Origin of the sequence: Pseudomonas qingdaonensis (assembly GCF_018398475.1) — a bacterium.
In the GTDB taxonomy this organism is placed as follows: domain Bacteria; phylum Pseudomonadota; class Gammaproteobacteria; order Pseudomonadales; family Pseudomonadaceae; genus Aquipseudomonas; species Aquipseudomonas palmensis.
In genome coordinates, this window is the sequence record NZ_CP074676.1 from 2670051 (window position 1) to 2724261 (window position 54211).

Sequence of the window (54211 nt, forward strand, 5' to 3'; positions counted from 1 at the left end):
CCGGCACGATGCCGCCGAAATTCACCCAGGTTTCCGGCAGTGGCAGGAAGCTGCGGCCGTCCTTGAAACTCAGGCGCACCGTGCGGTTGTCGAGCTTGACCAGGTTGTCGCGGTCCACCCAGTGCAGCAAGGCGGCGTAGGGCGAAGCCAGCTGCGGGTCGGTGAGGCGGCGGATCGAGAAGATCAGGTCGTCGGCATCGATGGTCTTGGCGTTGTGGAATTCCAGGCCCTGGCGCAGGCGCAGGGTCCAGCTGCGCGCGTCGCTGCTGGCCTCGGCGAACTCGGCCAGGGCCAGGCGCGGCTGCATCTGCTCGTCCCATTCCCACAGTTTGCTGTACAGCGCAAAGCCGCGCACGATGCCGCTGCCGATGGGCTTGTGGGCGTCGAGGTTGCCGGTCTGGCCGCCGTCCAGGATGCCCAGGCGCAGGCGCCCGCCGTGCCGCGGCTGGGCCACCCCGGCGGCGGGGGCGGGGGCGTCATCCGGGCCGCAGCCGCTGAGCAGGCTGGTGCCCAGCAGCAGGCCGCCGCCCATGGCCAGGCCCTGGCCGATGAACTGGCGCCGGCTGTAGTGGTTGGGGTTCATGGCTCAGGCTCCTGTCGCGCGCAACTGCGCGGTGGCCTGCACGGGCCGGCTCAGCGCCTGCCGTTCACCGCGAAAGTGCGGCAGGACGTGCTCGCCCAGGCGGTAGGCTTCTTCCAGGTGCGGGTAGCCGGCCAGGAAGAACAGGTCGATGCCCAGCGCGTTGTACTCGCGAATGCGCGCCACCACGTTGGCGTAGCTGCCCACCAGCGCCAGGCCCGGCGGGATGCCGATGTGGCTGAAGCCCGACCACACGTTGGGGTAGATGAAGAAATCGTCGAAGGCACGCTCGTCGTGCTCGGGCCGGTAGTCCTCCTCGTAGCTGAGCTTGCGCGCGGTACGCAGCCCTTCGTGGGCCGCCTTGGCCTTGGCGGCCCCCCTGGCCACGCCCTCGTCGAAAAAGCGCTTGGCTTCGGCCAGCGCCAGTGCCTCGGTCTCGCGGGCGATCACGTCGATCGACAGGCCGAAGCGGATGTCGCTGCGGCCGAACGTGAGTGCACGCTGGCGGATGTCGGCGATCAGCGCGGCGATCTCGTCGGGGTGTTCGGCGCGCATCAGGTAGAAGTCGGCATGCTTTGCAGCGAACTCGCGGGCGGCAATCGACGAGCCGGCGGTGCAGATCAGCGGCAGCTCAGCCTTTTTCTGCGGCCCGCGCAGGCCGCCGCATTCGGCCTTGTAGAAGCGCCCGTCGTAGTGGAAGTGCTCCGAGTGCCAGTAGCCCTTGACCACATCCATGAACTCGGTGGCGCGGGCGTAGCGCTCGTCGTGCTCGGCCAGGTCGCCGACCTGGCGCTGGAGGGCGTCCGAGCCGCCGTTGATGATGTTCCACACCAGCCGGTTGCCGCTGGCGCGCTGGTAGGTGGCGGCCTGCTGCACCGCCACCCACGGGGTGTAGTGGTAGGGCTGGAACGCGGTGACGAACTTCAGCGTGCGGGTTTCGCGGGCCAGCAGCGAGCACACCGTCCAGGGCTCTTCGCCGGACGGCGCATTGACCATCAGCGCACCGCCGAAGCCGTTGATTTCGGCGGCCCGGGCAATCTGCCCCAGGTAGTCGATGTAGGTGAAGTGGTCACCGACCGCAAACCCCGACACCGCGCCGGTGCTGGCGCCGCCGGCATGCCAGTCGCCGCGGTTGCGCGGGTCGCCGGGCAGGAACTGGGTTTCACCGTGCAGCGGCAGGCGGGTAAAGAATTCGATGCTCATGGGCAGGCTCCTGGCTTATTGCACGCTGGGGTTGCAGATAGGGGTGACGGGCTGGTCGCTGAACACCTTGCGCGCGAAGGGCAGCGAGTCCTTGAGCGAGGCATTGACCGTCTCGCTGTGGCCCAGGCCCTTGTACAGGTGGCCCTCGACCACCGAGCCGGCAGCGCACGCGTCCTTCATCAGGCTGACCTGGGTGACGGCAGCGGGGGTCTTGTCCTCGGCGCCGGTGCCGATGAAGATCGGCTGCGCAAGCTTGAGCGTCGGGTAGGAGACCTGCGCCAGCCACGGCTTGAGTTGTGCGCCGTCGTTGGCCTTGCGCGTGTTGGCCGGGGTCAGCCCGGTGCCGATCACATCGGCGGTGAGCGACGCCAGGCAGGTGGTGCGAGCCTGTTCGAACAGTGGCAGGGCCTTGTCGGTGTAGAAGTCGCGCGGGTCGATGCTCGGGTCGTATTGCTGCGCGGCCAGCAGGGTGTAGAAACCGTAGGCCAGTGACGCGTCGACCTTGTTCGGGTCCTGCTCACCCACGTTGCTGGCGCCCACGGTGTAGATCACCCCGGTACCGACGCTGCCCTTCAGGCCCAGGTCCGGAGCGTAGGTGGGGGCATAGGCGGCAGAGGCGAAGGCCCCGGCGCCGCCCTGGGACTGGCCGACCACCAGCACCTTGTTGGCCAGGCCCGGCACCCCGCTGACCACGGCGCGGGCCGCGTCGAGGATGCCGTAGGCGGCCATGCGGTTGTTCAGCAGCGGGTGGCCGCCGGGCACGCCCAGGCCCTGGTAGTCGGTGGCTACGATGGCATAGCCCTCGTTCAGCCAGCGCGCCAGGTACTGCACGTCGCGGTACGAGCGGCCCGACCAGGACGGCGCGCAGATGTCGGCCACGCCGACGGTGCCATGCCCCCAGGTGACCACCGGCCAGCCGCCTGCCGGGGCCTTGCCCTGGGGAATGAACAGCGCGCCGGAGACCGCGATCGGGGTCTTGCCGTCGATGCCGTCGGTGGAGCTGTAGAGAATGCGCAGCTGGCTGGCCGCACCGGGCAGGCTGAGGGTCTGCTCCAGCGGCTCGCTGCGCAGCAACCTGCCGGGGGTGGCCGGGATCGCCTGTTCCCAGTGGTAGAACGCCGAAACGCGCCCGTCGCCCTGCAGCGGGTCGGGCGTGGGGGCGTAGGTGTCGGCGGCCATGGCGGCGCAGGAGAGGGCGAGCAGGCTCAGGCCGAAGGCCACGGAGTGCGGGAATTTCATCAGGGGCTTCCTTGGGCGAAACAACGATGCCGGGTGCAGAGCGAAAGCCGTGCCAGATGCTGAAATGTTCACGCAACCTGCTGAATAAAAAGGGTTTTACTGGTTTTATCCAGTCGCTGCCCAGCACCGCGCTGCTGATTCGCAAGCAACCGCCGGGGCCGGATTGCTGCTGTGGCAGCAGTGCCTCAGCAGGTGGCTTCTGATAGGTGAAATTGGAATATACAAAGATGAATTAATAATTATTTGTTCTAATTTGTTTCGTGCACTATGGGCCGGCGCTATCAATGCCAGGAATGCACCATGTCGCTGATTACCCATCCCCATGCCCGGGAACTGACCAAATCCGTTCGTGCCACCGTGCTGGTGTTCAAGGACCCTCGCTCCCAGGAACTGCTGGCCCGTATCGAGCGCCTGGCGCCGAGCGAGGCCAACACCCTGATCATCGGCGAGACCGGCACCGGCAAGGAACTGGTGGCGCGGCATATCCACCAGTTGAGCCGGCGCGGTCGCGAACCGTTCGTGGCGGTGAACTGCGGCGCCTTTGCCGAAACCCTGGTGGAGAGCGAGTTGTTCGGCCATGAAAAGGGCGCATTCACCGGGGCCACCAACAGCAAGGCGGGCTGGTTCGAGGCAGCCAATGGCGGCACGCTGTTTCTCGACGAGATCGGCGACCTGCCGTTGAACATGCAGGTCAAGCTGCTGCGTGTGCTGCAGGAACGCGAAGTGGTGCGGCTGGGGTCGCGCACGCCGATCCCGATCAACGTGCGCCTGGTGGCGGCCACCAACGTCAACCTGGCCGATGCGGTGGTGGCGGGGCACTTTCGCGAAGACCTGTTCTACCGCCTGCACGTGGCGACCATCCGCCTGCCGCCGCTGCGCGAGCGCCCCGGCGACATCCTGCCGCTGGCCGAATTCTTTCTCGAGGAGCATTGCCAGCGCCTGGGCTACAGCCGCGCCAGCCTGAGCCTGGAGAGCGAGCGCAAGCTGTTGGGGCACAGCTGGCCAGGCAACATCCGCGAGCTGGAGAATGCCATTCACCATGCCTTGCTGGTGTGCCGCCAGCAGGTGGTGCAGCCGGCCGACCTGCACCTGGTGGACATGCGCTCGGTGGGTATCCGCCAGGAGGAGAGCGCCCAGCCGCTGCGCCTGCAGACGCCCGAGGCGCCGAGCCTGGAGGCGGCGCTGACGGCGCTGTTCGAGCAGAACGTCGAGGATTTGTACGAGCATATCGAAGAGACGGTGTTTCGCACCGCGTACCGCTACTGCCACGGCAACCAGCTGCAGACCGGGCGCCTGCTCAACATCAGCCGCAACATCGTGCGGGCGCGGCTGGAGAAGATCGGCGAGCTCAAGCGTAGCGATACTGTCGGCCTGTAAGGGCCCTTCGCGGGTCAAGCCCGCTCCCACAGGTTGTGCACCGACTTGAGGGGCTGTGATCGTTCTGTGGGAGCGGGCTTGACCCGCGATACAGGCGCCACCGGGTCAACTGATCCGCATTAATCCCCCCAACCTGAATCTGTAACCCAGTACACCTCGAAGCCATAGTAGCGGCCTCCCTGATGAGGTCCGACCATGTATCACTACGACGAATACGATCGTGCACTGGTGTTCGAGCGCGTAGCCCAGTTCCGCGACCAGGTGCAGCGCTTCACTGCCGGTGAACTGAGCGAAGAAGAATTCCTGCCACTGCGCCTGCAAAATGGCCTGTACCTGCAAAAGCATGCCTACATGCTGCGCGTGGCCATCCCCTACGGCACCCTCGGCGCCCGCCAGATGCGCACCCTGGCCAGCATCGCGCGCGACTACGACCGCGGCTACGGCCACTTCACCACGCGCCAGAACATCCAGTTCAACTGGGTCGAGCTGGCCCAAGTGCCGGATATCCTGCAGCGCCTGGCCGAGGTCGACATGCATGCGATCCAGACCTCCGGCAACTGCGTGCGCAACATCACCACCGAGGCCTTCGCCGGCGTCGCCGCCGACGAGATCATCGACCCGCGCCCGCTGGCCGAGATCCTGCGCCAGTGGTCGACCATCAACCCCGAGTTCCTGTTCCTGCCGCGCAAGTTCAAGATCGCCATCTGCTCGGCCCGCCAGGACCGCGCAGCGATCATGATGCACGACATCGGCCTGTACCTTTACCGCGACGGGCGCCAGCAGATGCGCCTGCGGGTGATGGTCGGCGGCGGCCTGGGGCGCACGCCGATCCTGGGCCTGCAGATCCGCGAGGGCCTGCCGTGGGAGCACCTGCTGTCCTACGTCGAGGCCATCCTGCGGGTGTACAACCGCCATGGCCGGCGCGACAACAAGTACAAGGCGCGCATCAAGATCCTGGTCAAGGCACTGGGCATCGAGGCCTTTGCCCGTGAAGTCGAACAGGAATGGCAACACATCAAGGACGGCCCGGCGCAGCTCACCGAAGCCGAGTTCCAGCGGGTAGCCGAAGGCTTCGCGCCGCCACGCTACGCCGCGCAGCCCGACGGCGACCTGGACTACGGCACCCACCTGGCCATGGACCGCTCCTTCGCCCGCTGGGTCTCGCGCAACGTGCAGCCGCACAAGGTGGCCGGCTATGCCAGCGTGGTGCTGTCGACCAAGCCCGGCCCGGCGGCGCCCCCCGGCGACCTCACCGCCGAGCAGATGGACAACGTGGCCGACTGGTCGGAGCACTTCGGTTTCGGTGAAATCCGCATCGCCCACGAGCAGAACCTGATCCTGCCCGATGTCCGCAAGGCCGACCTGTACCCGCTGTGGCGTCTGGCCTGCGAGCAGGGCCTGGGCACCGCCAACATCGGCCTGCTGACCGATATCATCGCCTGCCCGGGCGGCGACTTCTGCGCGCTGGCCAACGCCAAGTCGATCCCCATCGCCCAGGCCATCCAGAGCCGCTTCGACGACCTCGACTACCTGCACGACCTGGGCGAGCTGAGCCTGAACATCTCGGGCTGCATCAACGCCTGTGGCCACCACCACATCGGCAACATCGGCATCCTGGGCGTCGACAAGAACGGCAGCGAGTGGTACCAGGTGACCCTGGGCGGGGCGCAGGGCAAGGCCAGCGCACTGGGCAAGGTGATCGGCCCGTCGTTCAGCGCCGCCGAGATCCCCCGCGTGATCGAGCAGATCGTGGCCACCTACTGCGCCTACCGCGAACTCGACGAGCCCTTCGTCGACACCGTGGCGCGGGTGGGGCTGGAGCCGTTCAAGGAGCGCGTCTATGCCAGGCAGCCGGAGGTGTCCACATGCGCAATGTGATCGCGATACGCCAAGGGCAGGCGCAGCTTGTGGAGGGCGACAGCTGGCAGTTGCTGCGCGAGCAGGAGGCGCCGCTGCCGACGGGCGCGCTGATTTTGCCGCTGCACCGCTGGCTGGCGCAGCCCAGTGGTTATCACGGGCTGTGGCTGGGGCCGGATGACGATGTCGAGTCGCTGCAGCTGTGGCTGGGCGTGCTGCCGCTGATCGCCATCGACTTCCCCTCGTTTCGCGATGGCCGTGGCTACAGCCAGGCCTACCTGCTGCGCACGCGGCTGGGCTGGCAGGGCGAATTGCGTGCTGTCGGCGATGTGCTGCGCGACCAGCTGAGCCACATGCGCCAGTGCGGTTTCGACAGTTTTGCCGTGCGCGAGGACAAGTCGGCAGCCGACGCGCTCAAGGGCCTGCAGGGCATGAGCGTGCTCTACGGGCGTTCGGTGATCGAGCCCAGGCCGCTGTTTCGGCGACGTTGAGTGCGTAGGGTGCTGTCGCGCCGGTGATGGAACGGGCTACCATGCAGGTTCGCCCGTTGGACAGGATGTTGCAGCATGCTTTTCAGTACCCGTACTGCCCGGCCGGCCGATGCTGAAGCCCTCAGCGACATCGCCAGCCAGACCTTCGCCCTGGCAAGCCCCGCCGATTCGTCGGCCAAGGCGCTTGCCGCCTATATCCGAGGCCATCTTCAGCCCGAACACTTCTGCCTGCACCTGATCAGCCGCGCCAAGCAATTGCGCGTGCTGGAGCATGACGGCGTGGTGGTGGGCTACACCCTGATCGACAAGGCGGCGCAGGCGCTGGGTATCGAGGCGGCCGACGGCCTGCCGGAACTGAGCCGCTGCTACGTACTGCCCGAGCACCATGGCCAGGGCGCGGCCCAGCGCCTGCTTGAGGACACCCTGGCCCAGGTGGGCGGGGCGATCCGCCTGACGGTCAACGAACACAACAGCCGGGCGATCCGCTTTTACCAACGCAATGGCTTCCGCCAGGTGGGCGAGGCCATTTTTGTCTGCGGGCCGGAACGTCACCGTGACTGGGTGATGGTGCGCGCCTGCGCCACTGCCGAACCAGAGGCTGCCGATGACTGATCTTTCTGCCTACCCCATCACCCGCAAATGGCCTGCCCGCCACCCCGAGCGCCTGCAACTGTATTCGCTGCCCACGCCCAACGGGGTGAAGGTGTCGATCATGCTCGAAGAGACGGGCCTGGCCTACGAGGCGCACAAGGTGGACTTTGCCACCGAGGATCAACTGAGCGCCGAGTTCATCTCGCTCAGTGCCAACAACAAGATCCCCGCGATCCTCGACCCGCACGGGCCGGGGGGCAAGCCGCTGGGGCTGTTCGAGTCGGGGGCGATCCTGCTGTACCTGGCCGAGAAGACCGGCCAACTGCTGCCTGAAGACCCGGCTGCGCGCTACGAGACGATCCAGTGGCTGATGTTCCAGATGGGCGGCATCGGCCCGATGTTCGGCCAGGTGGGCTTCTTCAACAAGTTCGCCGGCAAGGCCTATGAAGACAAGCGCCCGCTGCAGCGCTACGTGGACGAGGCGCGGCGCCTGCTGGGCGTGCTGGACCGGCGCCTGCACGGGCGCGACTGGATCATGGGCGAGTACGGCATCGCGGACATCGCCACGCTGCCGTGGGTGCGCAACCTGATCGGTTTCTACGAAGCGGGGGATCTGGTGCGGATCGAAGAGTTCGTACAGGTTCGCCGCGTGCTGGAGGCGTTTCTGGCGCGGCCGGCGGTGCAGCGTGGCTTGCTGATTCCGGGTTGACCGGGTTGTGCTGCGTTCAGCGCGGGCCTGGCCCGCGCTGAACGCAGCGCCGTCTCAGTGGCTCTGGCGCCACGTCACCTCGGTGATTCCGTACCGCTCGGCCAGTGGCTTGCTGACCTTCTTTACCTTCTCGCGCCCATAGCGCGGAATATGCCCCACCCCGGCGTCACAGCTGGCCCAGTGCCAGGCTTCGGCGTTGTCCATCGCCTCGGCACGAATCACGAAGGACTTCTGTTTGCCGTGCAATTGATAGTCGATGACGAAGAGTTTTGCGTTGTTCATGGTTCCCTGAAAATCCTTTCAACGTGGTGACCGATGCGTGTTCACTCATACCGCCTAACTAAGTACCTTCCAGCCACCAAATAATTCAGTCTGATTGTTCGACATCAGTGTTCGGCGCTGACGGTGAGGTGGCGGGCATCGGTGTCGAACACTACCTGTTCCAGCCGGTGGGCCATGCCGCAGGCCAGCGAATCGTAGGCAGGGATCACCCGTTCCTCGGCCGACAGGCAGTGGATGATGTCCAGTTTGCGCTCGGCATGGGCGGTCTCCAGTTCGAAGATCCGCGCATAGCGCTCCAGGTCGTTGTTCAGGCTCGACAGGTATTCACGCAGGCGCGAGTGGTCCACCGCGCTCTGGCTGAAGTGCCAGGTCATGGGGTGGATCAGAAACCGCGAGTGGGGCACGGCCAGGCGTTCGCTGGCGGCCAGGTACATCACGATGCCCATGGATTCGATGTTGCCCGCATTCACCGCGCTGACCGGCACCGGCAGCGACTTGAGGAAGCTGTAGATCGAGAACCCCAGGTGGGTGCTGCCGCCGATGGTCGACAGGTTGAGCAGCAGGGCGCTGGCCCCTTCGTCGATCGCCTGCAGGCAACGGTCGCGAAAGCGCTCGGTGGTGCCCTGATCGATCGGGCAGTGAAAGTGGATGACGTACTGCTTCATCAAGAGTCCTCAAGATCAAGAGTCCTCAAGACCGACGCACCCTCGGTGCGCCGGTCGCTCGAGCGTCAGCTACGACCACCACCACTTGGTTTGCGGGTGTCAGACTTGGTGGCGTCAGGCTTCTTGTTGCCCTGGCTGCCAGCGCCGCCTCCGGAGGCCTGCCCACCTTTTTTGCCGGCTTCCGACGCCTTGTTCTTGTCGTTGGCAAAGTTTCCCGAGTTTTCTTTCTTGTCCATGATGCTGATCCTCATGTCATTGGGATGCGAAGCCTTGTGGACCTCACATAGGTGTGGAGATAGGCCACGGGGCAAAGTTTTAAAATCTTTGCGTGCATGAGACGAACGGTAAGCCCGCACGACTTTTTCATCCGCTTGGCGGGGCTGTGGAACTTTGCAGCGCAGCGCCCATTCCCTTGCATATCGACTGCAAGGGGCAGCCAAGAGGACAACGGCCATGACCGTGATGAACGCAACCCGCCCGACTGCCGACCTGGCGCAGGTTCAGGCCGGCGACCTGCTCAACCGCTACCAGGCGCTGCTGCGCGGTGACCTGGTGGGCAGTGCCGCCTGGCTGGCCGAGCAACTGCTGCGCACCCAGGGACTGCAGGACGACCTGCCGGCAACCCCGGGCGAACTGGACGCGTGGACCGACCGGCGCACCGCCGCAGTTGCCGGCGAATACGCCGAGTACCTGGCCGGGCGCAAGGCCGGCGCGCCCCGGCGCTATTTCAGCACTCGCGCCCACGCGCTGTACTTTCTGCACCATGTGGCCCCCACCAAGGCGGTGGACGGCGCCTGGCTGCACGGGCTGCTGCGACACTGGGCCGACCCGCGCTATCACGGGCTGATCCGTATCTACCTCGAAGAGCTGGGCGATGGCGACCCGGCCTGCAACCATGTGCTGATCTATCGCCGCCTGCTGGCCGAGGCCGGTTGCCACGAGCCGGTGCCGCTGCCCGACGAGCGTTACCTGCAAGGCTGCCTGCAACTGGCGCTGGGGGCCAACAGCGACATGTTCCTGCCCGAGGTGATCGGCTACAACCTGGGCTATGAGCAACTGCCGTTGCACCTGCTGATCAGCGCCTACGAGCTCGACGAACTGGGCCTGGATGCCCAGTACTTTCGCCTGCACGTCACCATCGACAACGCCAGCAGCGGCCATGCACGCAAGGCCGTGCAGGCCCTGCAGCAGTTGAGCCCGGAGCAGGACGACGGGCGTTTCTACCAGCGCGTGGCCGCCGGCTACCGGCTCAACGACCTGGGCCAGGGCTCGGCGGCGATCATCGCAGGCTTTGACCTGGAGGCCGAGGTGGTAGCGCTGCTCGAACGCAAACGCGCCTTCGGCCAGCACATGCATTCGGATTACTGCCGCTTCCAGGGGCGCACCGTCAATCAATGGCTGGCCGAGCCGGGCAGCATGCCGGGCTTTCTTGGCGTGCTGGAACAGAAGGGCTGGATCAAACGCGGGCAGGACCCACAGCTCAGCCGCTTCTGGCAGGTGATCGAGGGGCCGGGCGCGGCGATGTTCGGAGTGTTCAGCGTGTATGAGAAGCAGCTGCTGCATGACTGGATTACCGGCGACTGGCAGCCGGCCGGCAACCCCGAGCGTACCCAGGGCAGCGCCCTGCAACCCTCGATGCCTTCGGACGACACCGCGCTCGACATCGAGCTGCAGGCGCTGCCCGCACAGTGCCGTATCGAACGCCTGATCGACGCCATGGCCGGCAACCGCCATGCACTGCCGCGCGGCCTGCAGGCCACGCGGATGTACCGCCAGCTCACCGGCCTAAACTGAAGGAGTGCACCATGCTGCTGAACACCTGCCAGCCTGAAGCGGACAAGGCCCTGCTGCAACTGGGCCGGCGCCTGCAGGCCGACGGCTACCGCTTCACCTGCGTCACCCCGCTGACCCAGCAGCGCAACAACGAGCGCCAGAGCGCGGCGCGGGCGCGCACCCTGCGCGACATTTTTGGCTGGAACCGTCCGTTCACCGCTTCGCTGCTGTCGGCCGACGAACTGGCGCAGATGCGCGTGGCACAGATTCTCGACGAAGACGGCGACTGCTGGCGCAGCCGGGTGCGCTGGTCGAGCCTGGAGGACCTGCTGTTCGTGCATTCGGGCTTTCCCACCACGCAGGCCGATGCGGTGTTCTTCGGGCCCGACAGCTACCGTTTCGCACACTTCATTGCCAGCCACTTGCAGGGCCGCTTCAGCGAAATCAACCACGCGGTGGATATCGGCTGCGGGGCCGGGGTAGGGGCGATACTGATCGGCCGTGCACGCCGGCACGCCCAGGTCACCGCGCTGGACATCAACCCCGACGCCCTGCGCCTGAGCGCGATCAACGTGGCCCTGGCCGGGCTGGCCAATGTGTCGGTGGCGCACAGCGATGTACTGCAGGGCATTACCGGCAACTTCGACCTGATCGTCGCCAACCCGCCGTACATGCTCGATGCCGGCCGCCGCGCCTATCGGCACGGTGGCGGCAGCCTGGGCGCCGACCTGTCGCTGCGCATCGTCAACGAGGCAATCGGGCGCCTGAGCCAGGGCGGCACGCTGCTGCTGTACACCGGGGTGGCGATGGTCGACGGGCACGACCCGTTCCTGGCCGCCATCCGTGCCCAGCTCACCGCCCCGCAATGGTCGTGGCACTACCAGGAGCTGGACCCTGACGTGTTTGGCGAGCAACTGCTCGAACCTGGCTACGAGCAGGTCGAGCGCATTGCAGCGGTGGGGCTGACGGTGACGCGCAACGGCTGAACATGCCGGTGCGGTTTCATTGCCCCGGTCAATCAGATGCCGGGGGCTGTATTGGAGTTTTCGATTTGAATGTCGGGCCCGGGGGGCCCTTACTAGTGGTTACACCTGAGACATCGAGGGTTGCATCATGCCAATGAACGGAGTGTGTGATCTGGAACTGCGTCGCCTGATAGAAGGCGCCTTTCTGCCATGGCGCTGTGAAGTGGCGTGCAGCGACGGATTGGCGCTGACCATCCACCTGCCGGCCGATGCCGAGTATGCCGAGCTTACGGTCACGGGTATCCAGCTGAGCGCCTTGCCCGACGTACGGGCCATCGCGGACCTGGTGGGTCAGATCCGCGAAGAGCGCCGCACCATGGGCCTGCAGCCGCGCAGGCTGTACCGCGCCTGACCCCCATGCGCCCGGCTAGCCCAGGCCGGCCGGGCGCAGGTATTCCGGTTGCAGGGTGTTGAACCAGAACAGGATCATCGACACCAGGATGGTCACCTGCACCAGCAACCCCACCCCCCACACGCTGGCCGAGTACAGCAGGCCGTCTTCCTTGCGGATGCGCATGAAGGTCGGCAGACCGGTGAACAGCAGAAAGGTCGCGTACACCGTGGCCGCGCCCAGTATCGTGACCGCCAGCCAACGGCTCGGGTACAGCCCGGCCAGCCCGGCTACGAAATACGGTGTGGCGGTGTAGGCGGCAAAGCCGATGCACTGGTTGAGGGTGGGGCGTGCATCGAAGGTACGCGACATCCAGCGGATGAATGCCCCCATCAGCACCGTGCCCGCCATGATCGCCAGAAACAGCAGGATGCACAGCTGCAACGCGCTGCTGGCACTCAGGCGCACGTTCTCGTTTTCGGCCAGGCTCCAGCCCACCGAGGTGATCCCGATGAACAGGCATACGGTGGGGATCAGTGCCAGCAACAGCAGGTGTGACAGGTAGTGACGCGGGTGGGCTTCCTCGTCGTGGCGAATATCGGCCCACGCCGAGTTGGGTTGGGTGAACAGCTTGACCAGGTGGCTTGTCATGGCGGTCTCCGGTACCGGGGCGAAAGGGCCCCTCGTGTTCTGTGGAGGTCACAAAGCGGCCAGGGTTTCATCGGCTTTGCCGCAAGCGGACCAACTGCCTTGAACCATTGCGCGCGCGGGCCGGTCACTTCTTGCAGGGGCGCCAAACGGCGCCACCGATGACGACCATCACCTTCAGGAGTCAAGACCATGGACCAACAGACCTGTGCCTGCCCGGACTGCAACTGCAAGGTTGGCGACAACCCCGTGCAACGCGAAGGCAAGTCTTATTGCTGTCAGGCCTGCGCCGATCATCACCCGGCCGGCAAACCCTGTTCTGCCAGTGGTTGCGGCTGCGCCAGGCAGGCCCCCACGCACTGAGGCACTGAACCGTACCGGAGGATCCCGATGTCGACGCCAAAACCCAGCAACCAGTACAGCATGCGCAACCCGCTGACCCAGTACCCGCAACCGCCGTTTCCGGCCCAGGGCCAATCGGCGCCGGGGCTGGACAGCGGCATGCAACCCAAGCCGGACCACGGTGAGCACAGCTACCAGGGCTTTGGCCGGCTCCAGGGGCGCAAGGCGCTGATCACGGGCGCCGACTCCGGGATCGGCCGTGCGGTGGCCATCGCCTTTGCCCGCGAGGGTGCGGACATCGTGCTCAACTACCTGCCCATCGAGCACAGCGATGCCAAGGAAGTCATCCAGTTGATCGAGGCCGAGGGCCGGCGTGCCATCGCCTTGCCGGGCGACCTCAAGGACGAGGCCTTTTGCCGCGAACTGGTCAGCCAGGCCCACGACCAGTTGGGCGGGCTGGACATCCTGGTCAACGTGGCAGGCAAGCAGGTGGCGCGCAAGCAGGTGGGCCAGGTCAGCAGCGAACAGTTCGACGCCACCATGAAGACCAACGTGTACGCGCTGTTCTGGCTGTGCCAGGCGGCCGTGCCGCTGATGCCGGCCGGGGCCACCATCATCAACACCGCATCGATCCAGTCGTACCAGCCGTCGGCGACCCTGCTCGACTACGCCACCACCAAGGCGGCGATCGTGGCCTTTACCAAGGCCCTGGCCAAGCAGGTGATCGAGCGCGGCATCCGTGTCAACGCGGTGGCACCGGGGCCGATCTGGACGGTGCTGCAGCCCAGCGGCGGGCAGCCGCCGGAGAAGATCCCCGACTTCGGCGGGCACACGCCGATGAAGCGCCCCGGCCAGCCGGCCGAGTGTGCGCCGTTGTACGTGCTGCTGGCGTCGCAGGAATCCAGTTACATCACCGGTGAAGTGTTTGGCGTGACCGGTGGCAACCCATTGCCTTAGGCGAGGAGACGAGCATGGCCAGCAGGGCGATCTGGAAGGGCGCGATCAGTTTCGGGCTGGTGCATATCCCGGTGTCGCTGACCACGGCGGTCAGCAGCGACCGTGTCGATTTCGACTGGCTCGACAAGCGCAGCATGGACCCGGTGGGCTACAAGCGGGTGAACAAGGTCACCGGCAAGGAGATCGACAAGGAGCATATCGTCAAGGGCGTGGCGTTCGAGAAGGGCCGCTATGTGGTGATCAGCGAGGACGAGATCCGCAAGGCGCGGCCTGAGGCCACCCAGACCATCGATATCTTCTCGTTCGTGGGCAGTGACGAGATCCCGCTGCAGCACTTCGACACGCCGTACTACCTGGCGCCGGACAAGCGCGGTGGCAAGGTCTATGCGCTGCTGCGCCAGACCCTGGAGAGCACCGGCAAGGTGGCGCTGGCCAAGGTGGTGCTGCACACCCAGCAGCACCTGGCGCTGCTGCGCCCGCTGGAGGACGCCCTGGTGATGATCACCCTGCGCTGGCCCGATGAGGTCCGCGGGCTCGAAGGGCTGGAGCTGGACAAGAGCGTGAGCGCGGCCACGGTGGACAAGAAGGAGCTGCAGATGGCCAAGCGTCTGGTGGAGGACATGGCCGGGCACTGGACGCCGCAGGAGTACCACAACGACTTCAAGGACACCATCATGGCGCTGGTGGAGGAGAAGGCCAGTCAGGGCAAGATCGCCACCGTGGAGGCGCCCGAAGACCAGGCAGCAGGCAAGGGGGCGGACATCATCGACCTCACCGAGCTGCTCAAGCGCAGCTTGGGTGGGGGCAAGAAGGCGCCGGCCAGGAAGGCAGCGCCTTCGCGGTAGGAGCCGGCGTTGCCGGCGAAGGCCACACTGCGGTCTGTCGGGCTTTTGCGGTGTTCGCTTCGCCAGCAAGGCTGGCTCCTACACAGGCTGCGGCGTTACCGCGGTCTCCTGCAAATGCAGCCACTTGCCCTGCGCGTCGAACACCACCGTCGACCAGCGCAGCGTGGTCTGGCCGCTGTCATCCTGCTGATGCTCGCGATAGGTCACCACCCCCGGCGCAACGTCGTGCATCTCATCGATCTCGATGCGCAGGCCAGGCCGTGAGCCATAGGCCTGGGCAAAAAAACTCTCCAGCTGCGCCTTGTCGAGCACCGTGCCCTTGAGCGTGAACATCGAGAACCCCTCGGCAAAGCGCTCCAGCAACGGCGGCCGTGCCTCGCCGGCCAGCCACTGGCGGATCTGCACATGCGCCTCCAGCACCTCTTCAAACCCCGCATTACGCTCTGGCATTGCACTCACTCCACAGGTTGAACAAACAGGGCCCCGGCGCCCGGCAGGCGCAGCACCCAGGGCAAGGGCAGCAAAGTCAGCGCGGCGCCCAGCGCCAGCGCTTGCGCGTAGGCTGTAGGCTCCGGCAATCGCCAGTCGAGCACTGCGCCGAGCAACGCCACCCCGAAAAAGAAACTCAACTGCCGGTTCAGGCTCCACAACGCACTGGCCGCGCCCATGGCCGCCTCGGGGATCGCCACGAACGCCGCCGTCTGCGCGGTGCTGCTGCACAGGCTGCTGCCCAGGCCCAGCAACGCATACAGCAGCACCAGCCAACCGGGGTGGGCGACCAGCCAGGGGCTGGCCAACGCCAGCACCGCCAGGCTTTGAATGCCCATGCCGGCCAGCAGCAGCGGGCGTGGGCCCAGTGCGTTGAAGCGCCACCGGCTCAGGGCGATCGCCGCCAGCGCACCGGCGGCCCACGGCAGCATCAGTCCGCCGGTGGCAGTGGCGCTCAGGCCAAGCGTGCCTTGCAGGTACAGCGCCGCCACCAGGTTGATCCCCATGAACACGCCCGGTACGCACAGGTAGATGAGCATGGCGGTGTGCAGCAGTGGCTGGCGCAACAGGCGCAGGTCCAGGGCCGGCCGTGCGCTGGGCTGGGGCCGACCGCCGGGCAGCCAGGCCAGCACCAGCGCGGCGCACGCCAGGGTGGGCGCAAGCAGGGCGAAGAACACCCAGCGCCAGTCGCCCTGGTCGGCCATCAGCCCGCCCAGCGCCGGCGACAGCGCCGGCACCAGCAGGGCCACCATCATCACCCGCGAGGTGAGGCCGGCGCGCTCGCTGGCGGGGCAGGCGCGGTAGGCCAGCGCCTGGCCCACCGGGATCAGCAAGCCGCCACCCAGGCCCTGCAGCAGGCGCCAGCCGATCAGTGCCTCGATGCTCCGGGCCGAGCCTGCCAGGGCACAGCCCAGGCCGAACAGGGCCAGCGACAGCAGCAGAGTGGCGCGCTCGCCGATGCGCTGCGCCAGCCCGTTACCCAGCGGGATGATCAGGGTCAGGCCGAGCATGTAGGCGTTGCCGACCCAGCCCAGCTGCGTGACCGAGGCGCCGAGCTGGCGCTGCAGGGCGGGGTAGGCGCTGTTGAGCACGAACAGGTTGAGCAGGTCGAGGGCAAAACCCATCAGGAAGATCAGGCTGACTTTGCTGCGAAAAGGCATGACGGGCGCCGCTGGAGAACGATGGGCGCAGTGTAGGGCGGTGCTGATGATTGAATAAGCCCCGCAATACTGCCAGATTGGTCGAATTATTTTGACAATCAAGGGGCCTTTGCATGGTCAGCCTGGACCGTTTCGAGCTGTTTTGCGCCGTGGTGGAGGCGGGGTCGTTCACGGCGGCGGCCACACGCCTGTGCCAGACCCGCGCCGCGGTCAGCTTCGGTATCAAGCAGCTGGAGGCGCAGTTGGGCGTGACCCTGCTGATCCGCACCACGCGCCGGGTGGCGTTGACCGATGCCGGCGAGGGCTTCTACCGTCAGTGCCTGCTGGTGCTGGAGCAGGCGCGGCTGGCCATCGAGCAGGCGCGTGCCGAGCATGGCGGGTTGCAGGGCAGCCTGCGGGTCACCTCCACGGTGGAGTACGGTTTGCGCGTGGTGGCGCCGGCCTTGCAGCTGTTCATGCGTGAGCACCCGTTGCTCAACGTGCGGCTGGAAACCCACACCAGCCATGCGGACCTGGTGCAGGAGCGCTTCGACGTGGCCATCCGGTTGGGTCAGGCGCAGGACTCAGGCTACCGCGGGGTGTGCCTGGAGACCTATGCAGTGCACCTGGTGATGGCGCCGGGCGTGGGCGTGCCGGGGGCGACGCTTGCCCAGGTGAACGCCTTGCCCAGGCTGGTGCATGGGCGTTTCGAGCGCCAGGCCGGTTGGGCGTTGCTCGATCAGAGGGGGGAGGCGGCGGTGTACGAGCCTTCGGGCCGGGCGGTGATGGTGGCAGACAATGCCTCGATCCTGCGTTCGTTCGCCTTGCAGGGGCTGGGCGTGGCGCTGCTGCCGGCCTGGTTGATCGAGGACGACCTGCGTACCGGGCGTCTGCTGGATGCATTGCCGGGGTATCGCTTTGTCGAGCAGAGCGTGTATGCACTGTACCCGGCCAGCAACCACGTGCCGCGCAAGGTGCGGGCCTGGATCGATTTTCTCAAGGGGTATGTGAACGGCATGTAGGCGCCGGCGTTGCCGGCGAAGGGGCGCGTTGCGTTGGCCGGTGTTTCGCGGTGTCCGGTTCGCCAGCCTGGCTGGCTCCTACAGCGCAGCACCCGGTGTCGCTTCCAGGCCCTTGTCCAGCTTCAGCAGCTCCAGCAACCGTCTGGCGTCATAGGGCGCGCGCACCTTGATGTCGTTGTCGAAGTAGCAGTACACATCGCGATGCGCCGCCTTCGGCGCCGCACTCGCCGCATCGATCAACCGCGCATCCCCAGGCTGCGCCCCGCGTTTCCACGCCTGGATACGCTTTTGCCAGCCGCGCAGGGCCGCCTGCGAATACCCGCTGCTGTACAGCGCCACATCCCCATGCAGGCGCATGTACACGAAGTCGCTGGTCAGGTCCTCCACATGCGGCCACTTCTTCGCCGTGTCGGCCACCACCAGCGCTACCCGGTACTTGCGCAGCAACGCCACGAACGCCGGGTCCAGAAAGCTCTCGTGACGCACCTCCACTGCATGGCGCACCACCTGCCGGTCGGCGCCCTCTAGGTAACCCGCACGCTGCATCCGCTCGGCACACTGCGCGGCCAGGGCCTTGGCCTGCTTGCCGGTGTGCGGCAGGCGCGCCAGAAACGCATCGAACAACCCCTCGTCAAAACGCATGTTCGGTGGGAACTGCCACAAGGTCGGCCCCAGCTTGCTGCCCAGCGACAGGGGCCCGGAGGCATAGAAGTTGGCCAGCGGTTCGTCGATCTCGCGCAGGCGCTTCACGTGGGTGATGAAGCGCGGCGCCTTGACGCTGAACACGAAGCCTGGCGGCGTTTCGGCCGCCCAGCCGGCGAAACGCTCGGGACGTTGCAGCGCATAGAAGGTGCCGTTGATCTCGATGCTGTTGACCGCCCGCGAGGCGAAGTGCAGCTCGTCCTTCTGGCGCAGGCCCTCGGGGTAGAAGTCGCCCCGCCACGGCACATAGCGCCAGCCCGAGATGCCGATATGCACCTGCGCCGCGCCACGGCTCACGGGGTAGCCGCCAGGGTGGTGAGGAAGTCGCCGAAGCCGCCCCGCGCCCGGCAGTCGCCACGGCTGCTGGTGGACACGCTGTTGCGTGCCGTCCACACGATGCGCGCGCCGCTCAGCTCAAGGTCGCTGATCAGTTGCACGTCTTCGTCCAGCGGCACGGGCCGGAACCCGCCGACCCGCTGGTAGGCCCTGGCGCAGATGCCCAGGTTGGCGCCATGGATGTGCCGGTGGTCCTCGCGGGCCTGGTAGTGGGCCAGGTAACGCGCCTGCAACGCCGCATCCTGGTGCGCCTGCCATTGCTCCACGTGCACCGTGCCGCACACGGCGTCGGCGGCGCAGTCCAGCTGGCACACCAGCCAGTCGGCCGGCACGCAGCTGTCGGCGTCGGTGCAGGCCAGCCAGCGCGCGCCGCGCTCGAGCATCCAGCTGGCGCCGGCACGCCGGGCGTAGCCCACGTTGCGCGCAGTGACCTGCAGGGTGTGCACGCCGTGCGCCAGGGCAATGGCTTGGCTGGCATCGCTGCACTGGTCGAGCACCACCACGATCTCTACGCGCTCGCCAAGGGCCTCGGCCTGCGCCGCCGCCTGCCCGAGGGCGCGCAGGCAGGCCGGCAGGTACTGTTCTTCGTTATGCGCGGGGACGATCACGCCGATCATAGGCAAGGCTCCTGCAGGTCAATGGCACACGGCTGGCAACACCAGTATTCGAGCAGGAAGTCGGCTTCTTCGTGGCGCACGGCGCGGTACAGCGGCAGGCGCTGATCGAGCAGGGCGTGTACCTGGCGGCCATCCTGCGGGCAGCCGTCGATGGGGTGCAGCCAGTGGCAGGCCAGCAGCGCACCGCCAGGGCTCAGGCTGGCCACGGCCTGTTCGATCACCTGCAGCCACTGCGCGGGGTCGAGGTAGTAGCCGATCTCGCTGAGCACGATCAGGTCGAACTCGCCCCCCGGCCAGTCGCCGGGCAGGTGGCCCTGGCTCACACTGGCCTGGGGGCAGGCTGCCAGGCGCCGGCGCGCAAGCTCCACGGCAGTGGCATTGAGGTCCTGGCACAGCAGGGCCTCGGTGCGCTCGGCCAGCGCTGCACTGAGCTCGCCGTTGGCGCAGGCGGGCTCGAAGATGCGCGTGTAGTACTGGCGCGGCAGGCAGGCCAGGGTCAGGTCGCGCTTGCGCTTCTCGTACCAGCGGGTCCGAAAGGCCCAGGGGTCTTCATCGTGCTCGAACAGCTGTTCGAAATACTGCGGCGATACGCTCATGGAAACACCCGTCATAGAAACAGCAGTTCGAAAGGTTGCAGAAGGCGTTGCAGGGTGGTCTGGCTCAACACCGGTGGCTGCTCGCCATCGGCATGGAGCTGGCTGGCATGCGCGGCGATGGCGGCGCGCTTGCGCGCAAGTTGCTGCGGGCTGAGCGCCAGCTTGCGCGCACGGCGCCACGGCAGGCGCGGGTCGTCCGGCCGGGCCCAGTGCCAGGCCCAGATCGGCACCTCGATCAGTTGCGCGCCCACGGTCTGCGCCGCCTGTGCGCTGGCACGGCCCACGGCCTCGTGGTCGCAGTGGCCGTCCAGGCGCCAGGTGCTCAGCACCCGGTCGTCGGGGCGCAGGCAACGCACCAGCGCATGGGCCAGTTGCGCTTCGTGCGCGGCCACGCCACTGTCGGCCAGGTGCAGGCGCTGCCAGGCCACCCGGTCGACGTCCAGCCCCAGCGCGGCCAGGGCTGCGCGGCTTTCCAGGGGGCGCTGCACGCGCAGGCGCTCGCCTGGCCAGGCGAGCGAGCCGGGGTGGCTGCCTTCGCCATCGGTCACCGACACCAGCAGCAACGCCTGCTCACGGCCGCAGAAGGTCGACAGCAGGCCACCGCAACCGAGCACCTCGTCATCCGGGTGGGGCGCCACCACCACCAGGCGCGCACCGGGGGGCAGCAGCTCATCGGCCTGCACCGTGGCGACCTGGGCCAGGGCGCTGGACGCCTGCCACAGCGACAATGGCGTGCCACTGCCGGCTGCCTTGATCGGGTTGTCGACGCTCATAGCTGCCACCCGCCGGCTTCACGCCCGGCCAGTTGCCGGCCCAGTTCGGCCAGGTCGCGCTCGGCGTGGCTCTGGCGCAGGAACACCGGCAGGTCGGCGCTGAGCCGGGCGAAGTGGCTGTTGCGGCAGAACGAGGTGGCACCCAGGGCGCGGCCCACGTGGGTCAGCACCAGGGTGGCGGCGTATTCGACCTGGGCGCGCACCCGGCGTACGGCGAACTGGGCATCGGCCTGGGGCTGTGCGTCGATCTGTGCGGCGCACTCGCGCAGGGCTGCAGCGGCGCCGCACAGGGCAGCGTCCACCGCGCCCAGGTGGGCGTCGGCGTGGGGGTCGGGGCGTGGCTGGCGGCAGTGTTCGCGCAAGTAGTCGGCCAGGGCCTCGGCGGCGCCGTACCAGCAGGCGGCGATGCCGGCGCCGCCGTGCCAGAAGCCGGGGCGACTAAGGTACTGGCCAGGGCCACCCACCAGGTGCGCCGGGGTATGTTCCAGTTCCAGCTCGACGCTGGCGGTAATGCCCATGCCCACCGCCTGCCAGCCGTCTGCCACCCGGTGCAGACCCGTCTCGGCAAGGTCCAGCGCCACCAGTTGCGGCTGTTCGTCTTCGTCCCAGGCGGTGAGCAGGCCGTGGTCGATCTGCAGCGCGCCGGAGCACCAGGCCTTGCGCCCCTGCAGGTACACCCGCTGGTTGTCGCGAGCCACGATGCGCACCCGTGCGCTGGGCGGCTCGGCCGCCCATACGCCCCAGATCCCGTTGCCGGCCAGGTGCGCCCCGGCGCATTCGGCGAGTATCGCCAGGGCATCGGTATGCCCTTCATACAGCTTGGCCAGGGCCAGGTCGGCGCCAGCCACCCGTGCCAGGGTCTGCCAGCGCTGCAGCGTCTGGCCCTGGCCGGGCAACGGCAGGCGTTCCAGGCCGGCTGCCTGCAGGGCCTGCATCAGTTCGAGCAGCTGGCTGTCCAGGTTCAGCGGTTGCGGGCGCTCGGCGAACTGGCGCAGCAGGGTGTCCAGGCGGCCCAGGTCGAAGGTTTGAACAATGCTCATGAGGCGGACTCCTTGGGGCACGCAGCGTGGGTCGAGGTATTCTTTTTCAGGCCGCGCAGGTTCATGGCGCACAGGCAGAACTGCAGCACGATCAATGCCCAGGCCTCGGTCTGCCAGCCCCACACCACCCACAGCAGGTTGCTGGCCATGAAGCAGCAGAAGCCGATGCGCCGCCGACGCGGCTGACGCGAGCCGATCCACCAGGCTGCCACCAGGGTGAGCAGCATGGCCGGCCACTGCAGCAGGTCGATCCAGTCCAGGCCCTTCATGCCACGCCCATGCGCTTGCGCAGCGCCACGGTGAGCGACTGGCGGGTCTTGTCGTAGTCGGCCCAGGGGTCGTCGCCATTGGCCAGGCGCTCGCCCAGGTTGTGCAGGTTCCACTGGTTGGCGCCCTTGAGTTCGGTGAGCTCTTCGCGGCGGATCGGTACCGACACCGGCAGCCCTTCGCGGGCGCGCAGCGAATAGGCGCACACGGTGGTGGCGCCACGGGCGTTGCGCAGGTAGTCGATGAAGATGCGCCCCACGCGGTTCTTCGGCCCCGAAACGGCGGACAGCCGGTCGGGGAACAACCCGGCCATGTGCGTGACGATGGCATGGCTGAACGCCTTGACCTCGTCCCAGCCGGCACGCCGGGTCAGCGGCACCACCACGTGCATGCCCTTGCCGCCACTGGTTTTCAGAAACGCCTGCAGGCCCAGTTCGTCGAGCAGTGCCAGGGTCAGCTGGGTCGCTTCGACCATGGCCTTCCAGGGCAATGCCGGGTCGGGGTCGAGGTCGAGCACGAAACGGTCGGGTTTGTCGAAGTCCCTGGCGGTGGCGTTCCAGGTGTGCAGTTCCAGGGTGTTCATCTGTACCGCGCCCAGCAGGGTGTCGGCGCGGTCGATGATCATCACTGCCTGGCCGGCCTCGGCCTTGTCGTGACTCTCCAGGCCCGGGATGTTCAGCTGGGCGGCGTTCTTCTGGAAGAACAGCTCGCCGCTCAGGCCCTCCGGTGCGCGCACCAGCGCCACGGGGCGACGCTTGAGGTGCGGCAGGATCCATTCGGCGACCTGGGCGTAGTACTCGGCCACCTGGCGTTTGTCGGTGCCGCTGCTGGCATCGATCACCCGGTCGGGGTGGGTGATGCGCAGGGTGTTGTCGGAGGCTTTGCGGGTAGGCGCTTTCACGGGTTTCTCCAGGCCGATGGCGCGGGCCGGCTTGTCTTCGCGCAGGCCATGGAACACCGAATGGCGTACCACCCCTTCGCGGGTCATCTGGGCGTAGGCCACCTCGGCCAGCAGCTGTGGCCTGAGCCAGTGCACGCCGCGGGCTTCGGCGCCGGTGGGTGGGTTGGCGACCGCGGGCTTTTTCACCTCGAGCGGGGTGAGGCGCTGGAGCAGGCTCTGCAGGGTGGCGGTATTGAAGCCGGTGCCGACCTTGCCGGCGTAGCGCAGCTGGCCGCTGTCGGCGTCGTGCACCCCCAGCAGCAGGGCGCCGAACGCGGCGCGGCTGCCCTTGGGTTCGGTGAAGCCGACGATCACGAATTCCTGGCGCTGCTTGCACTTGAGCTTGATCCAGTTGTGACTGCGCCGCGATACATAGAGGCTGTCGGCACGTTTGCCGATCAGGCCCTCCATCTGCATCTGGCAGGAGCTGGCCAGCAGGGACTCGGGGGCTTCGTCGAAGTCGGCACTCAAACGCAGGCGTTGTTCGTCGGCCGGTTCAAGCACGGCCGCCAGGGCGGCGCGCCGCTCCTGCAACGGGCATTGGCGCAGGTCCATGCCATTGAGGTAGGGCAGGTCGAACAGGTAGTAGACGATGTTGGCATCGGTGTCGCTGTCGAAGGCGTTCTGCAGGGCCTGGAAGTCGGCGATACCCTCGGCGTTGGCCACCACCACTTCGCCATCGAGCCAGGCCGAGCTCAGCCCCAGGCCGGCCAGGGCCTTGGCCTGCAGCGGCATGCGCGTGGTCCAGTCGTGGCCGTTGCGGGTGAACAGGCGCACGTCGTCGCCGTCGATGCGCGCCAGGATGCGGTAGCCGTCGAACTTGACCTCGTAGCGCCAGTCGCCTTGTGGCGGGGTTTCCACCAGGGTGGCCAGTTGCGGCGTGAGGGCGGCGGGCAGGGTGGCCTTCCTGGCCGCACTCAGTGTGCCGGCCCTGGCTGGGCGGCGAGGCGGGGGTGCGGCCTTGGGCTTGTCCTTGTCTTTGCCCTTGCCCTTGGTGCGGGGGATCAGGCTGCGCTCGCTGAGCACGCTGTCGGGTTGGGCCTGCAGCACGTCGTAGTCGGCCTCGGCGCGGGCAGCCTCGTCGTCGGACTTGACCAGCATCCACTGTTCCTTCTTGCCGCCAAGGCGGGTGCGAAACAGATGCCAGGTGCCGTTCAGCTTTTCGCCCTGCAGGCGAAAGCGCAGCTTGCCGCTGGCATAGGCCTGGGCCGGGTCGCCCTCGGGCAGCCACACGCCGCGGTCCCACACGATCACTTCGCCCGCACCGTAATGGCCTGCGGGGATGCTGCCCTCGAAGCTGGCGTAGTCCAGCGGGTGGTCTTCGACGTGGACGGCCAGGCGCTTGACCTTCGGGTCCAGTGACGGGCCCTTGGGGATGGCCCAGCTCTTGAGGGTGCCGTTCAGCTCCAGGCGAAAGTCGTAATGCAGGTGGCTGGCGTCGTGCTTCTGGATGCAGAACTGCAATGCCTGCGCGCGCGCACCGCGGCGGGCCTTGCCGGCCGGCTCCGGGGTGGCGTCGAAGTTGCGCTTGCGCTGGTATTCCTGCAGTGGCTTGGCCATTGCCGTGCTCCATCGTTCATACAAACCCTATGAAGTGGGAGAGGCGCAGACCGGCGGGAGTTCAATCGGGTTGACCGGCCTTGCGCAGGGTCAGGTTGATGCGGCGGGCGCCCAGCAGTGGGTGCTCGCCGTCCTTGAGCGGGTTGACCCCGTGAAAGCGCAGGCGATCCTCGCCGCCCCAGACCATCACGTCGCCGTGCTGCAGGCCGACCTTGCGGGTGGGCTCGCTGCGGGTGTGCCCGCCGAACAGGAACACCGCCGGCAGGCCCAGCGAGATCGACACGATGGGCTGGCTGAAGTCGCGTTCGTTGCGGTCCTGGTGCAGGGTCAGGCGGTTGCCGGGCTGGTAGTGGTTGATCAGGCAGGCGTCGGGCCTGAAATGGGCGAAGCCGGCTGCCTCTGCGGCGGCAGCGGCCAGCTCGGCGAGCAGCGTGGGCAGGGCAGGCCAGGGCTTGCCGGTGAGCGGGTCGAAGGGGCTGTAGCGGTAGCCCAGGCGGTCGCTGACCCAGCCCAGCGGCCCGCAATTGGTGACCGCCACTTCGATGGTGCGCCCGCCGGGGGTGAGCTGGTTGCGAAACGGTGCGGCGCGCAGCACCGTGCGCAGGGCCGGCAGCAGGGGCTCGACGAGGTCCAGGGCAAAGCCTGGCAGCAGCAGCGTCTGCTTGCCGATCCATTCGGGGGCGCCGAGGGCGGGTGGGCCGAACAGGTCGAGTTCGGGTTGTTTCATGCAAGGATCTCCAGTGACGCCTTCGCCGGCAACGCCGGCGCCTGCAGGCGACGCAAACCGGGCAGGAGCCGGCGTTGCCGGCGCAGGGGCCGGTGACTATGCTTGGGCCTCATGGAGCCCATCATACCGCTGCGCCAACCCTGCCCACCCGGTGCCTGCATCTGCGAGCGCGAACGCCTGCTCGAAACGCCGGGCGCCGACCTGCGCATTCTGCGCCTGACCCGCCAGGAAGAAAACCGCCTGCTCCAACGCCTGGAAAACCTGCAGAGCCTGCCCGACCTCGAACACCTGCAGCGCCGCCTGTTCGATCAGCTTGGCATCCAGGTGCACATCGCCCCCGGCCCCAATGAAGTGCGCACCATGCGCGGTATCCGTATCGAGGTCGAAGGCCCGCCAGGGTTGTGCCGCAAGACCCGCCAGAGCATACCGGCGGCCATCCGCCGCGCCCTCGAAAAACGTCCCGAGATCGCCTACCGGCTGCTCGACGCCCATGACCTGTTTGGCCAGCAGTAACCATCGCAGGGCGTTTCCTACGCCGTGACCACGCCAATGCACAACATTGGCTCGCAACCTGCATTGCCCCAGGCATCGATAGCTGATCGATTGGTCAGACACCGGCCTTGCCGTGTCGCCACTCCATTGCCCAGGGCCGCCGTGCATGACGCTAGCTCAACGATTTATCCCCGCGCCGGTTGATCCGGCCGGCTGGAACGCCGAACTGAACCTGCGCTTCGTCGCAGGTCAGGGGCGGACCCGAATTGGTGCACGCCAGCATTTCGGCCCACTTCTGGTGCAGCGCCCGTTCTACCCCGAAGGCGACCCCTGCCATGTGTATGTGCTGCACCCCCCGGGCGGGGTGGTGGGGGGGGATCGCCTGGCCCTGAACCTGCACCTGGAGCCGGGCAGCCATGCGCTGCTGACCATGCCTGGTGCCACCAAGTTCTACCGCAGCGCCGGGCCCACCTCGGTGCTGCGCCAGCGCTTTCACCTGGCCGAGGGCAGCACCCTGGAGTGGCTGCCCCAGGACAGCATCTGCTTCCCCGGCGCGCGGGTATCGCTGCACAGCCATTTCAGCCTGGCCCCCGGCGCGCGCCTGCTGGCCTGGGAAACCCTGTGCCTGGGCCGCCCGGTAATGGGCGAGGCCTTCAGCCATGGCGCCGTGGACAGCCGGCTGCAGGTGGACATGCCCGACGACCCCGGCCTGCACGAGCGCCTGCGCCTGCAGGGTGGGCACCTGCACAAGCTGGGCGGCCACCCGCTGCTGGCCACCTTCTGCGCCGCCCCGGCCAACGAGCAACTGCTTGAACAGGTGCGCGAACTGATCCACCCGCTGCCGGTGCCCGCCGGCGCCACGCTGCTTGGCCAGCTGCTGGTGGTGCGCCTGCTCGACCACGACAACCAACGCCTGCAATCCACCCTGCAGCGGCTGTGGCGCGCCCTGCGACCGACCGTCGTCGGCTTGCCGCCATGCCCGCCGCGCATCTGGGCCACTTGAGAGACCGCACCATGGAGCTGACCCCGAGAGAGAAAGACAAACTGCTGCTGTTCACCGCCGCGTTGCTCGCCGAGCGCCGCCTGGCCCGTGGGCTGAAGCTCAACTACCCCGAGGCGGTGGCGCTGATCAGTGCCAGCGTGATGGAAGGTGCCCGCGACGGGCGCACGGTGGCCGAGCTGATGAGCCTGGGCCGCGAAGTGCTGGGGCGTGACCAGGTGATGGAAGGTGTCAGCGAGATGATCCACGACGTGCAGGTGGAAGCGACCTTTCCCGACGGGACCAAGCTGGTCACCGTCCACGACCCTATCGTCTGACCTGCCCAGGAGCAGCCCATGATTCCCGGAGAAATCCAGGTCGCCGACGGCGACATCGAACTCAACGCCGGTCGCGCCACGATCAGCGTCAGCGTGGCCAACCATGGCGATCGGCCGATCCAGGTCGGCTCGCACTATCACTTCTACGAGGTCAACGCCTTTCTGGTGTTCGAGCGCGAGGCCACCCGCGGCTTTCGCCTGGACATCGCCGCCGGCACTGCCGTGCGCTTCGAACCCGGCCAGGCGCGCACCGTCAACCTGGTGGCCTATGCCGGCAAGCGCGAGGTGTATGGCTTCCAGGGCCGGGTGATGGGCAAGCTGGAGGCCGTGGCATGAGCCGTATTTCCCGGCGTGCCTATGCCGACATGTTCGGCCCCACCGTGGGTGACCGCGTGCGCCTGGCCGACACCGAGCTGTGGGTGGAGGTCGAGCAGGACTTCACGGTCTACGGTGAAGAGGTCAAGTTCGGCGGCGGCAAGGTGATCCGCGACGGCATGGGCCAGGGCCAGATGCTGGCCGCCGAGGCCATGGACCTGGTGCTGACCAACGCCCTGATCATCGACCACTGGGGCATCGTCAAGGCCGATATCGGCGTGAAGAACGGGCGCATCTTCGGCATCGGCAAGGCCGGCAACCCCGACGTGCAGCCCGGCGTGACCCTGGCGGTGGGGCCGGGCACCGAGGTGATCGCCGCCGAGGGCAAGATCGTCACCGCCGGCGGCATCGACTCGCACATTCATTTCATCTGCCCACAGCAGGTCGACGAGGCGCTGGTGTCGGGCATCACCACCTTCATCGGCGGCGGCACCGGGCCGGCCACCGGCACCAACGCCACCACCTGTACTTCGGGCACCTGGTACCTGGCGCGCATGCTCCAGGCCGCCGACGAACTGCCGATCAACATCGGCCTGCTGGGCAAGGGCAATGCCTCGCAACCCCAGGCCCTGCGCGAGCAGATCGAGGCCGGGGCGGTGGGGCTCAAACTGCACGAAGACTGGGGCTCGACCCCGGCGGCCATCGACTGTTGCCTGGGCGTGGCCGAGGCGATGGACGTGCAGGTGGCGCTGCACAGCGACACCCTCAACGAAAGCGGCTGCATCGAAGACACCCTGGCCGCCATCGGCGACCGCACCATCCACACCTTCCATACCGAGGGCGCGGGCGGCGGGCATGCGCCGGACATCATCCGTGCGGCGGGCTACGCCAACGTGCTGCCGTCCTCCACCAACCCGACCCTGCCGTACACCGTCAACACCGTGGACGAGCACCTGGACATGCTGATGGTGTGCCACCACCTGGACACCAGCATCCCCGAGGACGTGGCCTTCGCCGAGTCGCGCATCCGCCGCGAGACGATTGCCGCCGAAGACATCCTGCACGACATCGGCGCGTTCTCGATGACCTCGTCAGACTCCCAGGCCATGGGCCGGGTGGGCGAGGTGGTGCTGCGCACCTGGCAGGTGGCGCACCAGATGAAACTGCGCCGCGGCCCGTTGGCGCCTGACACCGCGCGCAGCGACAACTTCCGGGTCAAGCGCTACATCGCCAAGTACACCATCAACCCGGCGCTGACCCATGGCATTGCCCATGAAGTCGGTTCGCTGGAGGCCGGCAAGCTGGCCGACCTGGTGCTGTGGTCGCCGGCGTTCTTCGGGGTCAAGCCCGCACTGGTGCTCAAGGGCGGGATGATCGTGATGGCGCCGATGGGCGACATCAACGGCTCGATCCCCACGCCGCAGCCGGTGCACTACCGGCCGATGTTCGGCGCCCTGGGCCAGGCGCGCAACGCCACGCGCATGACGTTCCTGTCCCAGGCCGCGGTGGAGCGTGGCGTTCACCATGAACTGCGCCTGCGCAGCCTGATCGGCGTGGCCCGGGGCTGTCGCACGGTGCGCAAGGCCGACATGCTGCACAACGGGCTGATGCCCACCATCGAAGTGGATTCACAAACCTATGAGGTACGCGCCGACGGCGAGCTGCTGGTGTGCGAGCCGGCCAGCGTGCTGCCGATGGCGCAGCGTTATTTTCTGTTTTGAGGAGCGAGCATGATCCTGTTGACGCAACGCCTGAACCAGGCCGCACACATCGGCGCCACTGCCACCCTGAGCCTGGATACGCGCATCAAGAGCCGCGTGCGCATCACCCTGGATGACGGGCGCGAGGCCGGGCTGATGCTCGAACGCGGCCAGCTGATTCGCGGCGGCGAGCTGCTGGCCGACGCCCAGGGGCGTGAGGTGATTCGCGTGCTGGCGGCGCCGGAGCAGGTCTCGACGGTGCGCTGCGCCGACCCGCTGGCGCTGGCCCGCGCCGCCTATCACCTGGGCAATCGGCATGTGCCGTTGCAGATCGAGCGCGATTTCGTTCGGTACCAGCACGACCATGTGCTGGACGACATGGTGCGTGGCTTCGGCCTTGAGGTGGCGGTGGAGCAGGCGCCGTTCGAGCCCGAGGCCGGCGCCTACCAGAGCGCGCCGCACAGCCACAGCCATAACGATCACCCCTTTGTTCGCGTGCCTGGCCACGCCCACTGATTTCGACATGGAGTTGCACGATGAAAAAGACCCTCGCGTTTGCCTTGCTGCTGATCGCCGTCCCTGCGTTCGCCCACCCCGGCCACGACAGCAACCCCCTGCAGGACGGGTTGCTGCACCCGCTCACCGGGCTTGACCACCTGCTGATGCTGCTGGGCACCGGGGTGCTGGCCGCCCTGACCGGGCGCACCCTGGCGCTGCCGCTGGCCACGCTGGCGGCGATGTTCGGCGGCGCGCTGATGGGCCATCTGTTCGGGGGCGTGATCGGCATGGAGAGCATGATCATCGGCTCGCTGCTGGTGGCCGCCGCGGCGCTGCTGCTGCCCAGCCGCCAGGTGCTGCTGGCGCTGGTCATGCCGGTGTTCGCGCTGTTTCACGGCTGGGCCCACGGCGTCGAAGCCAGCCCGGGCGCGTTCTGGGTGTTCAGCGCAGGCTTTGTCGCGGTCAGCGGCCTGTTGCTGCTGGCAGGCTATGGCGCCGGGCGCCTGTTGCGCCGTCACCCTGGGCTGCAGAAGGCCTGTGGCGGCGGCCTGCTGGCCGGTGCCGCCCTGGTGCTGGCCGGCTGATGAGCGCCAACCTGCAGTTGCTGCGCCTGCTGCAACTGGTCAGCGCCAACCTGCCGGTGGGGGGCTTCACCTATTCCCAGGGGTTGGAGTGGGCGGTGGAGGCGGGCTGGGTGACGGGGGCCGACGGCTTTGGCGCCTGGCAGCGCGAGCAGTTGCACGACACCCTCGGCCACCTCGACTGGCCGCTGCTGCAACGGCTGTACAGCGCGTGCCGCGCGCAAGATGCCGATGCGTTCGCCCACTGGAGCAGCTTTTTGCTGGCCAACCGCGAAACCGCCGAGCTGCGCCTGGAGGAACGCCAGCGCGGCAAGGCCCTGGCGCGCCTGCTCGATGGCTGGCAGCTGTGTCAGGCGCCGGCCTGGCGCAGCAGCGTCGAGCTGAGCCAGCTGGGCGGCATGGCCTGGCTGGCCGTGCACTGGCAGATCCCGCTGCGTGAGCTGGCCCTGGGGCATGGCTTTGCCTGGCTGGAAGGGGCGGTGATGGCCGGGGTCAAGCTGGTGCCGTTCGGTCAGCAGGCGGCCCAGACCCTGCTGCGCGAGTTGTGCGAGGAGCTGCCTGCGGTACTGGAGTGGGCGCTGGACGTACCTGATGAACACCTGGGCGGCGGCCTGCCGTTGCTGGCGATTGCCTCTGCCCGCCATGAAACCCAATACACCCGATTGTTCCGATCCTGAGGAAACTGCCATGCAAAGCTACCAGCAACCCCTGCGCGTCGGTGTCGGCGGCCCGGTCGGCTCCGGCAAGACCGCGCTGCTCGAAGCGCTGTGCAAGGCCATGCGCGATGACTACCAGATTGCCGTGGTCACCAACGACATCTACACCAAGGAAGACCAGCGCATCCTTACCGAAGCCGGCGCGCTCGAACCCGAGCGCATCGTCGGCGTGGAGACCGGCGGCTGCCCGCATACCGCGATCCGTGAAGATGCCTCGATGAACCTGGCGGCGGTGGAGGATCTGGCGCGCAAGTTCGGCAACCTGGAAGTGATCTTCGTCGAGAGTGGCGGTGACAACCTGAGTGCCACCTTCAGCCCGGAGCTGGCCGACCTGACGATCTACGTGATCGACGTGGCCGAGGGCGAGAAGATCCCGCGCAAGGGCGGGCCGGGGATCACCAAGTCGGATTTTCTGGTGATCAACAAGATCGACCTGGCGCCCTATGTGGGTGCGTCGCTGGAGGTCATGGAAAAGGACACCCGGCGCATGCGGCCCGAGCGGCCGTGGACGTTCAGCAACCTGAAGACGGGGCAGGGTTTGCAGGCGGTGATCGGGTTCATTGTCGAGCGGGGGATGTTGAAACCGGTTTCGGTGTGAATGCCTATCGCGGGTCAAGCCCGCTCCCACAAGGACGGCGCCAGCTCCTGTGGGAGCGGGCTTGACCCGCGATGGCATCGATGCGGTGCCTGCGCATTGCACATTGCCCACATCGCTGTATACAGTGTGCGCACCAAGGGGAGCCCCGGCAACGGGCTGAGAAACCGCTGGCATCTGCAGCGCGGTGACCCTTCGAACCTGATCCGGATCATGCCGGCGAAGGGATGGGATCTAGCGCCTGCCTTCTTTGCCGGTCTCACTGCGAGGCCGCTCCATGACTGCCCCACGTTTCACCGAACACCTGCGCAAACAAAGCGAACCCACCTGGTCGGCCGCCGTCGGCCACCGTTTCGTCACCCAGCTGTGCGACGGCAGCCTGCCGGACCCGGTGATGGTGCGTTACCTGGTGCAGGACCATCGCTTCATCGACAGCTTCCTGACCCTGCTCGGCGCGGCCATTGCCACCGCCGACACCTTCGATGCGCGCCTGCGCCTGGCGCGTTTCGCCGGCATGATCGCCAGCGATGAAAACACCTATTTCCTGCGCGCCTTTGAGGCACTGGGCGTGAGCGAGGCGCAACGTACCGCGCCGGCCGACACACAGCCCACGGCCGGCTTCAAGGCGATCATGCGCCAGGCGGCGGCCACCCGATCCTATGCGGCGGTGCTGGCGGTGCTCAACGTGGCCGAGGGCCTGTACCTGGACTGGGCGCTCAAGGCGCCCAGGCCGCTGCCGGAAAACTTCGTGCACGCCGAGTGGATCACCTTGCACGACAACCCGGCCTTCGCCGACTTCGTTGCGTTCCTGGGCGCCGAACTCGACCGTGTGGGCCCCCAGGAAGAGGCGCTGAGCACCGATTTCTTCTTGCGTGCCGTGGCGCTGGAGCTTGAGTTTTTCGATGCCGTGTACCCACAGGGGGAGTGAACGATGGATATTTTCGACCGTTTGAAAGCTGCTGCACCGACCGAGTGGGCCAGTTACGTGGACCACAGCTTCGTGCGCCAGATGGGCCAGGGCAGCTTGCCCGAAACGGCGTTTCGTACCTACCTGGTGCAGGATTACCTGTTCCTGATCCAGTTCGCGCGGGCCTGGGCGCTGGCCGCGTACAAGAGCCGCCGGCCTTCGGACATCCGTGCCGCCCAGGCGGGGCTTGCGGCGATTCTGGACGAGACCGACCTGCATGTACGCCTGTGCGCGCGCTGGGGCTTGTCCAAGGCTGACATCGAGGCCGCGCTGGAGCACCAGGCCACCGTGGCCTATACGCGCTTCGTGCTCGATTGCGGCGCGGCGGGCGACTTGCTGGACCTGCATGTGGCGCTGTCGCCCTGTGTGATCGGCTACGCCGAGATCGGCCGGGCGCTGAGCCCCGACGGGGTGGCGGCGCTGGGTGATCATCCGTACCGCGAGTGGATTGGCGAGTATGCCGGGGAGGGGTATCAGGGCGTGGCTGCTGCAGCGCGCCTGCACCTGGACGAGCTGGCGGCGCGCAGCATGACCGAGCAGCGCTTCACCGAGCTGGTGGCGATCTTTGCCCAGGCGTCGCGGCTGGAGGCGGATTTCTGGCAGATGGGGTTGGCGGCGCGGTAGAACGGCGTGGCGCAACGGCGCTCCTGGCACCGAGCGCCGCTCGCGCGGCGCTTCGCCGGCATCCCATCGCGGTGACATTGCCCCTTATCAGCTAAGGTTGCCTGCTTACGCATGATAAGGACCCATCATGAACGACCTGCACCCGCAGCCCCTGCTGGCCACCTTGCTGCTGCTCGGCAGCCTGCCCGCCCTTGCGGCCTTGCCCGGCGCCCCGGCCTATATCGATGACAGCGGCTACCCCGAGGCCGCCAAGCAACGCATTCTGCCGGCAATGTTCGAGCAGACCCTCACCAGCACCCGCTATATCGCGCCCGCCGGCAATCCCCTGACCACCGTGGCCGAAGCCACCGGCTTTGCCGACACCAGCACCTACGCGCAAACCCGCGATTACCTTCAGCAACTGGCATCCGCCGCCAATGGCGCCATCGTGCTCAGCGAGCTGCCGGAGAAAAGCGCCGAGGGCCACCCGATGCTGCTGGTGGTGGCCTCGCTGGAGGCCGACAAGTCACCCGCCGCGCTCAAGCGTTCGGGCAAGCCGACGCTCTTTATCGAGGCCGGTATCCACCCCGGCGAGTCCAACGGCAAGGACGCGATGTTCATGCTGCTGCGCGACATGACCACCGGCAGCAAGCCGCTGGCCGGCCTGCTGCAGAAGGTCAACATCCTGTTCATCCCCAGTGTCAACGTGGACGGCGATATCCGCCGCAGCGCCTATGGCCGAATCAACCAGAACGGCCCCCGCCAGAGTGGCTGGCGCGTGAACGGGCGCAACCTCAACCTGAACCGCGATTTCACCAAGCTCGACAGCGCCGAGATCCGCAACGTGGCCTGGGTGTTCAACACCTACGAGCTGAGCTTCTTCGCCGACACCCACTCCACCGATGGCGCGATGTACCCCTACGACAGCTCGTATTGCCATAACGGCAATGGCTGGTCGCCGGCCAGCAGCGCGTGGATGGACACGGTGATGCGTGCGCCGGTGTACCAGGCGCTGGAGGGCGAGGGGCATGTGGTGCACGAATGCATCAGCATGAACGACAACCAGGACCCGACCCAGGGCTACTACCCGTACCGCACCGACCTGGCGCGCTTCTCCAACCAGTACGGCGATATCCGCAACGTGCCGTCGATTCTGATCGAGCAGCATGCACTGCACCCGTACCAGACCCAGGTGCTGGGCAACTACGTGATGCTCAAGACGATGTTCCAGGTGATCGGCGAGCAGGCCGCTTCGCTGCAGCAGGCCATTGCCAGTGACCGTGCCCGGCTCGCGGCCCAGCGCGAGGTGGTGCTGACCTGGAAGCCGGGCAAGGAGGAGCAGGTGGATTTCAAGGTGGGCGACTACCGCTACGAACAGTCGCCGATCACCGGTGCCAGGACGATCGTGTGGAGCAACGTGCCCAAGCCGCTGACGGTGCCGGTCACTGGCAACACCGAGCCCGACCTGGTGGTCAAGCGCCCACGCCAGTACGTGGTGCCGGCGCAGTGGGCCGAGGTGATCGCGCGGCTCAAGGCGCATGGCATCCGCATGCGCACCCTCGAGCAGCCCACGGCGATGGCGGTGACGCTGTACCGCATGGATGAGGTGAAGGTGGCCGGTGGCTTCGAGCCGGACCGTGCGGCAGCCAACGAGATTCCGGGCTATGAAGGGCATCTGCTGGTCAGTGGCGTGGCCAACCCGCTGGAGCGTATGCAGACCTTTGCGGCGGGTTCGGTGCTGATCGACGTCGACCAGCCGCTGGGCGTGCTGGCGATCAACCTGTTGCACCCGCAAAGCCCCGACTCGTTCTGGGCCTGGGGTTTCTTCAACGCGACCCTGGTGGCGGCGGAGGAGCCAGAGGAATACGTGATGGAGCCGATGGCGCGCAAGATGCTGGCCGCGAGCCCGGCACTCAAGGCCGAGTTCGAGGCCCGCCTCAAGGACGACAAGGCGTTCGCCGACAGCCCGAGTGCGCGCCTGCACTGGTTTTACCAGCGCACGCCCTTCTATGACGTGAATGCATTCGTGTACCCGGTGGGGGCCGTGTACTGAGTTAAAGGAAGTGCCAGCCGTGCCGATGCAGGTGTGGGCCACCGCGACCATTGCGGTGGCGTTGCCTTGTCAGGACGTCCATGAAGACCAGCCTTACCCTTGCCATCACCCTGCTGTACGCCTCGCTGGCGTGTGCCCAGGACATGAGCCAGCAGATTGCACAGCCGCTCAAGTACGCAAGCCTTGAAGAAATGAACCTTGGCGAGTTCGTGCCACAGAGCCGCTATGCGTCGACCTTGAGCGCGCTGCGCATGGACTCCGAGGCCGGTGATGCCAATGCCACGCTGGACCTGCTGGAGGCACTGACCGGCAACAAGGACCTCAAGCCCCAGGACCTCGACGCGGTCAAGCAACTGCTGGAAATCGCCGCCGTGCAGAAAGCCGACAGTGCCAGGTTGCAAGCAATGACGGCCCGCTACAGTGCACTCAAGACCCAGGGTGTGGCGGTGTCGACAACGCCTGCACGGCCAGCGCTGACCCTCGACTACAGCGGCGACTCGCTGAACGACATCTCTGGCGTGAAAGGCTGTGGCGATGCGCAGACGGCGCAGACCACGGCGTGCTTCGCGGCGTTCAACAAGGCGTTGAAGGCCGATTACACGGCGCTCAAGCAGTACAACCTGGCCCTGGGCTGGTCGGCGCAGCGATTTCAGCCAGATGCCCTGCAAGCCAAGGCAAGCAAGGCCTGCGGGCGCTTCGACTATTGTCCGACCACCACCTTGTACGTGATGAACCAGACGTTGCTGCACGAAACCAACGAAGTCCGCTTCCCCAAGACCTACGAGCAGGCGGTGTATCAATTGCTCACTGTGCCGGTGGCCACTGTGCAGCGCACGCAAAAGGCCAACTATGAAAAGGCAGTGCAGGCCAACTTCGAGCAGGCCCGCCAGCAACGCTATGCCTACCGCGAACGCGCCGGTCAGTCGGCGGACGCCCTGGTCATCTACGCGTTGCGCATGGATGCGGTGATTCTCGAACGGCCCAACTGCACCGCGTTTGCCAACCAGGCCTATGAAATGGCCTTCAACGTCCACAACAGGGTCGTTGCCGAGAGCGAGCTGGACCGCATCAACCGCTCGATCGTGCAGACGCAGTGCACGCTGCGCTAGGGGCCATCAGCTCGTGGCGGGCAGGGCCGCCACGGCATCGACTTCGATCTGCATGCCGTCCAGTGCCAGGCGCGGCACGGGTATCAGGGTGCAGGTCGGTTTGCTGAGCTGGCCCCAGGCGGCGTTCGCAGCCGCCACCCACAGCGCCAGCCTGGCTTCGCTATGGTCCACGATCAGCAGGGTCAGCTTGAATACATCGGCCAGGCTCGCACCTCTTGATTCCAGCGCGGTGCGCAGGTTGAGCAGCGCCTGGCGCGCCTGTTCGGCAAAGTCGGGCGACAGCGTACCGGCAGGGTCTTCACCCCCCTGGCCGGCGATGTACAGCAGCTTGGCGGCGGTGCTGACCTCGGCCACGTGTGAATAGGCATTGGCGCTGGGGTCGTACAGACCTTCGGGGTTGGACAACACAAATACGGCGGGTTGGCTGGTGCTCATGGGGCGACTCCACTCAAGGGAGGCGCAAGGGTAAAACCTCAAGTTAGGTTGAGGTCAAGCACCTGTTTTCAAGGGCGCCGCACGTTCTTCAGTAGTGTTTGAGAAATAGGCGCTGCGAAGGCACCGGCCCCTTGATCAGTCGGATCAGGTCGCTGGCCTGCAAGGTGAACGGCTTCGAATAGTAGTAGCCCACAAAGAAGCCGGACGCCTTCATGGTGCATGGCAGTACCGGCTTTCTTGCCAGCATGTCGAGGGCCGCTGCGTCGCTCAGGTCGCGGTACTGGTCTTTTTTCTGAAAGCTCAGTTTCGAGGTGAACAGGTCATCACGGGGCGGCCGGTCATCGCGTTCGATCTCACCGATCAGCGAATACGTCATGCGGTGGTCATAGGCGAGGTTCTCATCCTCGGTGATCGAGCATTCGATGCGCGTGCCCAACTGGCTGGTCTTGCCCCGGAAGGCGTCGAGCACATCCACATCTGCCGCGAAGGTCAGGGTGTACACACTGTGGTTGCTGTCGAGCTGCTTTTGCAGGGAAATCGGTTCGACCGTGGCCTTGGCGCGCGGGATGAACAGTGAACAGGCACTGAGCTGGGCAGCCAGCAGGCCAAGTACGATCAGTGGAAGCAGGCGCATGTGTCATCCATGGGGGCGGGAGGGCGCCTTGATACACCAGTTGGTCACGCTGCGCCAGCGGTTCACGAGGCATCGCACAAAGCGCCGTGACACTTGCCGCAGAGTGCCTGCTAGGGCATCCTGCGCGCCCGCCACACTCATGGAAGAAGGGTGCATGCCTGTGTTTCACCGCTTCGCCCTCGGCTTCACGCTGGCCGCCGGTGCACTGTTGAGCAGTGGCTGCGTCAAGGACCACGGCATCGACCCGTTGCCCCTGCGCTTTGTGTCGTTCAGCGACAACCCGTACCGCTACGACCTGCGTTTTCAGGCCGACGAAGACCTGCTCAGCCTGTTCGAACGCCACACCGGCAATGGCCAGATCAGCGAGCGGCTGGTGTGCGCGCTGGACGGCGACGAGAACTTCGACCTCGAGCACGTGATCACCTACAACCTGTCCGGCTCGCCCGAGTTCGAAAGCCGCGCGCCCGATGGCAGTTTCAACTACCTGGCGCAGATGAGCTTCGACAAGACCCTGCCGAGCCGCTCCAGCAGCACTGAACTGACCCGCGAAACCATCCAGCGCCTGCTCGAGAACAGAACCACAATCCCGTGCAAGCTGTACATCACCGCGTTCCCGTATCACGCGTACTTTTCACTGGTGATGCGCATCCCGGTTTCGGTGCTGCTGGCCGAAGTGAACAAGCACGACTACAGCCCGTACATACCACCTTTTGTGTGGGCCGCGCCGACGCTGGACGACGCCACGCCGCTGGCACCCTTCGCCAGGCAGGTCGAGGCGCCGCTCTACAGTGCACGCCTGCCCATCACCGACAGCGAAACCGGCAGGCCGCTGCCACGCGTGGCCTACGTGATCCAGCGCAAGGACGGGTATCTGGAATACGGCACCAGCGATGCCGAGGGCTACACCCACGAGGTGATCTCGCTGACCCGGGAAACCATCAAGCTTTACCTGGTGGACTAGGGGTATCATCCCCGGCTGAATTTGCCCTACTGCGCTAGAGGAACCCCACGGTTTGCCTGATTCACTGCACGCATCGCTCCACAACCCCCTGCTGCAATACCTCGCCCGACTGGCCCCGTCGAGCCAGTTGACCATGAAGTACATCCTGCAGGACGCCGCCGACCGTCTGGACTTCGAGGACATCGACATCAAGGAGGTGCCCTGGCACTTGCTCGAACCGGGGCATGTCACTGCGCTGGTGGCGGCGTTGCGCGCCGACGGCTATGCGCCCAACACCACGTCGCTGTACGTCAACGCGATTCGCGGGGTGATGAACGAAGCCTGGCGCCTGGGCCTGATCAGCCAGGACCAGCTGCTGCGCATGCGCACGGTCAAGGCCGCCCAGGGCACGCGCCTGCCGGTGGGGCGCAACCTCAAGCGCACGCTGATCCGCGAACTGATGGAGGCCTGCGCTGCCGACCCGCGCCCGCAGGGGCTGCGCGACGCGGCGGTGATCGCCTTGCTGTACGGCACCGGCATGCGCAAGAGCGAGTCGGTCAACCTCGACCTCAAGCAGATCGACTTTGCCGAGCGCAGCCTGCAGGTGCTGGGCAAGGGCAACAAGCAGCTGATCAAGTACGCCCCGGTGTGGGCCTTCGACAAGCTCAATGCCTGGCTGGAGTTTCGCCGCTCGCAGCTGCCCGAGGGCCAGGCCGACGATACCTTCCTGTTCAACCGCATCCGCCGCGGCAGCCATATCACCCGCGAGCGCATCACCAAGCACGCGATCTACTACATCGCCCGCCAACGCGGTACCCAGGTGGGCGTAAAGATCATGCCCCACGATTTTCGCCGTTCGTTCATCACCCGGGTGATCGAGGAGCACGACCTGTCGATCGCGCAGAAGCTGGCGCATCACAGCAACATCCAGACCACGGCCAACTACGACATGCGCGACGACAACGAGCGGCGCCGCGCGGTGGACCGCTTCGACTGCTAGCTGCCGGCGGGCCAGGCCCGGGTGTTGATTCGGCTGGGCCGGGCTGGCCATTGCCAGCTGCTGCCGGCACGGCGCAACCATAGCCCGCTGCCGCTGGGCAGCAGGCTGGGGGTGCCCAGCCGTGGCAGGACCTGTACGTCAGCCGCGTAGGCGTTGACCTGGGAGCCCCTGTGCAGATGATCGACACTGAACGTCCCGGACTGTGCGCGGACTTCACCGCTCGGGGTTTCGACGATCAGCGGGCGCGGGTCGCTGCTGGCCTGCACCAGCACTTCGCCATCGTGCAGCACCAGGCGTCGCTGCTGCGCGGTGAAGCGGATGTCCACATGGGTGGCGTGGTTGAGCGCAAGCTGGCTGCCATCGCTCAATTGCAGCAGGCGTGTCTGGGCCGGCCCGGTGCGTTCATCGGCCATCAATTGGCGCCACGGCACGATGTTCTGCGCCAGGTAGGCGCTGCCAAGGATTGCCAGCAGGCAAGCGCCAAGGCGTTTCAGGCGAGGGTCAGACACGGGGAGCCCCAGGTGGAAGAGGCTGGGGATGATAGGGGCAGCAGGGGCGGCACTCAAGCGGTTGCAGTGCTTGGGCCTTTGCCGGCAAGGCCGGCTCCTACAGGGTGTGTATCGCCGGTAGGAGCCAGCTTGCGGGCGCAGCGGTCAACTGCCAGCCGGGCCGCTGACACCGCCGCTGTTGTTGCTTTCGGAGCCTTCGTGGCCGTTTCTCTCGGAACCGGTGCCCTCGGGCATCTGCCCACGGGTGTCATCGGTGTTCATGCCGCCCTGGCGGCCGTCGTCGTTGCCCTGGGTACGTGGGTCGGTGCCGTTGGGCATCGACGGCTCGTTGGACGGGGCCGGTACATCCACCCCGGCCCCAGGAAGGGTGGAGTTGGGCACGCCGTTGCCGGGGGCAGGGTTGGTCGGGCCGGTACCTGCGGCCAGGGCCACGGTGGCCTGGGCGCCCAGCAGCGCGGCGAACAGCAGAGCGGTGATCGGGGTGCGGGTCATGGTCGAACTCCTTTCATGTGGGCTACCTGACATTGGTCCGTCGTCATGCGCCGAGGGTGCGGCGTGAGCGACGGACGGTCTAGTCGCGACCCCGCATGAAGAAGCCCGCCACGTACTTGCGGAAGGTGTCCAGGCCTTTGAAATCGGCAAAGCGCCTGAAGTTTTCCGTTTCGGGCTCCGGGCCCAGCGGCTGTTCGGTCAGCGACACGGACAGCACCCGGTCCTGGTCGGAGCTGAGCACCAGTTCGTCCATCACTCGACCGCCGATCACCGGCCGGCGCATCACCACCTTCACACCCTTGCCGGCCATCCAGTCGATCAGCGAGACGAGCATCTTCAGCGGTTCGCGCTCTTCGTCGCGGTACACCGGGAACAGGTGAGCGCGCGACAGCACCGGCACGCTGGCCACATGGATCAGCTCGTAGAAGTGGCTGCCGGCGGTGGCGGGGGAATAGATGGCCAGCGCCAGCAGCGGGCCGGGGGTGCGGCTACCGCCCCACAGCAGGTGGTGGCCCTGGAAGTCGAACCCGTCTTCGCTGCGCTCGGTGAGCACCTTGCGCGCCTTGATCTGGCTGACGCAGTCCAGCAGCAGGCCATGGCGCCGATGTGTGCCGAACACCGTGGCGTCGCGCAGACGTGCCTTGAGCATCATCATGTGCTTCATGTCCAGGCGGGTTTCCAGGTAGTTGCTGGCGGGCACGCGGTCGATCAGCGGGTAGCGGGTGGCGACGCTGCGCAGTTCGGCGAACTGGGCAGTCAGGTCCTTTTTGAGGTGGGTGGCGTAGACGTTCAGGCCGCTGGCTTCGATCAGGGTCAGCAGCAGCGAGAGCAGGCGATGCTGTTCGCGCCTGTCGCCGCTGCCGTTGCCTTCGCCGCTGCCGGCAGCGGCACGCTGGAAATCGCCGATCAGGCGCAACGGCGCGTCCGGTGCCAGCCAGGCCGCCGGCGGGGTGTCGGCCTCGTTGTGGCTGGCGTCGGTGTCGCGTTCGTCCTTGGTGAAGGCACAGCCCGGCGCATGTTCGGCGGTGCCGGGGTTGTTCTTGAGAAACAGCGTGCCGGTGCTGCCGTTGAGGTTGACGTTGAGTACCGGCATGCTTTTGGGCTGGCAGTCGCAGGCCAGCCACTGCCCGGCGGCGCGTACCTTCATCAGCAACTGGTTGGCCTGCAGCAGCCGCGGGCCCTCCAGGGCGCCCAGCACGAACCCGCGCAGCAGTTCCTCTTCGGCGGGGGTAAGGGTGCGCACCAGCGCGGCGTTTTTCTCGATGATTCGCATGGACGATCCTGGCCAGCCTTCCTGTGCCTGCCACCTTAATTCAAAGCCCTGCACGCGACCATCGCCGCGTGCAGGTGGCGTTCATTGCGGGCTGAACATTTTTGCCGCGCGGGCGCGGATTTCCTCGACCGACACGTCTTCGACGTGGGTGGCGACGAACCAGAGGTTGCCGAACGGGTCCTTGAGGGTGCCGCTGCGGTCGCCGTAGAACTGGTTCTGCACGGCGTTGACCTGGGTGGCGCCGGCCTTCAGCGCCTGGGCGAAGGTAGCGTCGACATCTTCGACGTACAGGTGCAGGCCGATGGCGCTGCCCTGCAGGGATTGGCTGCTGGTGAGCCCGCCGGCCTGGTCGCAGGGGTCGGCCAGCATCAGCGAGGAATCGCCGATTTTCAGCTCGGCATGGCCGATACGGCCATCGGGGGCGTCGAGGCGGAACATTTCGGTGGCGCCAAAGGCGGCCTTGTAGAAGTCGATGGCCCTGGCAGCGTCCTTGATGCCCAGGTAGGGGGTGATGCTGTGCTGACCGTCGGGGATGGGTTGGGTGGCCATTTTTTCCTCCATTGGTACGCAAAAAGTGTGTTGCCTACACGGGCCCTATCGCGGGTCAAGCCCGCTCCCACGTGTTCATCACTGCCTTTGTGGGAGCGGGCTTGACCCGCGATAGGTGCGCCGCGATCCAAGCCTATGCTTGTACCGTTTTGCCCACCACGCAATCAGAAGATGTAGTCAGTCGTCAGGAAACTCGACTCGCGGTTGCGGATGATCTGGCTGATCAACTGCTTGTTGGCCTCCTGGAACTTGGTGGCCACCAGGGTGCGGATCGAGAACACGCGCAATGCGTCATGCACCGACAAGGTGCCTTCGGCCGAGTTCTTGCGCCCGTTGAAGGGGTAGGTGTCCGGCCCGCGCTGGCACTGGGCGTTGAGGTTGATGCGCCCGACCTGGTTGGCGAAGGTGTCGACCAGCCGGCCCACGGTGGCCGAATCGGTGCCGAAAATGCTCAACTGCTGACCGAAATCCGAATCCAGCACGTAGTCGATCACTGTCTGCAGGTCGCGGTAGGGCACCACCGGGATCACCGGCCCGAACTGCTCTTCGTGGTACACGCGCATCTGTGGGTTCACCGGGTACAGCAGCGCCGGGTAGAAGAACGAACCGCGGCTCTGGCCGCCGCCCTGGTTGATCACCTTGGCACCGTGGGCTACTGCATCGGTTACCAGGCCGTCCAGGTAGTCGACCTTGCCTGCTTCGGGCAACGGGGTCAGGCTGACGCCCGGGTCCCATGGCATGCCGGGCTTGAGGTCGGCCAGCTTGCGCTGGAACTTGTCGAGAAAGGCGTCCACCACCTGCTCGTGCACGAACAGGATCTTCAGCGCCGTGCAGCGCTGGCCGTTGAACGAGAGGGCGCCGGTGACCGCCTCGTTGACCGCGTTGTCCAGGTCGACCTCGGGCAGCACGATGCCCGGGTTCTTGGCGTCCAGCCCCAGCGCGGCGCGCAGGCGGTGCGGGCGCGGGTGAAGCTTCTTCAGGTCGCTGGCGGCCTTGTTGGTGCCGATGAAGGCGAACACGTCGACCTTGCCGCTGGCCATCAGCGCGCTGACGGTCTCGCGGCCACGCCCGTAGATGACATTGATCACCCCGGCCGGGAAGCTGTCGCGAAACGCCTCCAGCAACGGGCGAATCAGCAGCACGCCGAACTTGGCCGGCTTGAACACCACGGTGTTGCCCATGATCAGCGCCGGGATCAAGGTGGTGAAGGTCTCGTTGAGCGGGTAGTTGTAGGGGCCCATGCACAGCGCCACGCCCAGGGGCGCGCGACGGATCTGGCCGAGGGTGTCCTGCTCCAGTTCGAAGCGACTGGAGCGCCGGTCGAGTTCCTTGAGGGCGCCGATGGTCTCGACGATGTAGTCGCAGGTGCGGTCGAACTCCTTCTCGGAGTCCTTGAGGTTCTTGCCGATCTCCCACATCAGCCACTTGACCACCACCGCGCGCTGCTCGCGCATGCGGGCCAGGAACGCCTCGACATGCTGGATGCGCTCGGCCACGCGCATGTTCGGCCACACGCCGCGGCCCTTGTCGTAGGCACGCACGGCGGCGTCCAGGGCGGTGAGGGCGGTATCGGCGTCCAGCAGCGGGGCGCTGCCGAGTATCACCTGCTGCTCACCGTCGTCGGTCTTGAGCCACACCGGGCTGCGCACCGTGGCCAGCGGGCCTTCCCAGCGGTGCAGCTGCCCATCCGCCAGGTAGTCGCGCTGCTCGAGCGGGTCGCCCAGGCGATAGGCCTCGGGGATATCCGTGGCAGCGGGAAACAGCGAGTCCAGACGATCCATGACGCAATACCTCTTTTCCATGGTGAATGAAACGGTTCAGCCGAGCATAACGCCGGCCCCGGCACAAAAGCCAGCCTGGCCCGGGTGCGCTCCGGGCCGGCGCCCGCCTGTCAGTCGATGGTGCCTCGCGCCACTCCCTCGGTCAGGGTTCTGCGCAGGTCGACGAGGCGTTGTTCGTACACCTGACGCAAGCGCGCAAGTGGTGCTCCCATGCAGGGTAGACCGGTTCCTGTTCATGGTTCATGGCCAGTGCCTCGTCCCAGACCAGGCGGTTGTTGGCCAGGTCCAGCGCTGAGCCGATCACCCAGCCAGGTGGGCAGGCGCTGGACGATGAACGTTGAGTGGGGAATGCGTGAAGGGGAGGTAGGCATGGTTGTGCTCCAGTCGGTGGACCGACAGCACAACCGATCAGCCGGGCGAAGCGGTGGTAGTTATCTGTTGGAGGCAGTGTCCAGGGTGCTCTGGCGCGCCTCGCGCAGCGACGCGTAGCCGACCCTGGGCACGCCCGCCAGGCGCTGGTCGAGCAAGGCCTGCAAGGACTCGCCACTGCCCAGGTAGGCATCGCCGAAGTCGTGGCTGCCCAGGGCACTGGGGTGCGCCACCACTTCGAGCACGCCATGGCGTGGGGCCAGGCCGTCACGCAGGTCGACCGGGGTACACACATGGTCGGCGGTCAGCCTGGCCAACTGGCGCAGGCGCCGGTTGAGCAACGTCTTGAACAGGCGTTTTGCCGGGCCGATGTTGTGCCCCACGTTGCGGGCCAGGCGTATCGGCACCCCTTCGCGGGCGGCGAAGCGGGCGACGATTTCGCCGATGGGCCACAGGTTGTGCACGTGCTGGTGGGAGTCCAGGTGGCTGGGGGTCAGCCCATGGTCCAGGCAGCGCTGCCATTGCGCGGCCAGTTCCTCGTGCACCGCCTGGCGGGCCGCGCGCCCCAGCCACAGGCGCTTGCGCGACAGGCCCAGGTCGAACTCGCCCTCGGCATTGCAGAACTGCGCCAGCGCGCGGATCGGCTCGCTAAGCGGGCGCCCGTAGGTCAGGTTGAAATGCAGGCCCACGCGCCCGCGCAGGGCCGGTTGCTGGGCCAGCGCGCAGGCGGCCTTGAATGCCGGCATGCTGGCCATGGCGGTGGCCGAGCTGATCAGGCCGCACTGGAACGCGCGCAGGATCACCGCGTTGGTGTGTTCGTTGAGGCCAAAATCGTCAGCGTTGACTATGACTTGGGACGGCATCCGGGCGCTCCTGTGCTGTCGGTGTGGCAGTGGGGGAAGTGGCAGGTGCCGGCACGGGCTGCTGTTGGCGGCGTTTGATCCAGGGCTTGATGCGTTGCCACAGGCGCAGCGCCATGCCCAGGCACAGGCCCGACGGGCGCCAGCTGTAGAAACTGTGGCGCAGGTGCTCGACCTGGCCGGTCATGCGCTCATGCAGCTGGTGGCTGGAGTTCTCCAGGCTCACCCTTGAAGCGTCGATCCACGTCCAGCCTTCGTCCAGCCCCCAGTCGATCCATTCCTGCAGCAGCACCCGGCCGCTGCCAAGGTCGGCATACTGCGGCACGAAGGCGAGGTTGTAGTCGTACAGGCGGCCCCGTTCGAGCAGGCCCAGGCGGTAGCTGATGCAGCGCCCGTCCAGTTCCAGCACCACCAGGCGCAGACGGCCATCGGCCGCCAGCGCGGTGAAGGCCTGGAACATCCATTGGCGCTGCGCGGGCACCGAGAAGATGCCGACCCCGTCGTCGCCTTTCCAGCTCACGGCCTCGACCGCGCTGACGGCTTCCAGCCAGGAAGCTGCGTTGGCGGCATCGGGGGTTACTCGGCGCACCTGTGCCCCGCAGGCGGCGATGCGCTTGCGCGCGCGGCGCAACTTGTAGCGCGGGTCGCCACTGACTTCCTGGCGGTCGGCCTCGCTTATCTGGTGCACCGGCGCACGGCAGGCGGTGCGCTGTTCGTGGGTGGAACTGCGGCGTGCCCACTGCTGCAGCCAGGGCGAATCGCCCGTTACCTCGTTGAGTTGTAGCAGGGCATGGGGCAGGCGCGTGCGAATGGCCGCCAGTACCTGGCCGGCGGCACTGGTCGGCAGGTCGATGAGCAGGCCGATGCGGTCGCTCATGGGGTAGCCCAGGTGGTGCACCACGGCAAAGTCCAGCGGCCCGTGGCGCTCAAGGGTGCGGATCAACGGCAGGCACAGCACCAGGCGTCCTTGTGCGTGTCCCAGCAGTACCTGCAGGTGCTGGCTGGCCGGCAAGGCAGCCTCGGCGGCGCGCAGCCAGGCCAGGCTGTTGAAGGGGGTGGCATCGGGCAGCCGCTCGCGCAACTGCTCGTAGGCGTCGGCGGGGAAGTCGTCGGCACGCAACGAGGCGTGCCAGGTAAAGGTCAGGGTCATCGGTTCAGGACACCGTGGCAGTAGTGCTGCGCGGCGCCGGTTTGCGCAAGGCATCCAGGCGCGAGCCGCTGTAGCGCGTTTCGCGGAAGAATTTCCAGCGACCGAACAGGCAGTACACGTGCATCACACGGCCCTGCTCGACGTAGCCCATGCGCAGGTGCAGCTTGAGCGCCGGAATGTTATGGGTCTCGCACACGTCGACCACCTTGTCGCAGCCCTGTTCGGCCATGGCGCGCCACAGGGCCAGTTGCAGGTCGACCGACAGCGACGTACCCCAGTACTGGCGCGCCAGTTCACCGCCGAACTCGAAGAACTCGCCCGGCTCGACCGGGAACCAGCAGCCATAGTAATGACGGTCGTGGTAGTGACGCGGGCTGCCCCAGATGAACGCCACCACGTGGCTGTCTTCGTCCAGGAACATCAGCCCGGTATGCCCTTCGGCGGCCAGTTCACGCATGGTTTCGACACGGTCGCCGAAGTGCTTGGCAAAGCCTTGCACGTTGTGCACCGTGATGCGCTCTACGCGTAGCGGCGCATAGGGCTTGAGGGTATGCGGCGGCACCGGGCTGACCAGGTCGCGCTCCATCCACAGCAGCTCCCAGTGAAAGAACACGTAGCGCTTGTACGCGCTGCGAAGGGTGGCGCGCAGGCCTTTCTGGTGTACGCGCTGGCTGAACTTGCTGACGATATTCATGGTGGCTCCCGTATCCGGCAGGGGAAGAGATCTTCGGCACTGTGTTCATGAGGCGCTCCATCGCAGGGCAAACAGGGTCTGCCCGGGCAGTTCGAAACGTACCTGGCCGTGCTGGCAATCCAGTGCCGCGGCGCGTGGCTGGTTGTCTGGCCCGAACAGGGTGAGCGTGGCAGCGGCCTGCGGGCATCGGCTGGCCGGGGTGGCGAAGCTGACGTGTTGCAGGCGTTCGCCCTTGTTGACGCCCAGCAGGCTGCGCTGTGCGCCGCGTGCCATGGCCAGTGCATCGACCTCGAAGGCGTCGTTGTCCAGGTGCAGCACCTGGTCGAGCCAGTGCTGGGCGATGAACTGCTGGGCCAGGCCCACCGGCTTGAGCTCGAAGCGGTTGTTGCCCAGCACCTTGACCATGCCCTTGGGCCACTCGGGCTCGTCGGCGATGTGGAACCAGTTGAGCATGTCCAGCAGGCCGTCCTGGGAGGCATTGATGACCACCGAGGCCCACCATACGCCGGCATAGTGGGTGTTCTGCTCGTACAGGCTCAGGGTCGAGCCACTGGACAGGTTGGTCTGGTCGAGCAGCAGCGCCTTGCGCGGGCGACCGTTGGCGTCCAGCCCCACCAGTTCGGCGGCGCGGCGTACCGAGTCGCGGTAGGTGCGGGTGGCGAGCAGGTCGCGGACCATCCACTCGTGCCAGGCCATGGCGTCGATCTGCGGTTCGAATTCCTTGAGCAGGCGCCGTGCCCAGTCCAGGCCGACGCGCTGCGCCGCATCGCCGCGCAACGGGCCGTTGACCAGCCGCGAGCTGGCCGGCATGGCGATGCGCACGCCGGCTTCATGGGCGCCGGGGTAGGCGCGCACACGCTGGGCCATGGCCGCGAAGAAGGTGCGGTAGGTGGCGTAGTCGGCGTAGTTGAGGTTGGGCTCGTCGGCAAAGGCGATGTAATGCAGGCCCTTGCCGCCCAGGGCGACGCTGGTGGCCAGCCAGTCGTCCAGCGCGCCATCGTTGGCGCGGCTGCGCATCAGGTCGGACTTGCGCCCGGTGGCGGCCATCAGGGTGATGTCGTGGTGAATGCCGAAGCGCTCCTGGTACAGCTGGCGAAACGGCAGTTCGTAGCGCGGCTTGCGTGCCAGCACGTCGGCAAAGGTGTAGTAGCCGGCGGCCTGCAGTTGCAGCGCATCGATCACCGCATGGCTGGACGGTGGCGGCATCACGTAGGGCAGGTTGTTGCCTAGCCTGGGCGTGGGGCCCAGTACCTTGGCACTGCTGCGCAGGCTTACCTGGCCGTCGCGGTGCACCAGTGGGGCGAGGTCCTGGGGGCGCAGGGCGAACAGGTTGGCGCTGCCGTCCAGCCAGAAGGCCACCTTGCCGGTGCCTTCGAAGTTCAGGCGCCATGTCTGGTCCTGGGCGCTTGCGGGCAGATTCACCTGATCGAACTGCCAATAGGCCCGGTGTTCGAGCAGCGCCAGCCTGAGGCGCTTGCCATCGTCCACGCGCTCCAGGGTCAGGTTGCGCACGCCGTCGTGATACTTGCCGGCAAGCACCGCCGTTTCACCGGCTTTCACGCGAAAGTACAGGGTGGTGGCGCGGTCTAGTTCGAGGCTGAAGTGCACCTTGGCGGGGGCGAACTGGGCGCCGGTGGTGTCGTCGTATTCGAGGCGGTAGCGCCTGAAACTGTAGCCGGGGATGGCCACCTGGTAGGTGCCGGTGCCGGCGGTAAGTGGCCAGCTCAGCTGGCCGCGGCCTTCATGGGGGGCAATGATGCGTTGTGTATCGAGTTTGCCGGTGGCGTCGAGCAGGTACACCTGTTCCTGGTTGGCATCGGCCTGCCATGCCGGCACCCAGCTCAGTTGCAGCGGGGCGCTGCGCTGCGGCGCCAGGTACAGGCTGCCGTCGCGAATGTCCGGCCAGCGCAGGGTGGCGGCGTGGGCAGTGGCGGCCAGCAGCAGGCCGGGTAACAACATCCATGTACGTTTCATACCGTTCTCCGTTGCAGCATCTGGCGCAAAGGCAACAGATCGCTAGGCAACACAAACAAGGTCCGCAGCAACGGTACGCCGCTCAGCCTGCAGTACAGCACGAGCATGGCCACCGTCACCCCAAGGTAGGCGATGGAGGACGCCAGGGCTGCACCCGCGATGCCAAAACGGGGAATCAGGACCACGTTGAGAATCAGGTTTGCCGCCGCGCCCACCCCCATCATCAGCGAGACCGCGCCGGGGCGATTCTTGCCCAGCAGGTCCAGGCGCAGGATGCTTGCGTAGCACAGGCCGAACAAGCCGGGAAGCAGTGCCAGCAGGGCCGGGTAGGCCGGTTGGTAGGCCGCGCCGAACAGGGTGACGATCAGCCATTCGCCCACCAGGGCCATGCTCAGGCAGGCCCCCAGCATCACGGTGGCAGTCAGGCGCAGGGCCAGCGGGGTGAGCTTGTCCATGCCGGCATCCTGCTGCAGCAGGCGCTTCATCAGCGGGGTGGTAACGGCCTCGGGGATGATCAGCAGCAGTTCGGCGGCGGCGCTGGCCATGGCGTAGTGCCCCAGGGCGGCGCTGCCCAGGAAGGCACTGATGAACAGGTAGTCCGAGCGCAGGATGACCTGCTGGAACAGCACGTCCGGGTGGCTGCGCGCACTGTAGGCCAGCAGCTCGCGCTGCCCCCCGCGGTTCCAGCACAGCGTGATGTCGTGCTGGCGGCCCAGCCACACCAGGCCCAGCAGCGCGACCAGCCCCAGGCCCAGCAGCCAGCTGATCAGCGCGGCCTCCAGCGCGGCGTGCTGCCACATCCAGAACATGCCCACGAACAGCAGCAGCGGCACCAGCGATTCGGTCAGGCGCAGTGCGTTGAATGCGCCCACCCCGCCGGTGGCGTTGTGCAGGGTGAGCAGGCCGCTCTTGAGCACCGTCAGCGGCACCGCCAGCAGCAATAGCCAGGCCAGCAGGCCCAGTTGCAGGGTCACTTCCAGTTCAGTGCCGAACTCGCGCATCAGCGCCACGCAGATCAGGGTCAGCACCCCGGCCAGCAGGCACCCGTAGATCAGCACCTGGCTCAGCAGCAGGCCCATCGAGCGTTGCTGCGCCGCCTGATAGCCCACCGCGGTGTTCAGCCCGCCGCTGGTGGCGGCACTGATCAGGTCGGGCAGGGTGCTGAGCAGGGCGAACAGGCCGCGCTCGCTGGGCCCCAGGATGCGCGCCAGCAGCACGTTGCGCGCCAGGCGCAGGGCGATCATCGCCAGGCGTGTGCCCATGCTCAGCAGCAGGTGGCGCAGGTAGTTGCCTCGACTCATGAGCGGCCTCCGCGGCTGATGCGCCAGGCCAGCAGCGAGGGGCGGCTGGCGTTGCGCTGGCTCACGCCGATGCGCGGCAACGCCAGTGGGTCGTCATGACCCTGGCAGATCCCGGCGCGGGTGCTCAGGGCGAAGGGGTAGCGATGGGCGGCCAGGCGCGCGCGTACCCGGGCGTCATGGTCGCCGTTGGGGTAGCAGTACACCGGCAGCGGCTGCTGGCAGCCTTGCTGCAAGGCGTGGTGGCTGCGGCTGAGTTCTTCATCCAGGCGCTGGTTGTCCAGCCCCGGCAGCAGCGCGTGACTGGCCCCGTGCGGGCCGAAGCTGATCAGCCCGGAGCCTTCCAGTTCGCGCACCTGCTGCCAGTCCAGGGCCTGGGGCAGGGATTCGGCCGGGCAGGCGTCTGTCAGTTGATGCAGGGCGGCCGGGCTCAGGGTCTTGAGGCTTTGCAGGTAGCCGGCCAGCGCCTGGCTGCGGGCGTTGGGCCGCTGGTTCATGAAGTAGGCAGCCGGCAGCGGCCGGCCGATCTTGCGCAACGCCTCGATCAGGGTGTGGCGCGGGCCTTCGCCATGGCTGCCCCACAGGGTTTCGCCCAGGCTCTCCCACCAGAAGCGCTGGCGGCTGCCGATGTAGTCGGTGGACAGGAAGATGCTGGCCGGTACCTGGTACTGCTGCAGCAACGGGAACGCATTGAGCGCGTTGTCGCGCCAGCCGTCGTCGAAGGTCAGGGCAACCTTGGGGCGGCTGTCGCCCCTGGGCTGCTGATGGTCCTTGAGCAAGTCCATCAGGTGCACGCAATCGAAGTGCTGGCGTAGCCAGCGCAGCAGGCGCTCGAAGGCCTGCGGGCCCACGCACAGTTCGTTGCGATGGGGCAGGGCCGCGCTGGCGTCGTCGGCCAGCACCCGGTGCAGCATCAGGATGACCCCGGCGCCGCGCAGCTGGCTGCGGCCCTTCGGGGAGTGCAGGTACAACCAACCGCTGGCGCGCTTGAGACTGGTCTTGATCGGCATGAAGGCACTCATCGGGTCTGGTCGGGGTTCCATTGGTTGTAGCTGTGCCCGCGCAGGAACTGCCACAGGCCCACGCTCATGCCGGCCAGGGTCACCAGCACGAAGGCGGCCAGGCGAAACGGCTTGGGCAGGCGGTGGCCCTTGTCCAGCAGGCCGACCACGGCGATGGCATAACCCAGCAGCTGGGCGGCCAGGGTCAGGCGATAGAAACCGTGGCCGTCGAGCAGCCAAAGGTTGGCCAGCAGCAGGGGCACCAGCAGCACGGGGGCCAGGCGGCGTACCAGCTTGTGGCTGATCAGGGCGATGGCGTAGAGCCCGTGGCGCAGCGGGTTGAGCAGTTCGCGCCGGGCCGCCAGGCTGATCAGCCCGCCGACGGTGACGCGCTGGCGGCGACTGAACTGGCGCTCGGCCTCGTCCACGCCGTAGTCCAGCACCCTGGCCTGGTCGACGTAGACCACGCGCTTGTGTGCCACCGGGGCGCAGGTATTGATGAAGAAGTCGTCGTTGACCCGGTCCGGGATCGGCTGGTACAGCTCGCGGCGCAGGGCCTGCAGCGCACCGTCGGCCGACACCGTGCAGCCGGTGCGGCTCTCTACCCGGCGCAGCCAGGCTTCGTAGTGGCGGTACAGGCTCTCGCCCAGGCTCAGGCCCTTGCCCGCCACCGGGATGGTCATGTTGCCCACGGTGCCGCCCACCTCGGGGTCGGCGAAGGGCGCGAGCAGTGCGGCGAAGGTGCCCTCCACCCAGTGCACGTCGGCATCGGTGAACACCAGGATGTCGCCGCTGCAGTGCTCGACGGCGGCATTGAGCACGCGGTTCTTGCCCATCCGTGGCAGGTCCAGCACCAGGATGCGCGGGTCGTCGAAGGTGCGCGCCAGGGCCACGGTCTGGTCACTGGAGCCGTCGCTGGCCACCACGATCTGCAGGCTGGCGAGCGGACAGTCCTGCTCCAGCAGGTTGCGCAGCTTGTTCTCGATGTTGCGCGCCTCGTTGTGCGCCGCAACCACCACGCTGACCCGTTGCGGCGGCAGCGGCGGCGGGGTGTGCCGCGGGAACAACGGCCCCACCAGTGTGAGCAGCAGCGGGTAGCCCAGCCAGGCATAGAAAGGCAACAGCAGGCAAAGCCAGAAAATGAACTCAGCCACGTGCGGGCCTCCTTGCGTTCCAGTTGAACAGGCTGAGCACGAAGGCCGCTCCAGCCAGGTGCAGGCGAACCCAGTGCAGGCCCCACAGTTGCAGGGTGAACACCGGGTCGCGGTGTTTGAGACTCTGGCGCAGGCTCAGCGCCAGCGCCGGCAGGCTGGTGAAGAACAGCAGCAGCATTGCCAGATGCGGAAAGCCGTCGAGCAGCGCGGACAATGCCAGCGCATCGAGCACCCAGGCCCCGAGGGACAGCAACGGGAAGCGCAGCAGGCGCAGGCTCGCGCCATTGCTGCGCAGCAGTTGCAGGTTGCTGCCCTGGCGCCACAGCTCCTTGCCCAGCCATTCGCTCCAGCTGCCCTCGTAGCCCCAGTGCAGCACCACCGGTGCGCGCAGGGCCAGCAGGCGGGCACCGGCCTGGGCCAGGCGCCAGGTGAAGTCCTTGTCTTCGCCGGTGCGCAGGGTTTCGTTGAAACCGCCCACCCGGTCGAACCAGTCGCGGCGCATCAGCAGGTTGGGGGTGGGCAGCCATTGCATGCTGTGCAGCGCCGGCCGGCCGGCGCGCAGTGTGCGTCGCTGCCAGGCGCGGGCGAACCAGGGCGCCTGGCGCGGGGTGTCGCAGTCCAGCGCGAATACATCGCCACGGCCCTGGGCGTGCAGGTCCAGCAGCAGGCTCAGCCACTGCTCCGGCACCTCGATGTCGGCATCCAGAAACGCCACCCATTCCCCGGAGCTGGCCTGCACGCCCCGGTTGCGCAAGGCGCCGATGGTCAGCCCCGGCAGGTCGAGCACCTTGGCGCTGAGGTTACGGGCAATCTGCGGGCCATCGTCGGAGGAGCCGTTGTCCACCACGATCAGCTCGCAGTCCAGGCCGGCAAGGTCGGCGGCCCGACGCGCCGAGTGAAGGGTGCGGGCAATATGGCGTGCCTCGTTGAACATCGGCATCACGATACTGATCTTCATCCGGCCACCTGCACGGGGCGCGCCTGTTCGGCCTTGAGGCGCAGCACGCTGGAAAGCGCCAGCAGAATCCACAGGTACTTGTGGTTCGGCGCACTGAGGAACATCAGGAACAGGCCGATGGCAAGCATGCTGGTGGACAGGTGCGTGAGCATGTCGGCCTGCCCCTGATCACCCTTTTGCAGCCACAGGCGCCGTGCATGCCAGAGGTTGTACAGGGCCAGCATGACCATGCCGACAAATGCCAGGCCCGCCGGTACGCCGACTTCGCTGAAGATTTCCAGGTAGGTGTTGTGGGCACGGCGGTACAGGTCGCCGACCTTGCGGTTGGCCGAGAACGCCTTGGCGTAGCCGGTGGTGGCGTATTCCAGCGGGAAGGTGCCGGGGCCGGTGCCCAGCAGCGGATGTTCGCGGATCATCTTGCTGCCCACCACGATGTAGGACGAACGCCGGCCCAGGGAGTCGTCCTTGTAGGCATTGACCCCGGACTTGAGCAAGGCCAGCGACTGGATACGCTCGATGTAGCTGGCCGGCATCACCGCGACCGCCACAGGCAGCACGATGGCCAGGCCGAGCATGGCGAAGCCCAGGTGGCGCGGGCGCAGGTGCGTGAGTTTTTCGCGGTAGTGCACCAGGCCGATCACCAGGCTGATGGCCAGCACCACCAGCCCGGAGCGTGAGTTGGTCTTGGTCATGCCGGCCAGCAACAGCACCACGCAGGCCAGCCAGAACAGCCGCTGCAGGCGGTTGGGGCTGCTGAACACCAGCCACAGGGCCATGGGCACCGCGATGGCGATGAGCATGGCGAACACGTTGGGGTCTTCGAGCAGGCCCGAGGCGCGGCCTTCGTCCTGGTACTTGGCCGAGAACATCGCCATGGCACAGGTGACGCCCACGCTCAGGGTCACCAGGCGGTACATCATCGGCAGGTTGAGTTCGCGCCCGATCAGCAGGGTGAGCACGAACAGCACCAGGCCCACCGCCAGTTCGCGAAAGTGCCCCATGGACATCTCGCTGCTTTCACTGGCCAGAAAGCTCAGCAGGTACAGCGCCATAAAGGCCAGCAGCAGGCGC

At 66.9% G+C, this 54211-nt stretch carries 61 protein-coding genes and 1 riboswitch (2 of these 62 only partly in view); of the genes, 28 read left to right on the forward strand and 33 right to left on the reverse strand.

Annotated features, from left to right (window positions below; all coding sequences use genetic code 11):
* The 3 genes in view from KH389_RS12155 to KH389_RS12165 are tightly spaced (at most 15 nt apart) and all read right to left on the reverse strand, a layout consistent with a single transcriptional unit that may run on beyond the window.
* On the reverse strand, nucleotides 1-583 hold the start of the coding sequence (locus KH389_RS12155) for an ABC transporter substrate-binding protein (protein WP_196932178.1). The gene continues 992 nt to the left of window position 1, outside the view; 583 of the gene's 1575 nt are visible here — the first part of the coding sequence; the start codon lies at nucleotides 581-583; its stop codon lies beyond the left edge, outside the window.
* Between the two features lie 3 nt (nucleotides 584-586).
* On the reverse strand, nucleotides 587-1783 hold the full coding sequence (locus tag KH389_RS12160) for an LLM class flavin-dependent oxidoreductase (protein ID WP_213607405.1): 1197 nt from the start codon (nucleotides 1781-1783) through the stop codon (nucleotides 587-589).
* Nucleotides 1784-1798: 15 nt separating this feature from the next.
* Nucleotides 1799-3022 carry a lipase family protein gene (locus tag KH389_RS12165; RefSeq protein ID WP_054914432.1) on the reverse strand — a complete coding sequence of 408 codons (1224 nt, stop codon included), beginning with the start codon at nucleotides 3020-3022 and terminating at the stop codon, nucleotides 1799-1801.
* A gap of 11 nt (nucleotides 3023-3033) precedes the next feature.
* Between KH389_RS12165 and KH389_RS12170 the strand changes: the two genes are divergently transcribed.
* From KH389_RS12170 to KH389_RS12195, 6 genes are all read left to right on the forward strand, one after another.
* Nucleotides 3034-3225 (forward strand): hypothetical protein, encoded by a 192-nt coding sequence (locus tag KH389_RS12170; RefSeq protein WP_213607406.1) that lies wholly within the window; start codon nucleotides 3034-3036, stop codon nucleotides 3223-3225.
* Nucleotides 3226-3322: 97 nt separating this feature from the next.
* Complete coding sequence (locus KH389_RS12175) at nucleotides 3323-4399, forward strand: sigma-54 interaction domain-containing protein (RefSeq protein WP_043860049.1); 1077 nt, start codon at nucleotides 3323-3325, stop codon at nucleotides 4397-4399.
* A 195-nt stretch (nucleotides 4400-4594) separates the two neighbouring features.
* Complete coding sequence (locus tag KH389_RS12180; protein WP_100632707.1) at nucleotides 4595-6277, forward strand: nitrite/sulfite reductase; 1683 nt, start codon at nucleotides 4595-4597, stop codon at nucleotides 6275-6277.
* Nucleotides 6265-6747 carry a DUF934 domain-containing protein gene (locus KH389_RS12185; protein ID WP_043860047.1) on the forward strand — a complete coding sequence of 161 codons (483 nt, stop codon included), beginning with the start codon at nucleotides 6265-6267 and terminating at the stop codon, nucleotides 6745-6747. Before KH389_RS12180 ends, KH389_RS12185 begins: the two co-directional genes overlap by 13 nt.
* 75 nt (nucleotides 6748-6822) lie before the next feature.
* Nucleotides 6823-7359: a GNAT family N-acetyltransferase gene (locus tag KH389_RS12190; protein ID WP_043860046.1), complete on the forward strand. Its 537-nt coding sequence runs from the start codon at nucleotides 6823-6825 to the stop codon at nucleotides 7357-7359.
* Entirely contained in the window at nucleotides 7352-8047 is a 696-nt protein-coding gene (locus KH389_RS12195; RefSeq protein WP_213607407.1) for a glutathione S-transferase N-terminal domain-containing protein, read from the forward strand. The genes KH389_RS12190 and KH389_RS12195 overlap by 8 nt, the downstream gene beginning before the upstream one ends.
* Nucleotides 8048-8101: 54 nt before the next feature.
* Here the strand turns inward: KH389_RS12195 and KH389_RS12200 are convergent, their stop codons facing one another.
* From KH389_RS12200 to KH389_RS12210, 3 genes are all read right to left on the reverse strand, one after another.
* Complete coding sequence (locus KH389_RS12200) at nucleotides 8102-8329, reverse strand: DUF6555 family protein (protein WP_043860044.1); 228 nt, start codon at nucleotides 8327-8329, stop codon at nucleotides 8102-8104.
* 104 nt (nucleotides 8330-8433) lie between these two features.
* On the reverse strand, nucleotides 8434-8994 hold the full coding sequence (locus KH389_RS12205; protein ID WP_043860043.1) for an ATP-dependent Clp protease proteolytic subunit: 561 nt from the start codon (nucleotides 8992-8994) through the stop codon (nucleotides 8434-8436).
* A gap of 65 nt (nucleotides 8995-9059) precedes the next feature.
* Nucleotides 9060-9233, reverse strand: coding sequence for a KGG domain-containing protein (locus KH389_RS12210; protein ID WP_370409158.1), 174 nt, complete (start codon nucleotides 9231-9233; stop codon nucleotides 9060-9062).
* A 214-nt stretch (nucleotides 9234-9447) separates the two neighbouring features.
* Between KH389_RS12210 and KH389_RS12215 the strand changes: the two genes are divergently transcribed.
* From KH389_RS12215 to KH389_RS12225, 3 genes are all read left to right on the forward strand, one after another.
* Nucleotides 9448-10788, forward strand: coding sequence for an iron-containing redox enzyme family protein (locus tag KH389_RS12215; RefSeq protein WP_213607408.1), 1341 nt, complete (start codon nucleotides 9448-9450; stop codon nucleotides 10786-10788).
* Between the two features lie 11 nt (nucleotides 10789-10799).
* The gene (locus tag KH389_RS12220; RefSeq protein WP_043860041.1) at nucleotides 10800-11753 is read left to right on the forward strand and encodes a methyltransferase; all 954 of its coding nucleotides are present in this window, start codon (nucleotides 10800-10802) and stop codon (nucleotides 11751-11753) included.
* A 127-nt stretch (nucleotides 11754-11880) separates the two neighbouring features.
* The gene (locus tag KH389_RS12225) at nucleotides 11881-12144 is read left to right on the forward strand and encodes a DUF1652 domain-containing protein (RefSeq protein WP_043860040.1); all 264 of its coding nucleotides are present in this window, start codon (nucleotides 11881-11883) and stop codon (nucleotides 12142-12144) included.
* Between the two features lie 15 nt (nucleotides 12145-12159).
* Here the strand turns inward: KH389_RS12225 and KH389_RS12230 are convergent, their stop codons facing one another.
* The gene (locus KH389_RS12230; protein WP_054914434.1) at nucleotides 12160-12774 is read right to left on the reverse strand and encodes a Yip1 family protein; all 615 of its coding nucleotides are present in this window, start codon (nucleotides 12772-12774) and stop codon (nucleotides 12160-12162) included.
* Nucleotides 12775-12963: 189 nt separating this feature from the next.
* Between KH389_RS12230 and KH389_RS12235 the strand changes: the two genes are divergently transcribed.
* From KH389_RS12235 to ku, 3 genes are read left to right on the forward strand one after another with little or no spacing between them, the layout of a single operon-like run.
* Complete coding sequence (locus KH389_RS12235; protein ID WP_043860038.1) at nucleotides 12964-13134, forward strand: metallothionein; 171 nt, start codon at nucleotides 12964-12966, stop codon at nucleotides 13132-13134.
* A gap of 27 nt (nucleotides 13135-13161) precedes the next feature.
* Nucleotides 13162-14070 (forward strand): SDR family oxidoreductase, encoded by a 909-nt coding sequence (locus KH389_RS12240; RefSeq protein ID WP_043860037.1) that lies wholly within the window; start codon nucleotides 13162-13164, stop codon nucleotides 14068-14070.
* A gap of 14 nt (nucleotides 14071-14084) precedes the next feature.
* Nucleotides 14085-14915: a non-homologous end joining protein Ku gene (gene ku, locus KH389_RS12245; protein ID WP_058540248.1), complete on the forward strand. Its 831-nt coding sequence runs from the start codon at nucleotides 14085-14087 to the stop codon at nucleotides 14913-14915.
* Between the two features lie 78 nt (nucleotides 14916-14993).
* Here the strand turns inward: ku and KH389_RS12250 are convergent, their stop codons facing one another.
* On the reverse strand, nucleotides 14994-15365 hold the full coding sequence (locus KH389_RS12250; protein WP_210014986.1) for a DUF4440 domain-containing protein: 372 nt from the start codon (nucleotides 15363-15365) through the stop codon (nucleotides 14994-14996).
* Between the two features lie 5 nt (nucleotides 15366-15370).
* A complete protein-coding gene (locus KH389_RS12255; RefSeq protein WP_213607409.1) occupies nucleotides 15371-16564 on the reverse strand; it encodes an MFS transporter in 1194 nt (397 codons plus the stop codon).
* A 113-nt stretch (nucleotides 16565-16677) separates the two neighbouring features.
* On the opposite strand from KH389_RS12255, the gene KH389_RS12260 reads away from it, so the two are divergent.
* A complete protein-coding gene (locus KH389_RS12260) occupies nucleotides 16678-17565 on the forward strand; it encodes a LysR family transcriptional regulator (protein ID WP_043860033.1) in 888 nt (295 codons plus the stop codon).
* Between the two features lie 78 nt (nucleotides 17566-17643).
* Here the strand turns inward: KH389_RS12260 and KH389_RS12265 are convergent, their stop codons facing one another.
* The 8 genes from KH389_RS12265 to alkB form a co-directional block, all read right to left on the reverse strand.
* Nucleotides 17644-18564, reverse strand: coding sequence for a DUF72 domain-containing protein (locus KH389_RS12265; protein ID WP_078481219.1), 921 nt, complete (start codon nucleotides 18562-18564; stop codon nucleotides 17644-17646).
* Complete coding sequence (locus KH389_RS12270) at nucleotides 18561-19220, reverse strand: glycosyltransferase family 2 protein (protein ID WP_043860031.1); 660 nt, start codon at nucleotides 19218-19220, stop codon at nucleotides 18561-18563. The genes KH389_RS12265 and KH389_RS12270 overlap by 4 nt, the downstream gene beginning before the upstream one ends.
* Nucleotides 19217-19816, reverse strand: coding sequence for a class I SAM-dependent methyltransferase (locus KH389_RS12275; protein ID WP_054914437.1), 600 nt, complete (start codon nucleotides 19814-19816; stop codon nucleotides 19217-19219). The genes KH389_RS12270 and KH389_RS12275 overlap by 4 nt, the downstream gene beginning before the upstream one ends.
* 11 nt (nucleotides 19817-19827) lie before the next feature.
* Complete coding sequence (locus tag KH389_RS12280) at nucleotides 19828-20589, reverse strand: PIG-L deacetylase family protein (protein ID WP_088515078.1); 762 nt, start codon at nucleotides 20587-20589, stop codon at nucleotides 19828-19830.
* A complete protein-coding gene (locus tag KH389_RS12285) occupies nucleotides 20586-21629 on the reverse strand; it encodes an acyl-CoA dehydrogenase family protein (protein ID WP_213607410.1) in 1044 nt (347 codons plus the stop codon). The genes KH389_RS12280 and KH389_RS12285 overlap by 4 nt, the downstream gene beginning before the upstream one ends.
* On the reverse strand, nucleotides 21626-21898 hold the full coding sequence (locus KH389_RS12290) for a hypothetical protein (protein ID WP_078481216.1): 273 nt from the start codon (nucleotides 21896-21898) through the stop codon (nucleotides 21626-21628). The genes KH389_RS12285 and KH389_RS12290 overlap by 4 nt, the downstream gene beginning before the upstream one ends.
* Complete coding sequence (ligD, locus tag KH389_RS12295) at nucleotides 21895-24396, reverse strand: DNA ligase D (protein WP_213607411.1); 2502 nt, start codon at nucleotides 24394-24396, stop codon at nucleotides 21895-21897. The genes KH389_RS12290 and ligD overlap by 4 nt, the downstream gene beginning before the upstream one ends.
* Nucleotides 24397-24457: 61 nt before the next feature.
* The gene (alkB, locus tag KH389_RS12300) at nucleotides 24458-25123 is read right to left on the reverse strand and encodes a DNA oxidative demethylase AlkB (protein ID WP_054914441.1); all 666 of its coding nucleotides are present in this window, start codon (nucleotides 25121-25123) and stop codon (nucleotides 24458-24460) included.
* Nucleotides 25124-25234: 111 nt separating this feature from the next.
* Here alkB and KH389_RS12305 point away from each other — a divergent pair, with 111 nt between their 5' ends.
* The 13 genes from KH389_RS12305 to KH389_RS12365 all read left to right on the forward strand — a co-directional run bounded on the left by KH389_RS12305 (nucleotide 25235) and on the right by KH389_RS12365 (nucleotide 36069).
* Complete coding sequence (locus tag KH389_RS12305) at nucleotides 25235-25636, forward strand: hypothetical protein (RefSeq protein ID WP_054914649.1); 402 nt, start codon at nucleotides 25235-25237, stop codon at nucleotides 25634-25636.
* A 145-nt stretch (nucleotides 25637-25781) separates the two neighbouring features.
* Nucleotides 25782-26618 carry an urease accessory protein UreD gene (locus KH389_RS12310; RefSeq protein WP_100632718.1) on the forward strand — a complete coding sequence of 279 codons (837 nt, stop codon included), beginning with the start codon at nucleotides 25782-25784 and terminating at the stop codon, nucleotides 26616-26618.
* 11 nt (nucleotides 26619-26629) lie between these two features.
* Nucleotides 26630-26932, forward strand: coding sequence for an urease subunit gamma (locus KH389_RS12315; protein WP_043859641.1), 303 nt, complete (start codon nucleotides 26630-26632; stop codon nucleotides 26930-26932).
* Between the two features lie 18 nt (nucleotides 26933-26950).
* On the forward strand, nucleotides 26951-27268 hold the full coding sequence (locus KH389_RS12320) for an urease subunit beta (RefSeq protein WP_054914443.1): 318 nt from the start codon (nucleotides 26951-26953) through the stop codon (nucleotides 27266-27268).
* On the forward strand, nucleotides 27265-28968 hold the full coding sequence (gene ureC, locus KH389_RS12325; RefSeq protein ID WP_043859639.1) for an urease subunit alpha: 1704 nt from the start codon (nucleotides 27265-27267) through the stop codon (nucleotides 28966-28968). The genes KH389_RS12320 and ureC overlap by 4 nt, the downstream gene beginning before the upstream one ends.
* A 9-nt stretch (nucleotides 28969-28977) precedes the next feature.
* Complete coding sequence (gene ureE / locus KH389_RS12330; protein WP_123753068.1) at nucleotides 28978-29463, forward strand: urease accessory protein UreE; 486 nt, start codon at nucleotides 28978-28980, stop codon at nucleotides 29461-29463.
* Between the two features lie 20 nt (nucleotides 29464-29483).
* Nucleotides 29484-30029, forward strand: a complete 546-nt coding sequence (locus KH389_RS12335) for a HupE/UreJ family protein (protein ID WP_058540237.1) — start codon at nucleotides 29484-29486, stop codon at nucleotides 30027-30029.
* Complete coding sequence (locus KH389_RS12340; RefSeq protein ID WP_054914445.1) at nucleotides 30029-30703, forward strand: urease accessory protein UreF; 675 nt, start codon at nucleotides 30029-30031, stop codon at nucleotides 30701-30703. Before KH389_RS12335 ends, KH389_RS12340 begins: the two co-directional genes overlap by 1 nt.
* Nucleotides 30704-30713: 10 nt before the next feature.
* Nucleotides 30714-31340: an urease accessory protein UreG gene (gene ureG, locus KH389_RS12345; protein ID WP_043860582.1), complete on the forward strand. Its 627-nt coding sequence runs from the start codon at nucleotides 30714-30716 to the stop codon at nucleotides 31338-31340.
* A gap of 126 nt (nucleotides 31341-31466) precedes the next feature.
* A riboswitch (TPP riboswitch) is annotated at nucleotides 31467-31582 on the forward strand.
* A 32-nt stretch (nucleotides 31583-31614) separates the two neighbouring features.
* Nucleotides 31615-32265 (forward strand): TenA family protein, encoded by a 651-nt coding sequence (locus KH389_RS12350; RefSeq protein WP_123753066.1) that lies wholly within the window; start codon nucleotides 31615-31617, stop codon nucleotides 32263-32265.
* A gap of 3 nt (nucleotides 32266-32268) precedes the next feature.
* Nucleotides 32269-32928 (forward strand): TenA family protein, encoded by a 660-nt coding sequence (locus tag KH389_RS12355; protein WP_213607412.1) that lies wholly within the window; start codon nucleotides 32269-32271, stop codon nucleotides 32926-32928.
* Between the two features lie 127 nt (nucleotides 32929-33055).
* Entirely contained in the window at nucleotides 33056-34960 is a 1905-nt protein-coding gene (locus tag KH389_RS12360; RefSeq protein WP_213607413.1) for a M14 family metallopeptidase, read from the forward strand.
* 80 nt (nucleotides 34961-35040) lie between these two features.
* Nucleotides 35041-36069 carry a hypothetical protein gene (locus KH389_RS12365; protein ID WP_213607414.1) on the forward strand — a complete coding sequence of 343 codons (1029 nt, stop codon included), beginning with the start codon at nucleotides 35041-35043 and terminating at the stop codon, nucleotides 36067-36069.
* Nucleotides 36070-36075: 6 nt separating this feature from the next.
* On the opposite strand, the gene KH389_RS12370 is transcribed toward KH389_RS12365, so the two are convergent.
* Together KH389_RS12370 and KH389_RS12375 are read right to left on the reverse strand one after the other, a co-directional pair.
* Nucleotides 36076-36504 (reverse strand): RidA family protein, encoded by a 429-nt coding sequence (locus KH389_RS12370; RefSeq protein ID WP_100632723.1) that lies wholly within the window; start codon nucleotides 36502-36504, stop codon nucleotides 36076-36078.
* A gap of 88 nt (nucleotides 36505-36592) precedes the next feature.
* Nucleotides 36593-37138: a hypothetical protein gene (locus KH389_RS12375; RefSeq protein ID WP_213607415.1), complete on the reverse strand. Its 546-nt coding sequence runs from the start codon at nucleotides 37136-37138 to the stop codon at nucleotides 36593-36595.
* A gap of 154 nt (nucleotides 37139-37292) precedes the next feature.
* Between KH389_RS12375 and KH389_RS12380 the strand changes: the two genes are divergently transcribed.
* Both KH389_RS12380 and KH389_RS12385 read left to right on the forward strand, forming a co-directional pair.
* Entirely contained in the window at nucleotides 37293-38099 is an 807-nt protein-coding gene (locus KH389_RS12380; protein ID WP_043860589.1) for a hypothetical protein, read from the forward strand.
* Nucleotides 38100-38232: 133 nt separating this feature from the next.
* Nucleotides 38233-39078 carry a site-specific integrase gene (locus KH389_RS12385; RefSeq protein WP_229590266.1) on the forward strand — a complete coding sequence of 282 codons (846 nt, stop codon included), beginning with the start codon at nucleotides 38233-38235 and terminating at the stop codon, nucleotides 39076-39078.
* Here the strand turns inward: KH389_RS12385 and KH389_RS12390 are convergent.
* From KH389_RS12390 to KH389_RS12455, 14 genes are all read right to left on the reverse strand, one after another.
* On the reverse strand, nucleotides 39075-39587 hold the full coding sequence (locus tag KH389_RS12390) for a FecR family protein (protein ID WP_104572489.1): 513 nt from the start codon (nucleotides 39585-39587) through the stop codon (nucleotides 39075-39077). The two genes, KH389_RS12385 and KH389_RS12390, sit on opposite strands and share 4 nt — an antisense overlap.
* A gap of 144 nt (nucleotides 39588-39731) precedes the next feature.
* On the reverse strand, nucleotides 39732-40079 hold the full coding sequence (locus KH389_RS12395; protein WP_043860591.1) for a hypothetical protein: 348 nt from the start codon (nucleotides 40077-40079) through the stop codon (nucleotides 39732-39734).
* 79 nt (nucleotides 40080-40158) lie between these two features.
* Complete coding sequence (locus KH389_RS12400) at nucleotides 40159-41352, reverse strand: hypothetical protein (protein ID WP_104572488.1); 1194 nt, start codon at nucleotides 41350-41352, stop codon at nucleotides 40159-40161.
* An 81-nt stretch (nucleotides 41353-41433) separates the two neighbouring features.
* Nucleotides 41434-41901, reverse strand: coding sequence for a VOC family protein (locus tag KH389_RS12405; RefSeq protein ID WP_043860593.1), 468 nt, complete (start codon nucleotides 41899-41901; stop codon nucleotides 41434-41436).
* A 164-nt stretch (nucleotides 41902-42065) separates the two neighbouring features.
* Complete coding sequence (locus KH389_RS12410) at nucleotides 42066-43682, reverse strand: NADP-dependent glyceraldehyde-3-phosphate dehydrogenase (RefSeq protein ID WP_213607416.1); 1617 nt, start codon at nucleotides 43680-43682, stop codon at nucleotides 42066-42068.
* Nucleotides 43683-44113: 431 nt separating this feature from the next.
* Nucleotides 44114-44914: a carbohydrate deacetylase gene (locus KH389_RS12415; protein WP_213607417.1), complete on the reverse strand. Its 801-nt coding sequence runs from the start codon at nucleotides 44912-44914 to the stop codon at nucleotides 44114-44116.
* Nucleotides 44886-46061 (reverse strand): GNAT family N-acetyltransferase, encoded by a 1176-nt coding sequence (locus KH389_RS12420; protein ID WP_213607418.1) that lies wholly within the window; start codon nucleotides 46059-46061, stop codon nucleotides 44886-44888. The genes KH389_RS12415 and KH389_RS12420 overlap by 29 nt, the downstream gene beginning before the upstream one ends.
* Before the next feature lie 4 nt (nucleotides 46062-46065).
* Nucleotides 46066-46755, reverse strand: coding sequence for a GNAT family N-acetyltransferase (locus tag KH389_RS12425; protein ID WP_043860598.1), 690 nt, complete (start codon nucleotides 46753-46755; stop codon nucleotides 46066-46068).
* Nucleotides 46756-46800: 45 nt separating this feature from the next.
* A complete protein-coding gene (locus KH389_RS12430) occupies nucleotides 46801-48729 on the reverse strand; it encodes a hypothetical protein (protein ID WP_213607419.1) in 1929 nt (642 codons plus the stop codon).
* Nucleotides 48726-50030: an oligosaccharide flippase family protein gene (locus KH389_RS12435; protein ID WP_054914457.1), complete on the reverse strand. Its 1305-nt coding sequence runs from the start codon at nucleotides 50028-50030 to the stop codon at nucleotides 48726-48728. Before KH389_RS12435 ends, KH389_RS12430 begins: the two co-directional genes overlap by 4 nt.
* Entirely contained in the window at nucleotides 50027-51037 is a 1011-nt protein-coding gene (locus tag KH389_RS12440) for a polysaccharide deacetylase family protein (protein ID WP_043860619.1), read from the reverse strand. The genes KH389_RS12435 and KH389_RS12440 overlap by 4 nt, the downstream gene beginning before the upstream one ends.
* A gap of 8 nt (nucleotides 51038-51045) precedes the next feature.
* Nucleotides 51046-52182: a glycosyltransferase gene (locus tag KH389_RS12445; protein WP_043860601.1), complete on the reverse strand. Its 1137-nt coding sequence runs from the start codon at nucleotides 52180-52182 to the stop codon at nucleotides 51046-51048.
* The gene (locus KH389_RS12450) at nucleotides 52175-53140 is read right to left on the reverse strand and encodes a glycosyltransferase (protein WP_078481199.1); all 966 of its coding nucleotides are present in this window, start codon (nucleotides 53138-53140) and stop codon (nucleotides 52175-52177) included. Before KH389_RS12450 ends, KH389_RS12445 begins: the two co-directional genes overlap by 8 nt.
* Nucleotides 53137-54211 carry the 3' portion of an O-antigen ligase family protein gene (locus KH389_RS12455; RefSeq protein ID WP_054914458.1) on the reverse strand. 296 nt of this gene lie beyond the right edge of the window, so only the last 1075 of its 1371 coding nucleotides appear in the window; the start codon falls outside the window, past its right edge; its stop codon occupies nucleotides 53137-53139. The genes KH389_RS12450 and KH389_RS12455 overlap by 4 nt, the downstream gene beginning before the upstream one ends.

Coding starts and splice junctions, on each gene's coding strand:
- KH389_RS12160 (WP_213607405.1), bottom strand. CDS start 1,783: ATGAGCATCGAATTCTTTACCCGCCTGCCGCTGCACGGTGAAACCCAG.
- KH389_RS12165 (WP_054914432.1), bottom strand. CDS start 3,022: ATGAAATTCCCGCACTCCGTGGCCTTCGGCCTGAGCCTGCTCGCCCTC.
- KH389_RS12175 (WP_043860049.1), top strand. CDS start 3,323: ATGTCGCTGATTACCCATCCCCATGCCCGGGAACTGACCAAATCCGTT.
- KH389_RS12180 (WP_100632707.1), top strand. CDS start 4,595: ATGTATCACTACGACGAATACGATCGTGCACTGGTGTTCGAGCGCGTA.
- KH389_RS12185 (WP_043860047.1), top strand. CDS start 6,265: ATGCGCAATGTGATCGCGATACGCCAAGGGCAGGCGCAGCTTGTGGAG.
- KH389_RS12190 (WP_043860046.1), top strand. CDS start 6,823: ATGCTTTTCAGTACCCGTACTGCCCGGCCGGCCGATGCTGAAGCCCTC.
- KH389_RS12195 (WP_213607407.1), top strand. CDS start 7,352: ATGACTGATCTTTCTGCCTACCCCATCACCCGCAAATGGCCTGCCCGC.
- KH389_RS12200 (WP_043860044.1), bottom strand. CDS start 8,329: ATGAACAACGCAAAACTCTTCGTCATCGACTATCAATTGCACGGCAAA.
- KH389_RS12205 (WP_043860043.1), bottom strand. CDS start 8,994: ATGAAGCAGTACGTCATCCACTTTCACTGCCCGATCGATCAGGGCACC.
- KH389_RS12215 (WP_213607408.1), top strand. CDS start 9,448: ATGACCGTGATGAACGCAACCCGCCCGACTGCCGACCTGGCGCAGGTT.
- KH389_RS12220 (WP_043860041.1), top strand. CDS start 10,800: ATGCTGCTGAACACCTGCCAGCCTGAAGCGGACAAGGCCCTGCTGCAA.
- KH389_RS12225 (WP_043860040.1), top strand. CDS start 11,881: ATGCCAATGAACGGAGTGTGTGATCTGGAACTGCGTCGCCTGATAGAA.
- KH389_RS12230 (WP_054914434.1), bottom strand. CDS start 12,774: ATGACAAGCCACCTGGTCAAGCTGTTCACCCAACCCAACTCGGCGTGG.
- KH389_RS12235 (WP_043860038.1), top strand. CDS start 12,964: ATGGACCAACAGACCTGTGCCTGCCCGGACTGCAACTGCAAGGTTGGC.
- KH389_RS12240 (WP_043860037.1), top strand. CDS start 13,162: ATGTCGACGCCAAAACCCAGCAACCAGTACAGCATGCGCAACCCGCTG.
- ku (WP_058540248.1), top strand. CDS start 14,085: ATGGCCAGCAGGGCGATCTGGAAGGGCGCGATCAGTTTCGGGCTGGTG.
- KH389_RS12250 (WP_210014986.1), bottom strand. CDS start 15,365: ATGCCAGAGCGTAATGCGGGGTTTGAAGAGGTGCTGGAGGCGCATGTG.
- KH389_RS12255 (WP_213607409.1), bottom strand. CDS start 16,564: ATGCCTTTTCGCAGCAAAGTCAGCCTGATCTTCCTGATGGGTTTTGCC.
- KH389_RS12260 (WP_043860033.1), top strand. CDS start 16,678: ATGGTCAGCCTGGACCGTTTCGAGCTGTTTTGCGCCGTGGTGGAGGCG.
- KH389_RS12270 (WP_043860031.1), bottom strand. CDS start 19,220: ATGATCGGCGTGATCGTCCCCGCGCATAACGAAGAACAGTACCTGCCG.
- KH389_RS12275 (WP_054914437.1), bottom strand. CDS start 19,816: ATGAGCGTATCGCCGCAGTATTTCGAACAGCTGTTCGAGCACGATGAA.
- KH389_RS12280 (WP_088515078.1), bottom strand. CDS start 20,589: ATGAGCGTCGACAACCCGATCAAGGCAGCCGGCAGTGGCACGCCATTG.
- KH389_RS12285 (WP_213607410.1), bottom strand. CDS start 21,629: ATGAGCATTGTTCAAACCTTCGACCTGGGCCGCCTGGACACCCTGCTG.
- KH389_RS12290 (WP_078481216.1), bottom strand. CDS start 21,898: ATGAAGGGCCTGGACTGGATCGACCTGCTGCAGTGGCCGGCCATGCTG.
- ligD (WP_213607411.1), bottom strand. CDS start 24,396: ATGGCCAAGCCACTGCAGGAATACCAGCGCAAGCGCAACTTCGACGCC.
- alkB (WP_054914441.1), bottom strand. CDS start 25,123: ATGAAACAACCCGAACTCGACCTGTTCGGCCCACCCGCCCTCGGCGCC.
- KH389_RS12305 (WP_054914649.1), top strand. CDS start 25,235: ATGGAGCCCATCATACCGCTGCGCCAACCCTGCCCACCCGGTGCCTGC.
- KH389_RS12310 (WP_100632718.1), top strand. CDS start 25,782: ATGACGCTAGCTCAACGATTTATCCCCGCGCCGGTTGATCCGGCCGGC.
- KH389_RS12315 (WP_043859641.1), top strand. CDS start 26,630: ATGGAGCTGACCCCGAGAGAGAAAGACAAACTGCTGCTGTTCACCGCC.
- KH389_RS12320 (WP_054914443.1), top strand. CDS start 26,951: ATGATTCCCGGAGAAATCCAGGTCGCCGACGGCGACATCGAACTCAAC.
- ureC (WP_043859639.1), top strand. CDS start 27,265: ATGAGCCGTATTTCCCGGCGTGCCTATGCCGACATGTTCGGCCCCACC.
- ureE (WP_123753068.1), top strand. CDS start 28,978: ATGATCCTGTTGACGCAACGCCTGAACCAGGCCGCACACATCGGCGCC.
- KH389_RS12335 (WP_058540237.1), top strand. CDS start 29,484: ATGAAAAAGACCCTCGCGTTTGCCTTGCTGCTGATCGCCGTCCCTGCG.
- KH389_RS12340 (WP_054914445.1), top strand. CDS start 30,029: ATGAGCGCCAACCTGCAGTTGCTGCGCCTGCTGCAACTGGTCAGCGCC.
- ureG (WP_043860582.1), top strand. CDS start 30,714: ATGCAAAGCTACCAGCAACCCCTGCGCGTCGGTGTCGGCGGCCCGGTC.
- KH389_RS12350 (WP_123753066.1), top strand. CDS start 31,615: ATGACTGCCCCACGTTTCACCGAACACCTGCGCAAACAAAGCGAACCC.
- KH389_RS12355 (WP_213607412.1), top strand. CDS start 32,269: ATGGATATTTTCGACCGTTTGAAAGCTGCTGCACCGACCGAGTGGGCC.
- KH389_RS12360 (WP_213607413.1), top strand. CDS start 33,056: ATGAACGACCTGCACCCGCAGCCCCTGCTGGCCACCTTGCTGCTGCTC.
- KH389_RS12365 (WP_213607414.1), top strand. CDS start 35,041: ATGAAGACCAGCCTTACCCTTGCCATCACCCTGCTGTACGCCTCGCTG.
- KH389_RS12370 (WP_100632723.1), bottom strand. CDS start 36,504: ATGAGCACCAGCCAACCCGCCGTATTTGTGTTGTCCAACCCCGAAGGT.
- KH389_RS12375 (WP_213607415.1), bottom strand. CDS start 37,138: ATGCGCCTGCTTCCACTGATCGTACTTGGCCTGCTGGCTGCCCAGCTC.
- KH389_RS12380 (WP_043860589.1), top strand. CDS start 37,293: ATGCCTGTGTTTCACCGCTTCGCCCTCGGCTTCACGCTGGCCGCCGGT.
- KH389_RS12385 (WP_229590266.1), top strand. CDS start 38,233: ATGAAGTACATCCTGCAGGACGCCGCCGACCGTCTGGACTTCGAGGAC.
- KH389_RS12395 (WP_043860591.1), bottom strand. CDS start 40,079: ATGACCCGCACCCCGATCACCGCTCTGCTGTTCGCCGCGCTGCTGGGC.
- KH389_RS12400 (WP_104572488.1), bottom strand. CDS start 41,352: ATGCGAATCATCGAGAAAAACGCCGCGCTGGTGCGCACCCTTACCCCC.
- KH389_RS12405 (WP_043860593.1), bottom strand. CDS start 41,901: ATGGCCACCCAACCCATCCCCGACGGTCAGCACAGCATCACCCCCTAC.
- KH389_RS12410 (WP_213607416.1), bottom strand. CDS start 43,682: ATGGATCGTCTGGACTCGCTGTTTCCCGCTGCCACGGATATCCCCGAG.
- KH389_RS12415 (WP_213607417.1), bottom strand. CDS start 44,914: ATGCCGTCCCAAGTCATAGTCAACGCTGACGATTTTGGCCTCAACGAA.
- KH389_RS12420 (WP_213607418.1), bottom strand. CDS start 46,061: ATGACCCTGACCTTTACCTGGCACGCCTCGTTGCGTGCCGACGACTTC.
- KH389_RS12425 (WP_043860598.1), bottom strand. CDS start 46,755: ATGAATATCGTCAGCAAGTTCAGCCAGCGCGTACACCAGAAAGGCCTG.
- KH389_RS12430 (WP_213607419.1), bottom strand. CDS start 48,729: ATGAAACGTACATGGATGTTGTTACCCGGCCTGCTGCTGGCCGCCACT.
- KH389_RS12435 (WP_054914457.1), bottom strand. CDS start 50,030: ATGAGTCGAGGCAACTACCTGCGCCACCTGCTGCTGAGCATGGGCACA.
- KH389_RS12440 (WP_043860619.1), bottom strand. CDS start 51,037: ATGCCGATCAAGACCAGTCTCAAGCGCGCCAGCGGTTGGTTGTACCTG.
- KH389_RS12450 (WP_078481199.1), bottom strand. CDS start 53,140: ATGAAGATCAGTATCGTGATGCCGATGTTCAACGAGGCACGCCATATT.